The organism is Candidatus Bathyarchaeota archaeon (genome assembly GCA_029882535.1).
Classification (GTDB): Archaea; Thermoproteota; Bathyarchaeia; order Bathyarchaeales; family SOJC01; genus JAOUKM01.
In genome coordinates this window covers 1-57,316 of the sequence record JAOUKM010000004.1, presented here as the reverse complement: position 1 = coordinate 57,316, position 57,316 = coordinate 1, and the positions used below count along the sequence as shown (strand labels likewise).

Genomic DNA, 57,316 nt, shown 5'->3' with positions numbered 1-57,316 from the left:
ACAAAAGTCTTGTTTCAAGGATAGTGCTCAAAAAAGATCTTACCAAAGCTTTAGATAGTATTGAAGAGTTTTCTCACGTTTTCGTTATTTTTTGGTTGCACAATATATTGAATACTGGAAAGACTGTTTTGAAGGTTCATCCTCGAGGTTTAGCAGAGTTGCCGCTTGTAGGAATTTTTGCTACAAGGGCTCCAGTTCATCCGAACCCTATTGGTTTGACTTTGGTGGAGCTTGTAAAACGCGAAGGAAATGTTCTTTGGGTGAAAGGCCTTGACGCTGTTAATGGTACTCCTGTTTTAGACATTAAGCCCTTTAACGGTTGGGATGTTGTCATGAGCACCAGAGTTCCAAAATGGTCAACGAAAATAGACAAATAACATGCTCGCAAGATTTTTTGGCACTGCGACTTTGCTCAACAAGACAAAGACCGTTTTTGTTTAATTTTCTACTTCAACTCGGATTTCTTTCCAATCTTCTTTTATACCTCTTAGCGACATCACTGCACCCACAACTATCCCGCTAAATATCTTCTTTACGAATTCACTAAGTGAAATTTCTTTGTCGTCAACAAACAATCTCACATCCATTTACATAACCCTGATATTTCAATAAGATTCTCTCTTAAAAAATTTAAGAAATAGGCTTTTCACTCTTCACTCTAGTTAGATGATGAAGAAAACAAAAAAGGTAAAAGTTCAAAAAATTGTGCGGATACGAAGACAGCTTAGATTGAGAAAATTGATTTCTTTTTCGCTCGTTCTTTTTGCTCTTTTTTAGGCTGTTCCGGCTTAACTTCTTCTGGAGGCATCACAAACTCTTCTGTCACCGTTTCAGGCTGTTTTTCCGGTTTTTTTTCAGCAGTCTCTAGTGGTTTTAGCTTTTCTGGCTTAGTTCTTCGTCGAATTGATTTCGTTGCCTCACTAAGCCACACTGGTTCAAGGTGCAGGGCTTTTTTGTCATCAAATTCAAAGTACTCCCAAGTGTAGAGGTCCATTTGGATTCCTTGCATCTGACCAACTACATCAACTAACTGCACTGAAAACGAAGGTGCTAGGAAGATAAGCCTCGGTGTTTTGGCATCGTTTATTTTGAAATCTTTGTAGGAAAACTTTATCATTGGTTTCACGTTATTCATGTAAGCTAAGATTTTCAATCCTTCAAAAAACATATTGTCATTTTCTTTTGTACTTAGCTTGAGAATCACCAGCTGTCCGTTTTCGTCGTGGCATAGAACATCAATATTTGTTTTTGAATCTATTGGCATGCTATGGCAAATTGCTGTTAATTCTTTCTCAACAGCACTTACATTACTTACAACTATTTTCCGCAACTCATTCTCGTCTTTAACGCTGATTCGCGCAATGGTCATACTTAATCCCAGCAATAATAAATCTGCATAAATAATAAATAATTTATGAATAATGATTCACAAAATTGAATACAGATTTTGAATATGATTTGATAATATTGAACCCATTGGAAGTGATCCGTTGGCTTACTAGAGTACGCATTGTATCATCTTTTCACAGGTCAGACAAGAGTCTGGAATCGGCGTGTTTTTGGGGCGTTTCTTTAAATATCCGAAGTAATGTGAGCATCCTGTCGGTTCAAGGCTTTTTATGTTTTTCTGGCTTTTTTCAAGGACAGTATTTGAATCTTTTGAAATTAACACTTTTAAGTTATCAAGTTCGTCTAAAACTACATTTTCATCTAATTTAGAGAAACAGAATGGACAAGCTTCATAGATTTGCAGGGGAGTCACTGAAAGATTAGTTAATCGAATAGTATTTTCAAACGCCCTTCCACAAGCTTCACAGAAGCAGCCATTACTTTCTTTTTCAACATTCCCCGAGCATCGTATTGAGATAAGCTCCGACAAAAGAGTCACCCATTAAACGTATAGTAAATTTTAAGATTTAATAAACGTTTCCGTGTTGTTGTTGTACACATATGCAATTGTCCTTGTTTTGTGAATTGCAGGTCTATAGTAATATGTCACAAGGTTTACATATTTTTCTGTTGTTGTTTTTTGTGTGGGTTAGTGGTGTCGGTTAGGGATTATTTGCGTGAGAGAGCTGCAGAGTCTAGGCATGATGAGATGTCGGCTTATCTGATGTTTATTGCTGGGAGTGTTTTGTTTGTGGGTGGGATTTTGGAGACATTATTTGTGGCAGAATTAGTAGAGTGGGCTCTGTTTGTGCCAGTGGGTTTTTCGGAGACACCTGGAGGTACTTTGGGATTGGCGTTAACATTAAGTGGATTGGCGTTGATAGTTTTTGGCTTAGTAGCAGGGGCTTACTTTGCACGTGATAGGGTGTGGTATATGCGGGAGTTGCGTAATGCTAGTTTTGTTGAGGAGAGTATAGTTGCAAAAAAAAGAAGGAGAAAGAAGAACATTAGCAATCGTGCAAAATAGCGTGCACTCACCACTTAGATTAGACTTCTTTTTCTCTATACTAATGTGAACGAAAGATTTTTGAAGAGATTAGTGCATGTGTCTGGCGTGCTGAGCCTATAGATTTTTTCTGGTTCCAAATAGGGGTCTATTGGAGGCTAAATGTGGGTGGCGGATTATTGGGGATTCATAGAGTTTATTAAGACTCGCTACGTTATATAGCGTGGATTCGGATAAAACTTTAGGCTAGCCCTTCAAGCAGATTCCACGCTGAAAAACAAAGGTGAAATAAGATGGAGAAAACAGAACAACAGATAAAAAAGAAAAAGCCTTCGGTGTTCCGAGAGGTCTACTCAATTCAAGAACCTTACGTATATGCCGCCATAGTTAAAGATCCTAAAACCCAAAAAGTTCGTTACAAAGTCATCGAGCCAACACTGCTTGAAGAAGAGGCTGAAATACTTAAAGAAATAAAGAAAACGTTGATGGAAGAAATTGATGTTAACTTGAATGATATCGATACAAGTGAGAAAGCCGCTGAATATTTGAAACAGAAAGTTCGAGAAGTCATCAAAAACTATCGCCTAAAAATTGCCGAAGAAGCAGTAGATAAATTAGTGTACTATATTATACGAGACTTTGTTCATTATGGAAAAATTGATTCCTTGATGAAAGATCGCATGGTTGAAGATATTTCTGCAGATGGTGTCAACATTCCGGTTTATGTTTGGCATCGCGAGTACGAGTCCTTACCCACTAGCATCGTTTTTGAAGACGAAAGCGAGTTAAACTCTTTCATCGTGCGATTAGCGTACCTTTCTGGCAAAAATATTTCCATAGCGTCTCCCATGTTAGACGGATCGCTTCCAGACGGAAGCCGTATTCAACTAACTTACGGAAGTGAAGTCACTAGACGTGGTTCTACATTTACTATACGTCGCTTCCGCGTCGACCCGCTTACAATTTCAGATTTGCTAAACTTCAACACGTTGTCGTCTGAGATGGCGGCGTATTTTTGGTATGCTATAGAGCACAGAGCGTCTGTTCTAGTTGCTGGAGGAGTGGCATCTGGCAAAACGACCCTGCTTAACTGTTTGTCAATGTTTATCAAACCTGAGCTGAAAATTGTAAGCGTAGAAGATACTGCTGAGCTCAACCTACCTCATGAGAACTGGATTCCCTCCGTCATACGAATCGGCTTTGGAAATGAAAAAGGTTCAGGCGCTATAACGTTATTCGACCTTCTGAAAGCAGCAGTGCGTCAGCGTCCTGACTTTATAATTGTAGGTGAAGTGAGAGGTGCAGAAGCCTATACGTTGTTCCAAGCCATGGCAACAGGTCATTTAGGAATGAGCACAATCCATGGTGAGTCAGTAAACTCGGTTATTAATAGATTGGAATCTGAGCCCATGAACATACCAAAACCTCTACTTGCTATGATTGACGCTGTAACAATCCAAGTAAGAACAGAAATTGATGGCAAACCTGCAAGGCGAACAGCAACAATAACCGAAATTACTGCTCTTGACCCTAAAACAAAAGACCTGCATACGAATGATGTGTTCAACTGGAGCCCTAGAAGCGACTCCTTCCAATACACGGGGCAAAGCCACATTTTGGAGAGAAACATGGAAAAGATGGGAGTAAGTGAGGAAGAAGTTCGCGAGGAACTGAAAAAAAGAAAAACTGTACTAGAGTGGATGGTTAGAAAAAACATACGAAAATACTCACAAGTCGCCAACGTCATCCGAGAATACTATACAAACCCTAACCGAATATACAGAAAAGCAAGGATGGGCGGCTAATGAACGTTACTCATCTTAAGAAATCGATAAACCAAATACGTCAACGCGTTGTAAAAGAAGTTCGTCTGAAAGTTTCTGCCTTTCTAAACCATTTCAGCCAATCAGCAAAGAATACCGAGCAAACAAAGTGGAACCCTCAACTTTTTGCCTATCGCCTTTTGGGAGAAAGAGCGAATCGGTTTTTACCTCTCTTCAGAGACATGGATACTGGTTTGCATAAATCTGGCATGAGAATAAGTTTTAAGCCCTATGTCAGCCTCACTCTTCTAACGAGTTTAATTATTACCGTTTCAACAATGGTTCTTGTTCCGCCAATAATGTATTTTATTTTACAAATAGCGCTCTTTCCATCCCTTTTTTTTGGCGTGGGCGGTGGTCTACTGGTTGGCGCCCTAACCGTTGTTTGCTTTTACATTTACCCTATTTACAGAGCAGACAACATAAGACGAAACTTAGACGATAGCATGTCTTTTGCAACTGGTTATTTGGCGATTCTCGCAGGTGCAGGTGTGCCGCCTAATAACATGTTTCGCTCTCTTTCAAAGATTCCTCAAAATTTAGCTGTTATTGACGAGTCAAGAATTATAGTTCGAGATGTGGAGCTCTTTGGTGCAGATGTAATCACCGCCTTGGAAAATGCGTCAAAACGCACGCCCTCTGAGAAATTCAGAGAGTTACTTGAAGGCTTTGTGGCAACCATTCACTCTGGTGGCAATTTAATGTCTTATTTGATGAACAGATCGCGGCAAAACATGAAGTATAAACGTATTGCTTTGCGAAAGTTTTCAGATACTCTTGAAGTGCTCTCAGAATTCTATGTAACACTACTCGTAGCTGGGCCGCTTATTTTCGTTGTGATGCTAGCGGTTATGGCTATGCTTGGAGGCAGCGGGCTTGGAATACTGGATCCCACTCTGCTGTTGATGCTTCTAACATACATTGTTATACCCATCGGCTCAGTCATCTTCATAACAATCTTGGATGCTCTTTCGCCTCGGTGGTAGAAGTGCCGAAAGTTGAAAGATGGGAAAAGAAAATTGCGTGGGCGGTGTCTGTTTGTCTAGGTGTGATCATAATAATTACAGCGACTTTGACGCTGAGAGACAAGCCACTTTTAAACGACTATCTCTTCTTTGCAGCAGTAGTCACCGTGTTTCCTCCGGCAGTTTTAGATTACGTGGAATATCGCTGGAAAAAGTCGATAGATGAACATTTACCCGACTTGTTTAGAAGCGTTGTTCAGGCTCAGCAGACGGGCATGACTTTGCCTCAGGCATTAGAGGAGGCTTCAAAGCGAAATTACGGACCTTTAACTGCAGAGTTGAAGAAAATAGTAAATCAGATGTCTTGGGGTTTGTCTTTTGAAGAAGCGTTTCAAGAGTTTGGAAAACGCGCTGACACCGCTTTAGTGCAGAGAACTGTGCCTTTGATTATTGAGGCTAGCCGTTCTGGAGGGCATGTAGAGGAAGTCTTTGCTCCAATGGGAGACTTTATTCAAACCACTCTTACTATGGAGAAAGAGCGAAAAGCTCAAACAAGACCTTACATCGCAATAATTTACGTTGCATTTTATGTCTTCGTATTTACCATAGTCTTGCTTTTCAAAACATTCTTTGTAGAAATGGGCAGTTCACCAATCATCGGCTTTTCTGCATTAACTTCCGAGGAGGCATGGCGCATCTTCTTCCACATGAGTATTATACAAGCGTTTTTCGGCGGATTAGTTGCAGGGAAAATGGGTGAGGGCACCGTAAGCGCAGGATTGAAACACAGTGTAATTCTCATGGCAAGTGGATATGTCGCTTTGAAATTTGTGGCATGGTGATTGTGTGAGAAAGTTTTTAGGAAATAAACGTGGGATCACGCCTGTTCTAAGCAATGTTCTACTCACTGTTGTGGCAGTAGCAGCCATGTCTTTAGCAGCTTCAGCCACCTACGTAATAACCGACAACATGCATCAAATTATGGGAGAACGCGTTATCGCAGAAGATGTATGGTTTACATCAGACGTAATTTCAATTTACCTCCGCAACACAGGAAAAGTAGCAGTTGAAGTGTCGTCGGTGTATGTGAACTTCACAAGCCAATCCTTTACGCCGCTCACATTGGAAATTGGGGAACATGGATGGCTAAATGTCACTTTTAGCTGGGACGCGGGTGGCTTGTATCACATAAACGTGGTGACTAGTAAAGGAACGAAAATTGTAAACTATTATAAGGCACATTCGTAAGCTTAGACGAAATAGATGTAGCATCAGCAATGTCGTTAACATTAATATTGCATATTCTGCGTGGTTCACTTTTCAAACAGAGTATCAAGTGAATTTAGGTAGTCACGTGAGTGGAACTTACGTAGATACTAAAGTGATTGACGGTAATTGGGAGACTTTCCAAGAAGAAAGTAGTCCTCCAACATATAGGTAGATTTTAATGGCACTTTATCATAGACCTATCGACTTATTCATTATCTTTAATTCATACAATTGAAGTGCAGATGAGGTGTCTGGCTACCAATACTTTTGAAAAAGGGTATTTGAAGGCTTATAACTGGGCATCCAATACATACAGCGATAGTGGCTTTAACAACACCATAGGACATACTCCTTCTGGTAACTGGGATTATTATGCCATAAATTTCACAGATGAATGGCGAAACTATGTACGAGACGACAGTGCGATGATTATAAAGTTGCATGACGAAAAAAATGATACCGTTCGCACAAATATTGAAGTAGATTTCCTTGGTGTTAGAGTTGTAACGAGTGGAGTGGTTTTTACTTTCAAAAATAATGGTCCCTTAACCACTCATGTAGTTTCTTTGTGGATCATAAATTCCATAATTTATGATCATTATGATGTGAATGTGTTTATTAATTCTGGTGAAAACGGAACATGTCTCCTTGGTGATGCTCAACTACCGAGCAAACCATATTTTGTAAAGGCTGTAACTGAACGTGGAAATAATGCTGTTTACTCACCAAACTAAGAACTATTCTTCTTGTTTAATGCAAACGCTTTCCAAAGCTTTTATTGCTTCTTTCGGATTTTTCGCTTCAACTAAAGTAATGTTGTAAAGTTTCGCCATTCTCTTCCCATTCTCAGCAATCTTAGGAATCGCAATCAAGCACGCATTGTCAGGGGTAACATCATAGATTTTGGCAAACATAGCAATAACTGGTTGCTCAGAGATAACATCCTCAGCAGAAGTAGCAAGGTCTATGACTGTCACGTCTTTTACAACGCCCGTTCTAAAAGCCGTAATATCAAACATGTGGCTAGCACCAGATTTTCCCTTCAGAAAACCAGGTGTTTCCACTTCGAATCCGTGACCTTCCAAGAATTCTCTTATTGGAGCAATTAGAATCCACCCAAGCGAAGCCTCTTTTTTTGCTTCGCTGCTCAATTCATATGAGTAGACGTCTTCGTAAACCGCGTCTTCAAAGATGAAGTTTTTCCGGCAGTTTCGGCAGAAATGTGATGGAACAGGGATGTCGAAACTTTTCTTGCAGTCATTACATGTACACCATATTCCCGCTTTTCGGTAATCAACATCTGGTTGGACTAGTTCTTTATCACATCTTGGACAAATGAGCTTATCTCCTTTTTTAAAGTGGTCCTCTGTGTCAATGTATCCGCATTTGAGATGTTCTATCAAGGCACTCTTTCTGACGTTGAACGATTTGCAATGAGGACAGTTGTAGTGTATCGAAATTTTAGGTGAGCCACAACTGTGACAAGATAGGATTTTATCATACAGTTCTTTTTTTAGAATTCCAGCTTTGCTCAATTTAGCCAAAAAATCTTCAACTTTTGCAGGGTTGCCTAGAATTGCTTCAACAAGGGGATACTTATAACCTTGATCTGGATCAAAAGCAGGGTCCAATCTTGGAATTTCTCCACTTAAAAACTTGCTTAGAAACACTTGAACCAGATGATTTTTATAGAGTTCCGTTCTCTCTATTTTAGAAGCTTTAGACATTATCTCCCTACCTCACTTGGTTCTTTTCCGTTACCACACTAATTATTAATTGGTTAGATTTACTCCATTCCACCTTTAAATATTTCCAGCATTCTGTTTCAATTTTTTGGAAAATGGATGTATTAATAAAAAAACTTTTAAAATAGTATATGGCTTTTTCATGTGCGTTTCGTATCGGAGAAAAAGCGATTGTCCAAGAAAAAACAGTTAATTCTTTGTCCAAAATGCGGTTTCACCTTTGACATCAGTTATGGAAGAGCATTCGCATGTTCAGGATGCCCCTCTCTTGTCCAATGTAAAGATGTAAAGTGTCCGAAGTGCAAGCATGAATTTCCAATGCCCAAAGCCGCTTAATCTGAAAACTCAATTTTCCCTCACCGAAATTCTCGTTTCAACTCGGAATTCACAGTACAGAGCCACCGATGGCTAAGCATCTAACTTCAATTTAAGATTTCCGAATTCGGAATAAATTTACTAATCTCCTTCATTTCGCCGTTCTATGTTTGCTATGACGTTTGGATGCTTCGTTCAGATCAAGCAATCAGAAATTTTGACTCTTGAAGTTGGATTTACTATAAAAAATTTTGGAAAATGAGGATTATTCTTTTAAAGAGCTAATTAGCTAATGTATGACTCTTTAAAAGGTGGAGGAACTACCTTGAGAAAAATCTACGGTTTATTAGCAATAATGGTGTTATGCTTTATTCTAGTTCCTATCATCGCCTATTTACTAGGTGGCTGGTATGCGTATTGGGGTCACGGCTTGCTTGCAATAGTTTTTGCCCTCCTAGCAGTTTTCATAAGGACCCGTTACTATTGGGAGGAAGATTAAATGGCTCCCCCAATCCCTGAAGTAGGACCAGAAATGGCGGGCGGCGTCATTGCTGCTATAGCAGCGTTTCTGACAATAAGCATTCTCTTAGGCTTTTTCATGAGAAAAAAAGCTAAGAATTTTGAGGAATGGTTGGTGGGTCGTGGAGACATCGGCCCCCTTGTAACTGGTTTTGCTTTAGTTGCAAGCTATTTGAGCGGTTGGGCAATCTTTGGAAACGCGGGTTTGGGCTACGCTTATGGCTGGTCAGGTAGCTGGCTCATCGGCACAATTTGTGTTATGGGGACAGCAATATGCTTGGTAATTGGTTACAGAATGCGCAGGTACGTAGCGTTTGGAGCTCGAACTGTGCCAGAAATGCTAAGAGTAAGGTTTGAAAGCAGAACGGTACAAGCGTTGGCTGGACTGGCCATGATCATTCTTCTTATAGTTTACTCGGTGGGGCAGTATAAAGCTATGGCAACCGTCTGGACGATAACAACCAACATTCCCTTCTATGGAAGCCTACTAACAACAGCAATCTTAGTGCTAATATACTTGATTGTAGGCGGATACACAGGTACTCAATGGGTCTCCTGTTTCCAAGGCATTCTATTAACAATTATCGGCTGGACATTAGGTATAGCAGTCCTTTTCTGGGCAGGTGGCCCAGCACAAATAGCAGGATCCATTGGGAATCAGACGTTTACTTATCTTGGAGGTAACCAAACAGAAATCCCATTAGGAAACTACACGCTGCCTCTGCCACCGCCTAAAGGCTTAGCTTTTCCAGGTGTAGATTATATTGGCGTTATAGCTGCAATGTTCATGTTTCTCTTTATGGCGACAGGTTTCCCGCATAACATAGCGCGTTTTCTGGGCACTCGAAAAATCACTAAACGCGAGTATTGGATGATGTTGCTGATAATTATCGTAGGCGGCTCGACCCCCCTCTGGATTGGCATTGCAGGGTTTGCAGCCAGATCGGTCTGGGAAGGCGCCCTTATGGCTTCTGAATACTATCCCATGTACGGTGATTCAGCAGCAGTTTACGTAAGCATAAGTGCCGGTGGCATTCCGTTGGCGTCCTTGTTTGCCGCAAGTGTTTTTGCAGCGTCGGTTGCAACTATAGCTGGAATGGTTATGATCATGGCCACTAACATCACGCGAGACCTTATTCATAATGCTTATCCGAAAACTTCTCCAAAGAAACTTTTTTGGCTTACGAAGCTGATGCTCACCCTGTTTATCGCCATACCGTTATGGTGGACTTTTACCTCGCCTCCACCTATTCTTTCAGAGTTCATGGCTGGCTCAGCAGTTGCTCAGGCTGGAATATTCTTTTTCGTTGTCGGAGTTTCTATGTACTGGAAAAGAGCAACGAAGTGGGGCGCCATCGCCACTATAATTTATGGTTTGATACTGACGATTCTTCACCCTAACGCCTATGGAAAAGTTGTTGGTCTACACCACTGGGGTTGCTGGGCGTTGCTGTTGATGTTCGGCGCAGCCCTGATCTACTTCAGCGTGAGCCTAGCCACGAAACCTGTTTCAGAAGAAAAACTCGAAAAACTATTTTCCCAAACACGAAGAAAAATCAAGTGAATAAAGAAAAACGAAATCATTTTTATGTATCAAACTCTTATGCTAATAAACTCGCGGTGATACGGTGAAGAGTCCAGTTGAGAGTTGGATTTACCAGCCTGAATATGAGAAAAAGCCTAGAGAAAAACTCGTGAAACTCCAAGAGGAACGTCTAAGAAAAACTGTGCGGCATTCCTATGAAAGGATTCCGGCCTATAAAAGAAAATTTGAGGATGCTGGGATAACTCCTGACGACGTAAAAACCTTGGATGATCTTGAGAAAATTCCTTTCACCACCAAAGAAGACCTTCGCAAAGCCTATCCATATGAAATGTTAGCCGCGGACATAAGCGAAGTTCTAGAATTACATGCAAGCTCTGGAACGACGGGGCATCCAACCACATGTGCATACACCAAAGGAGATTTGGAAATCTGGTCAAAGGCAATGGCGAGAATATATGCTTCTGCTGGAACAAAGAAAAATGACATAGTGCAAAATGCTTACGGATACGGCTTGTTCACTGGCGGTTTAGGCTTCCATTATGGAGCATTAGAAATAGGTGCAACAATTTTACCCATCGCTTCTGGCAACACCGAACGGCAAATAAGACTTGCAAAGGAATACGGAACAACTATACTTGTGTGTACACCAAGCTATGCAGCCTATTTAGGTGAATATGCAAACGAAAAGTTGGGGATAGACCCCGTAAAAGAACTTAAATGGAAAAGCGGGTTGTTCGGAGCTGAAGCATGGTCTGAAGAGCTTAGACGTAGAATTGAGGAAGTTTTGGGAATCGAGGCTTTTGACATTTATGGCCTTTCAGAAGTAATTGGTCCAGGAGTATCAGTGGAATGCCCAGAGCACAACGGACTACACATTTTTGAAGATTATTTTATACCAGAGATTATTGATCCTGCGACAGGAGAAACAGTTGAGGAGGGAAAAATTGGAGAACTTGTGTTAACAACGTTGACTAGAGAGGCAACGCCCGTGCTTAGATTTAGAACAGGCGACATAACATCCTTTACAACAGAAGAATGTTCTTGTGAGAGAACTATTGGAAGAATGAGTAGAATTTTAGGCAGAGCAGATGACATGTTTAAAGTTAGAGGTGTAAAAATGTGGCCAACCACTGTGGAACACGCATTGCTTCTCGTAGAAGAAGCCTCTCAGAATTATCAGATAGTCCTTGAGCGTCCAGACCGTCTAGACATTATGACAGTGCATATTGAGCCGGAAAAAGAAGCTTTCGAAAGCGTAGACGGAGACCTGTTGAAACTTCAAAGTCTAAGTCTCAAGGTTCTGGAATCAATAAAAACAGTAACTGGAATTAAGGCAAATGTGGTTTTGGTTCCATATAACAGCCTGCCGAGATTCGAAGGAAAAGCAAGAAGAGTGAAAGACCTAAGGAAGGATGCGTCCTTCTAATCTAGCATTACTATATTAAATTCGCACGCAAAATAATGTTAACAGGATAGTAAAGAACGGCTTTTCTTATGACAATGTTCTGCGAAGATGCTGCAACGTGTTCTTCTTCCAAAGGCTAACGTCTTCGTTTCTTAGAATGCAATCGGCGGTGTCTTGGTTGTCTCCTCCAGACGCTTGAACCAAGCCTGTGGCGGTTACTTCGGCTAATGTGGCTAGGTTGGTTTTTATTTTGCTTCCTCTTCGCAAAGAAACCTTTAGCGTTTTCTGAGTTTCAGGGATATCACGGCAATTATCGTGTTTGGGTTGCTGTGTTGTAGTTGCGTGGCTATTTGGCTGGTAACGTTGAATTTTAGTTTTATCGAGTAAAATGCTACTCGGCATCTAGGTGAAACTCGGCTTCAGAGTCAAACTGTTCCAGATATTTTCTTAGCTCTTCGTCAACTTCTTTTCTAAACCTGTGGAGGAGTGTGGCTTTTTCGTTTTGCCTTCTTGTTTTTCGACATAGCTCAGTTTTTTTGGGCTATTACTATGTCTAAGTCATTTGCTGCGAATACGCAGCTGATCAAGGGGATTGTCTTCATATTCACCTTCTCTACAATCTTTGGGACGTATTGGCTGCCAGTATCCTTCATTGCCGGGACTTTTCCACTCTTCCTATCAATGAGTTTGTACGTCGTTAGTGTGGCATTTAGCAGTATACTTCTCTCTAAAAGGGCTTAAAGGAAATATACGAAAAAGCTGCGCGCGCCTTTCCTTTGTTTACAGAGCATGATTTCAAGTTCTATTAAGGATTTAAGAAAGAAGTTTGCGCGTGCGTTCTTGTGTATGCATAAATACTTCGCTCTGAATACCTTCTAATGCACTGAAATGGAGGTGAGTAAGAAGATGCATAGAGAATGTTGTTGCTGCGGTCAAACTCATCATGGGTGGAAGCATGGACATGGACACGGGTATGGTCATCATAGACGATTCTTTACCAAAGCAGAAAAGGTTGAGAAGTTGAAAGGGTACGCAGAAGAGCTAAAGAAGGAACTCATGGCAGTTGAGGAGCACATCAAAAAGTTGCAGAGTTAAGTCGCGCGAATACTGCGCGCGCTTGAGTTTCGGAAAAAAATAGTGGCGTACACAAATCACAACCAATTTCTTTGTGATTTACTCTATCCTTCTTAACCTAAAAAGTGTGTTTTGAGGGAAGCCTATTTCTTCTTTTCTTTGTAGAATTCAAGGTAGCCACATTTCTTGCAGTAGTAGGTTTGGATTTTTTCTCCTTGCAGAGCTTCAAGATTTTCAGGTGCACGTGTACACCCAAAAGTGTTGCCAAAGATTTCAGCCGTACCCTCAACCAATTTCTCATCACATTTAGGACACTTCTTAACTTCTTTTCCGCTCATAGACCATGCATTCCTCGCTACTATGATACATTCCAGAAACTAAGGCTTTTCCTTCCATCCCCTCTTTTTTTTTGCTTTACCACTGGCATCAATTGATGCTAGTGGTTGTTTGAACTAAAGGATAGCGTATGCATAACATAATGACGCTCTTTCAAGTTGAGTTTTTTCTGGTAACTGCTTTTCAAGGTGTTATACTATTTAGTTTATCAATCGTAGAATATCAGTTCTTTTTCTTCAAGCTCTTTATGTAGCTTGCCAACAGCTTCGTACACATCTTGTTCCCGTTTAGCTCCCGTGCAAACAAGTTTTCCGCTTGCAAAAAGCAATATAACAACTTTAGGCTCAGCCATGCGGTAAATCAAACCTGGAAACTGCTCTGGCTCATACATAGTTTTTTCCAAGTCGTAAGTTGCCTTCTCTAAGTCAATCATTCCTCCAAGGCTTGCAGAGGCCACAATGTTTTGAATTTTCAGTTCAGGCTTACTGATGATGATTATACCGCTCTTTTTTAACTCCTTAATCACGCGCATAACAGCTCTCCGTGCCTCCTTCTCTGACTTTGCGCCAGTGCAAACCATTTTTCCAGAGTTAAAGATCAAAGTAGCAGTCTTTGGTCTTTTAAGACGAAAAACCAAGCCTGGAAACTGTTCTGGTCGATACTCTACACCTGGGTATCCTTTCACGACTGCGTTCAAGTCGACACGTTGCTTTAAAGTTGCGGAAGCAACCACGTTTTCAATGCGGATACTGGCATCAACCTTTTGCATTCATAACACCTTTAAGCGTTATACATTTGCATGTGTCTCTATATATATATATAAGGCTTATAAACAAAAACTGAAGGCACTCCCGCACGCATCTTATTATTTCGTTCCAATTGGACTAAGCTGATTTATAAGGAAACTACGAAAATAGTTGTTCACTCAAAAACTGTGAATGTTTGGAAGGAGGAGGACTTTGAGACTTAGTTCTTATCATCAAATCGTTGATGAATTGGGTCATTTAAGAGATCGGGGCGCTGAGTTATTTTCAATTGGCAAATCGGGACTTGGAAGAGAGATTTACTTGTTAACAATAGGAAAGGACGACAAGCGGGTTTTGATAGTATGTAGACAGCACGGTAATGAGCCTACGTCAACAGAAGCGATGATGGAATATGCTGGAGAATTACTTGATGAAGAGGATTTAATGGAGAAGGTTAGAGTTTCAATAATCCCCATGGCGAATCCAGATGGAGCGGAGCTTTATAGGAAAGTATGCGAGGATGGTCGAACTTCGATACTTATTTCATACATCGCCTGCTCAGTCAAACCATATAGAGGAGACATGAACCGAGATTATAAGAAGAAAAAATTTCCAGAAACAAAAATCGTTGCTAAAGCAATCAAAGAAACTAAACCCAACATCATTATAGACCTCCACAATTTCTTTCTGAACTACGAGTATTTAATTCTAAGAAAACCAATCCACGATTTCTGTGCGGCAATCTCAACTCACCCTAAAATAAAACCTAGAATATTTCGAAAGACTCTTAGAATTTGTAAAATAGCTATAAAAGCTGTAAGAAGAGAAGGTGGAAACCCAGCAGATATAAACGGATTATGACCTTCGATTCATGGTCGTCTGCTTATGCCAAATGAAAACGTTCTCGATACGCATTATTCCTTAAACTATGACATTCCCTCAGTAACATTTGAAGCTGCTGGAGGATTCAACTTGTGTTCGAGCGCCTTGGAAAGAGGTAAAAGACTACACAAGGCTTCAGTTTCTTCAGTTATAGAACAATTATGAGAAGAATCTGACAAGTTTCAGTGAGTTGAAGAATTCTCACACATGCGTTGAGAAAGAAGCCTTATAGAGATCCAATGTTCAAAACGTCAGTTTCTTCTGTGGATTGTTCTGGTTTTTTCTTTTCCTTAGAGGATGGAATTACAAATTCAAGAAGAATTAGAATTACTATTAAAATGACAATGATTGACATTCCTGTCGGTGTACGGACGAGTAAGGGAATTTGACCAAGGTACGGAATGCTCCATACAACTTTGCCGACAAGGTCAGTGTTATCGACTTCCCAAGGGTCGGTGCCCGAAGGGTTGTTGTCTCCTTTGGTCTTTAAAAATGCAATATCACCACTCCCATGTTTTTCTACGGCTCTGTGAACAATAAGCTCGTCTGAATTACGTGGTTTGTGAAAAACTATAACGTCGCCTGTCTCATATTCCGCAACAATATCATCTACATTTAGTCCACCTTGAACAATTATCAAATCACCGACATTCAAAGTGGGAATCATGCTTCCTGAAGCCACTGCAAGCAAAGGATAGTCAGTTCTCAAGTATGTTTTCAAACCAAACCAGAAAGCAACAATGCTGCATAGAATAATCGCTAGAAGAATCAGAGATTTTACGTATTCATTTTTCAGTGCATCTTTAAGTTTTGACATTCTATTGACCTCTTGCTTTAACGATGGTTTTGCTGTGTTTGTTGCTTGTCGCATATTTAAATTTAACATTCGAAGAAAACATAAAAAGGGGAAATTAAAGGAGCTTAGAGTCTAGATCGCGGAGATTTCGGCTTTTGAAGTGATTTTCAGCTTGAATTGCCGGTTTAAATTTTCTTCTTACCTAGAACAACACGAAATGCTTTATCGCATTTTGGACAGTCGTATAAGCCGATTTCAAGTTGCATTCTCTTGCCCTGTTTGTCTGGTCGACCAGCCATTTTCCATTTCTTTCTGAACTTTCCGTCAGCGCCGCAATTTGGACATTTAGACATGACTTTTCCTCCATAACAATGTATTATGGTTTGTTATGATAATACATAAAAGATTTTCCATCAATTCCGAACACAAGACGTAATGTTGCTCGCAGAAAAGGGTTCTTGATGGGAGGATTGTGACAGAAAAATCCTTTAAGGAGAAATCCTGTTAAAGCTACAATCTGTTACAGGCGCGTATAACGATGAGTAAAGCGTGGCATTCTAAGTCAATTGAGATAGTACTTGAGGAGTTGCAAACAGACCCTCTTGGTTTAAAAGAAGAAGAGGTAAAGCAACGTTTAGAGAAGTATGGACTCAACGAACTCAAAGAGACAAAAAGAACCACTGCATTCCAGATCTTTCTAAACCAATTCAAAGACATTTTCGTGATTATGCTGTTAATCGCAACAGCTATCTCCCTTGCTGTTGGAGAGGCCACCGATGCCATAACGATAGCCGCCATAGTAGTTCTCAACGCAGTTGTCGGCTTCGTCCAAGAATACCGCTCTGAAAAAGCAATGGACGCCATGAGAAAACTCACTGCCCCAAAAGCCCGATTAATGAGAAATGGAAAAGAAGTAATGGTTCCCGCAAAAGAAGTTGTGCCTGGGGACATTTTGCTTTTAGAGTCTGGGGACCGCGTTCCCGCAGACAGCAGACTAGTTGAAGTTGTAGAGCTGAGAACCGACGAAGCTGTTTTAACTGGCGAGTCTACACAGGTAGAGAAAAGAATTAGCACCATTGAGGAAAATGCGCCTGTAGCCGATAGAAAAAACATGATATTTACGGCGACTTATGTAACATACGGCCGAGGGAAGGCTGTAGTAACATCTACAGGTATGGAAACTGAGTTTGGAAAAATTGCTGAAATGGTGCAATCTGTTGAAGCAGAGGAAACGCCTTTAAAGCTCAAATTGGAAAACTTCGCAAAGAAGTTAGGAATAATCATTGTATTTGCATGTGTCGCAATTTTCGTTCTAGAAATGTTAGACCCCGCGAGACCTGGAACACTAGTAGAGAACTTCATAACAGCAATTGCGTTGGCAGTGTCAGCCGTTCCAGAAGGACTCCCCGCAGTAGTAACAATTTCACTAGCCTTAGGAGCCCGCGAACTAGCAAAACGCAACGCAATAATTAGACGACTTGCATCTGCAGAAACTTTAGGCGCCACCACAGTCATTTGCTCCGACAAAACTGGAACACTAACCAGAGGTGAAATGACCGTCCGTAAAATTTTCACCAACGACAAAATCATTGAAGTTACCGGCGTTGGCTACGAGGCAAAGGGACAATTTATGCTGAAAAACAAACCTATGGATGCAAAGGAAAACGCAAACCTGAATTTGTTATTGGGCGCCAGTGCAGTCTGCACCAAAGCTGCGGAGGACGGAGAAAAAATACTTGGTGACACAACGGAAGGGGCGTTAATCGTCGCAGCGACAAAAGCGGGAATGACAAAAGACAAGCTAGAGAAAAAATATCCGCGTGTGCATGAAATTCCCTTTACTTCAGAAAGGAAACGGATGACAACCGTTCACAAAATGTCTGAAGAGAAATTGTTGGCTTTCATGAAAGGCGCCCCTGAAGTTATTCTAGACCACTGCACAAAAATCTTCAAAAACGGAGAACCAAAAAAACTAACCAAAAGAGAAAAACAGAAGATTTTAAAAACAAACGAGCAAATGGCGGGCGATGCGCTCCGTGTGCTTGGAGTGGCTTTTAAAGAATTAACTGACGTCGAGCTTGAAGACTTTCGCGAACTTAGTAAAGCGGAAGAGACCAATAAGCGTATAGAAAGCGACCTAGTTTTTGTCGGCTTGGTGGGAATGATTGACCCCCCGAGGGAAGAAGCTAAAGAAGCTAACAAATTGTGTCAACAAGCAGGCATAAGGACCGTTATGATAACTGGTGACCACAAGCTCACCGCTGTGGCAGTGGCCAAAGAAATAGGCATAACCAAGGGCAACCCTCATGATATGGTTTTAACAGGCACTAAGCTAGATGCTATGAGTGATGAAGACTTTGAAAAGGTTGTTAAAGACGTAAGAGTCTACGCAAGAGTTGCTCCTGAACATAAGCTTCGAATAGTAAAAGCCTTGAAGAAGAAAGGGGAAATCGTCGCCATGACTGGAGACGGTGTCAACGATGCCCCAGCGCTAAAACAGGCAGACATCGGCGTTGCTATGGGCATAACAGGCACAGATGTAACCAAAGAAGCGGCAGACATGGTGCTTGCAGATGATAACTTCGCCACAATTGTTAGCGCTGTAGAAGGAGGGCGTGCAATTTATGATAACATAAGAAAATTCTCCTTTTTCTTACTAAGATGCAACTTCGACGAACTGGCGCTTATTGGAACCTTTGCATTGCTAGGCTTGGAGCTTCCTCTAACTGCAGGTATGATTCTATGGCTAAACCTAGTTACCGATGGAGGGCCAGCCCTTGCACTAACGATGGATCCTCCAGAGAAAGACGTGATGCAAAGACCCCCACGAGATCCAAAACAAGGAGTGTTACATGGAAGACTGGCCTCGATAATTGCCACTTTTACACTGCAATTCCTCTTAACTGGAGGTTTATTCTACTGGCAATACTATATGCTTCCTGGACCTTTGACAGAGCTAAAGTTGGCACAGGCTAGAACTATGGCGTTTACACGGGCGACATTGCAAGAATTATTTGTCGTATGGAATTGTCGATCTGAGAAACACAACGCTTTCAAAGTAGGGTTCCTTTCAAATAAGTTCTTGCTAATTGCCGTCATAGGTTCAGCAGTCTTGACAATTCTTGTGCCATTCATTGGACTATTTGGGACTGTGGTGATGGATGATCCACTTGAATGGGCCCTTGTTGTAGTGACTGCTATGTCAGGCTTCCTAATACTACCCGAGGTTTTCTATAATCGAAAAGTGTTCAAATGGAGATAGACAACTTCAATTATGTACGCCTCCATGAAAAGAATTAACCGTTACTAAAACTACATGACTTTCCTTTGTCTCCAACAAACCACACAAAAGATTCTTGATACTAGAAAGACTTTTAGAGAAGCGTTCTCCCTATTTTTCTGCGTTTGGAGTCCCAGAGCATTCTTGAAAGACGAATCCGAAAACGTTTTCACCCAGTTTGTAAAGCCCATTCGAAGGCTTGTTGAGCAGAGAGGATTCCAAACCCCAACAGAACCTCAAGAAAAGACTATACCTAAGATTCTTGAAGGCAAGAACGTTCTACTCATCTCCCCTACAGCAACGGGTAAGACAGAGTCAGCAATCTTTCCCATCTTAAACATGCTCATTCAAATGCCCGACCGTCGACTTGGAATTAAGGTTTTGTATGTTACACCTTTGCGTGCTTTGAACCGTGACTTGTTAGGGCGTTTACAGTGGTGGTGTAACAATTTAGACATCAAACTGGCGGTGCGGCATGGAGATACTGACACCAAAGAGAGAACCAGACAGTCGCGGAGCCCTCCTGACGTTTTAATAACGACACCTGAAACGCTGCAAGCCATATTAACCGGGTGGGTGCTGCGTCAACATTTACGACACGTAAGATGGGTGGTCGTCGACGAAGTTCATGAAATGGCGGACAGCAAACGTGGCAGCCAACTCTCACTCGCCTTGGAAAGGCTGCGAACCATTGCTAACAACGAGTTTCAGATGATAGGTCTCTCCGCCACGATAGGTAGTCCAGAAAAAGTAGCCCAGTTTTTGGTAGGCAACGGAAGGCCAGTAGTGATAGTGAAGGTGCCTGTTGCACGAGAAATGCAGTTAAAAATAGTTTTTCCAAAGCCAACTCCTCAAGACTATAAGCTTGCTTCATCCCTCTACACTCATCCAGAGGTTGCAGTTAGGCTTCGAATCATACGTGACTACATTGAGAAGCACAGATCAGTGTTGCTTTTCACAAACACTCGTACAATCTCTGAGGTGCTAGCTAGCCGCTTCAAAATATGGGACATAGACTTCCCAGTTTCAATTCACCACGGCTCGCTAGCTAAACCTTCAAGAATAGCCGCGGAAAGGGGATTGAAGAACGGCGAGTTAAAAGGGCTTGTCTGCACAAGCTCGCTGGAACTAGGCATTGACATAGGTAGAATAGACCTCGTCGTCCAATACATGAGTCCTAGACAAGTTACGCGGCTGATTCAACGCGTAGGCAGAAGCGGCCACAGAGTGGGACGCATAGCTAAGGGAGTAATAATCACTATGGATTCTGACGACACTTTGGAGGCTATGGCTATCGGTCGTATGGCTTATCGTAAGGAGCTTGAACCCGTGGTTATTCCACAGAAGCCTTATGATGCTCTTGCCCACCAAATCGCTGGATTGTTAATGAAAAGAAGACGCCTTTTTTTCGGTGACATTGTGGGACTCTTCAAGAAAGCCTACCCTTACGCTGACCTTACGATGGAAGACGTGCAGAAGATTCTAACATACATGCATACACGTTTTCCACGAATCGCTTGGGTCTCCTTCGAAGACCTTACCGCCCTCAAACCCCGTAGAAGCAAGGCGTTATACGAATACTACTTTGACAACCTGTCCATGATACCTGCAGAGAAACATTACCTAGTCATCGACGAAGCATCAAACACCGCGATAGGAGTCTTAGACGAAGCCTTCACAGCCGAATACGGAAAACTAGGCGTCAAATTCATCATCCGAGGAAGCCCATGGAAGATTCTTCACATCTACGGTGATAAAATATACGTAAAATCCGTTGACGACCCCACAGGAGCTATCCCAAGTTGGATAGGAGAACAAATTCCAGTGCCTTTTGAAGTATCTCAGGAAGTAGGACAGATTAGAGGATTTGTCGAACAGCAAATGAAGAAAGGGAAAACAATTGACCAAATTGTCACAAAACTAGCTAAGAGATATCCTGCAGACGAAGACACAGTGTCACGAGCGTTGCAGGGAACGTTTGAACAGGTGAAAAAGGATTATCCTGTCCCTACAGGTAAGCGTATGACTGTTGAGGACTGGCAAGACTTGGTAATCATTCATGCAAACTTCGGCTCTTTGACTAACCGTGCATTAGCTCAGCTGCTGGGTCACTATTTGTCAGAGCGAACTGGCTACACAGTTGTCGTTCAACACGACCCCTACCGCATTTTCGTTCGAACAATGGGAACAACAAATGCAAGCAGCATAATAGCCTTGTTCAACGAACTCAAGCAGACATCAGACACGGTGATACGTGACGCCTTAACAAGAGCTACAGTGAAAACAGGAATTTTCAAGCGTCGAATGATTCATGTGGCAAGAAGATTCGGGGCTTTGAAGAAGTGGGCAGACTTTAGCAGTATTAGTCTCAAGCGCCTGTTGAAAAGTTTCGAAGGCACTGCAATCTACGATGAAGCACTTAAGGAAACATTTACTAAAGATTTAGACTTGGAAAGGCTTCTTCGAGTGATAGACGAACTTCGAAAGAACGAAGTGACAATTGTTAAAGTTGAGACTCAGGGAGCGGCGACTCCAATTGCAAGAGTCGGCATAGAACGTGTCAGCATGAAAACAGACCTAATTCCGCCAGAAAGAATGCGGCTCATTCTTGTCGAATCGGCAAAAGCGAGACTGCTAAACGAAGTTCGAAGTTTTGTCTGCACAAACTGCTGGGACTATCTTGAAATGATACGCATCAAAGACCTGCCCGACAACCCAGCTTGTCCACAGTGTGGCTCTAATGCCTTAGGGCTGCTCAGAAGAGAGGAAAACTATGTGATGTCTCTAGTGGAAAAGAAAGGAGAACGATTGACTAAAGCTGAACGAAAAATGCATCAGCAAGCAGTTAAAAACGCGCAGCTGATTTCGAGCTATGGAAAAACCGCGGCAATAGCTCTTTCTGCTCGAAGAGTGAAAACAGATGACATTCAGAGCGTCCTCAAAAAAGAAAAAACGCCTACCGATCATTTCTTTGAATTGGTGATTGAAGCTGAGCGTAAAGCGTTAAAAAGAAGGTTCTGGGCAGACTAGCTGAGAGAACTACAAGCCTTACTGTCCAAGTTTATAAGTGACTGTAAACACTTTGTCCACCTACTAGAAGATAGATTAGCTATAGCTATTGAATCTTCTAAAACTATAAATTACGCCATTTCAGAGTTAAGACACATCTCTGCGGAGTAGAGACGTTTGGAATTAAGTAGACAAAAACTAAGAGAAAAAACCTTAAAAAGATTCAAATACGTTCGAACTTGCGTCTTAGCAAGAGAACTTTGCTTACTTGTACGGACAAATCGTGTTGCTCTTAGTCCAGAAGATGTGGAGCAATGTTGCAGTTTCGTCTCAAAATTATGCAAAGAATCAGGATGCATTGAACAAAGTGAGCTTTGCCGTCAAGCGGCTGAAGTCGTAAAAGAGGACGAGGAGAAATATCTTGAGCTTTGTCAGCAAAGCTGTATGAAGTGCGGTGAGGCAAGACGGCCTAGACTGAAGAAGAAAACCTCGTATGTAGCGTAGTAAGCTTCAATAAACCTTAAAAAAGACAAGTGGATAACAAAGAGCGTAAACGGGGGATTCATAAAGTGTTCATCGCTCCCTTCGTTGCGTCACCTCTTCCAGTTGTCAGACACATGTTAAAACTTGTAACCTTGAGGCCTGGCGAAACTTTCTACGATTTAGGCTCTGGGGATGGTCGAACAGTAATCATGGCGGCACAAGAATTTGGAGCTAGAGCGGTTGGCGTTGAACTGCGAGAAGATCTGGCTAAAAAAGCCTTAGCAACCATTCATGAATTCGGCATCCAAGACCGAGTAACCATTGTTCAAAGCGACATGTTTAAAATTAACCTTTCTCCGGCAAACGTTGTGTTTCTGTATCTCACAACTAGCGCTAACGATAAAGTTAAGCCGAAACTGGAGAAAGAGTTGAAGCCAGGTACACGGATCGTTTCTCACGACTATGAGGTTTTAGGGTGGAGACCCATTAAAACAGAAAACTTCTGTGAAAATCCAAAGCTTGGCTACCCATCACACACCATTTACGTATACAAAAAATGAAAAGCCGTCAACTTTTCTTGTTTTTATCTTGTAATTTGCAAACCTCGTAAACTATACTAAGCGGTTGTCTTTATCCCACTCTATCTATTCACTCTAAATTGAAGTAGAAAATGGCTTCTGAAAAGTTAAAAGAATTGCTGAATCGAGCTGTAGCTAGAGAAATCCAAGTTTTTATCCAATACATGTAGCAACATGTGCTGGCAGTGAGTATTAAACGCGCTGCTGTCGAAGCCATCTTTAAAAACATAGTTATTACCGAAGTGAAGCATGCAGAAGCAATCGCACTCTAAACAAACCATAAAAGTCGCAGAATAGGAGAACGATACAACAACACGAAGACTATTCTAAGGGATCTTAGAGGACGAAGAAGAACACCACGACACCTTCACCAAACTTCTGGAAAAGTAGGATAAGAAGTTTGTTTTGGTGCTCTTCACTTTTTTGCCTACGTAGTTCTTGCAGTAATACTTAATTAGCAAACAGTAAACTTCTTTAAAACCACAAATCGCTCAGGAAGGAAATATAAGAAATGAACCTCATAATTCTCGGACCACCCGGCTCAGGAAAAGGAACATATGCCTCACGGTTGCAGTCGAAACTCGGCATACCCGCCATAGCAACAGGTGACATTTTCCGAAGCATAGTGAAAGAAGAAACAACGTTGAGTAGAAAGGTTAAAGAGTACATGAGCAAAGGGGAACTTGTCCCCGACAAAATCGTGATTGAAGTTTTAACCGAAAGACTTGCCAAGGACGACTGCAAAAATGGCTTCATATTAGATGGCTATCCCCGAACAATTGAACAAGCAAAGGCTCTAAGCGATTTTACGAAGATTGACGCGATCGTCCGCCTAGTTGTGCCCGAGTGGATTATAATTGAACGGCTTTCAAGTCGAAGAATTTGCAAAAACTGTGGGGAAGTGTATAATATTCGGTTTCTGAAGCCGAAGAAAGAAGGAATCTGTGATAAATGTCGTGGACAGCTTTATCAGCGGATTGATGATACGCCGAAGGTTATCATGGAAAGGCTGAAGGTTTATGAAAGACAAACTCAGCCACTTCTAGAGTATTACAAAGGCAAAATTCCCTTTGTAGAGTTTAAATGTGAAAGTATCGACGTGCCACCTGAAGTTGCAGTTGCGGAGATTCTTAAGGGATTGAAAAAGCTTAATCTTTCGTAGAAAAGGTGCAACACGACCTGTTTTAGCCTGAAAGCCTTGATCTAGCCTTCGTTTTTCATAGTAATTCTACAATTTAGCTTTAAGCCATATTGAATGCTTGCCAGGAATTTTTAAAGGCTTCGTTAAAGTGAAAACATTTTACGTGAAAAACCTGACATCTAAATTGTGCTTTGCTAGAATTATGAGAAGCGTAGACTTATTTTTGGTTAGCTACGCTCAGGGAGATTCTTTATTCTCAGATGATGATAGAGCAGGATTAGAACAGCACAACTGTGATGATGAAAAGTGGTTACTGGCGAAATCGGAATTCTCTCTTTTTATAAATTCTGAGAGTTTTGCATGTATAGAAACTATGAAAACTGCAAAGCGGCTCGGCAAAAATGTTGATAAGGGAGAGTTACACTAGGAATTTTCCATCTTTGTAGAATAGTTTGCCATCTGCGTAGATTTCTCCACGCTTCTTCATGTCTTTCAAGATGTCCCAGTGGATTGCCGACTTGTTTAAGCCTCCTGACTCTGGATAGGAGTTGCCAAGGGCTATATGTATTGTTCCTCCCATTTTTTCGTCGAAAAGCATGTTTTTTGTGAATTTTGTTATGCCGTAATTTGTTCCGATAGCGGTTTCTCCAATGCGGTCTGCTCCGTCAATTTTCAAAATTTGCTGCAACAGATCATCCCCTTTGGCGGCTGAAGCTTTCACAACATTTCCGTCTTTAAATGTAAGTGTTATGTCTTCAACTTCTCTGCTAGAAAAAATTCCTGGATAGGTGAATCTAATTGTACCGTTGGCTGAGTTCTCAATAGGAGCAGTGAACACTTCACCACTTGGCATGTTTCTTTTTCCGTCAGAATTTATCCATTTTCTACCCTCTAAGTTGAAGGTTAAGTCTGTATCTTCGCCTACTATTCGGATTCTGCTCACTTGGTTCAAGAAATCGCAGATTTTTTCCTGCTTTTCATGTATTTTTGTCCATTCCGCAATTGGGTCTTCCTTGTCAACTAGACAGCTGCCGTAAACGAAGTCTTCGTATTCCGCAAGCGACATAGCAGCTTCTTGTGCTTGAGCGTTTATGGGATAAGGCAAAAGAGTCCATTTGAGTTTCCCCTCGGCAGCGCGTTTACTGAAGATTTCCGAAAGTTCTCTTCTAGAGGCTCTGTAAATCTTTATTTTTGAAGGGTCTATGTTTGTTAATCCTTTAGGGTTTGGTTGGCACCATACGGTTATTTGAACATCCATGTTTTTTACTCTGAATTTTTCGAGGGGTGAAACAAATTTTAGCTGGTGTTCTTTTGCATATCTGTAAAAAGTGTACGCGACATCAAGGTTTGGAATGATTAGTGGATATGCATCGTTTAACAAACATTCTCTGTATATCTTGCTAATCAGAGGGAATGCTAATGCGCTACCTCTTATAAGCACCTTCTCCTCGGGTTTCACTTCAACACTATAATGAACGCAAAGTTCTGCAAGTTTTTCAATTCTCTGGTTAACCATTTAATCCACCACTTAAAAGAACATCAAAAAAGGAGAATACGCATTAAAAGTTTGTGGTTGAACAGTGTTCTCTGTAGGAGAAGATACACAGTATTCCTATAACCTCCGAGATTTTTTACAATTTTGGGATTCAATGGTTCCTTTGATGCTACATAGCTTTTCCAAGTTTCTAATAATAGGAAATTAAAATCAAATCTACCTCTGAAAACACACGTGATTTACTATTTGGATAAAACTAGTGACTTCTGGAGATTCAAACGTTCTATTTTCTGTTTTTCCCTGATTGAGCATGATGGTATGATTTAAATAGACGGTATCTAGACAGGCGTGGCCAACCTGTCTTGGCGTATCTTAGTTTGTCTGGGTTTTTCTTCAGCCAGTTCATCATGTGAAAGAAGCTCTTCGCCCTCTTCTCGTCTCTCTCCTTCAGCGGCTCGTAGCCCAAGTTTCTTATTTCGTCAAGGTATGCCATTTCTGTGAGGCGTTGTGGTTTCCCCGTTATTTTGACTCTGCGAATTCGGTCGTCGCCAAACCTTCTTCTTAAGTCCTTGACAGCCTCGTCGAAGATGTAGCCCTTGCAAATGTGGATTGGTTCCTCTGCCTTGAGTTTGAGTTTGCCCAATAGTTGGAACACAACTTTTGAGGCTTGCTTCAGATACTCTTTTCGGCAGAATCGTTGAGTTCTGAAATACTTGACATCCAAGATTTCGTATCTAAACTCTTGGGTCTCATCGCGGTAGGCTCCTATGACCACTCCGAAAAGGAGGTCTCCAATGCCTGCATCGTCTATGGTTATTGTCATCTAATACTGCTTCCTTCTGCAGGAGGATGTGTAAGCCTATATAAAAATGGTTTAAGTTTGTACGTAATTTTATAGAAAAAGTGGGGTGTTGCTGTGTTATGTGATGGTGGTGCAGTGATCATCCGCGCTTGAAACCTCAGTTGTAGTTGATATGTTAAAAGGAGAATCGTAGTAATTTATATGATTGAGCCAATTCACCGACCAACTGTTTCTATCCGCTTTCACAGGGTCGATCAGACGAAATAGTAATGGCAGAAACAGAAGAACAACGTAGATCCATGTAAACTTATGCTTCGCCAATCGTGTTCTCCTTTCTGTTATTTTTTCGTTTTGCAGCTACAATAGCCACGATAATGAAACCCACTGGAATGGCTGCTAGCAGCCATAGCAGTTGCTGTGGCTTTTGCATCTCCCACATGTTTGTATCTGCGATTTCCAGTTTAAACGTCGATGGATGATTCTCATAGCCGATGACATATGATTGTCTAGTTTCCTCTAGCAAGAAACCTGTTTCCTTATCCCAGCATTTTTCCAAGGTATCATTTCTGACAAAGGGGTATTCATATGCAAGCCACGTGAACTCAAGCCGGTTTACCTCTCTTTCTACTTCACCGTAGCTTCTCAAATCCGTATCATTCAGTGTAAGGTCAACGTAAACAAATTCTCTTATGTCTTCATACCACACTGAATATTCTCCTATTTTGTCTCCAGGCTCAAAGTTTGCAGCGATGATGTAGCGTCGATATGCACAGAGATGACCATACAGGATGTCATTCTGTAAGTCCCACGAAGAACCACTATAATAACAACCGACAAATTCGCTTCCATCGGCATCATGTATAGTCTGTTGAATTGTTACCCTTGTGCCAGAAACGTTCAACACTTCAACCTTAACCAACACAGCATCTTCCATGCCAGGATACCAAATCGTCGGCGCTCCAAGTTGGGTGACTTTGTATTTCACCCAGTCTCCAGGTTTAACTCCCACCACGCCAAATTCATCCACAGTTTGTCCAAATGCCTTAGGAAAAACCATAAACAAACTCAAAAGCAAAGCAACAGAGAGCAACAGCAAAACTCCATGCTTGAAATTAGACATTTCCATTTCAATTTTCCAGCATCTAGGGGTCAGGCAGCAACATATCTTCAACGCCGCTTCAGCTAACCCAACAAATAGTGGGTTTTTCTTCTCTTTTAAATTTTTCCACGAATTTCATCTATTTTTAAACAATTCACCATTAACAACTGAGTAAATTTCTAATATTGCGGACAAAGAAAATAATGACAGAAAACAAAATCAGACTCTGATTAGGTTCGGCGAAGAGTACCCATACGTAATGCCAGAGTCTTTTAGTGTCTCCTCTTCATCTTCTCTATCTTATTGTTAAGGTTGTGATTCTATATCCTCTACAAGTCTTACTAGACCTTCCTTTGTGATTTCGATGCGGATTCTGTCGCGTTTAAAATTGCACATTCGACAGTCCAAGACTCGCGCTATTCTGACAAATTCGCCTCTCTTCACTTCCAACTCTGTTTGCTGATCCTGCCAGTAGACACGTCCATAGTCTACTATTATGGTGCCGTCAAGGTTGTGAGCAAGCCCAATACCGCCCGCCATCTCATAAGAATCCCAAGAGTCTTTGCCGCGCTGATTTACGTAAATACATGTAACTCCTTTCTTCTGGTTATGTCTAGCCAACTCCATGACTCGATATTTCAACGCACCCCTATAAGATTCGAGAACGGTCACGGAATCGATTATGGCTAAGTCAATGTTTTCCTTTTCTACAACGTAGCGGTAGGTCTCTGCAAACGTGTCCCAGTCAAGTAACTCTGGAAACATAACAGTATCTAGCACAAACAGGTTCTCCTGAATTTTATTCCAGTTTTTTCCCAAAAAATCAGCTTTCTCTTTAATGCGAGACTGCAGGTCAAAACGGGGCGTAGGACTCTGCCAAGTGTCTTCAGCAGTCGCGTAGAGAACCTTCTTTCCTACAGAAGAAACATTTACAGCGATTTCCTCCACAAGAATAGATTTGCCCGCGCCTGGCAACCCGGTAAGCGCGAACTGACCTACAATAGGTAGACCATTCAAAGTTTTTCCTTCGGGAGTGAAAAACAAGTAATCAATGAAAGTTCCTGTGGGAAGGGCTACTAGGGTTTTTTTGGCCTCTTCGGCGGCGCTCGGTCGCAAAACTAGAGAGCTAAGCTTTTTTTCTTTGCGTTCAATTTCGGTTGTCATGGGCTTTGTAGCAAGCTTCCACTCGTCAGCTGGCTCTCTCGCCTCTTTCATGGCGTTAGCCAATGTCTTAGCCATCGCTTTAACGATTTTATCTACATCTTGTGGCTTCCGTTCTTCCACAGTGGCCGCCACAGCCTCTTCCCGCTTTGCCTCAGACACTGCTGGCTCAGCAACGGCTGTTAGAGTCCACATCTCCCCTTTTCTTTCAACCATTCCCTCAGCTTTCAAAGACTGGAGTATAGCATAGGCGGAATCTGGCCCATACTTCGATATGTGAAGTTCTTTGGAAACTTCGTCAAGAGAAGCTTGATTGTCATGGTCTTTGAGAAAATCTAAAACGTCCTTTTCCTCAACCATTCTTCTATTACCCCAAAAGTCTAATGTGGTTTTCTGACTAAAAGCTTCTTGCTTAACAGTGAAATAGGCAAAAGATAATAAGTCCTTAGAAAAGTATGAACTCTTAGAGAGAGGGAAAAACTTTGGACGTTTTTGAAGCTATAAAAACTCGGAGAAGCATCAGAAAATATAAATCCGATTCTATTCCCGATGAAAAACTAAAGATGATTTTGGAAGCTGCTCGTTTGGCACCTTCTGCTGCTAACCGTCAGCCGTGGCGTTTCGTGGTGGTGTGTGATGCGGAAAGAAAGAAGGCTCTGGCAAAGGCATCGAACAATCAAACATTCCTTGCAGATGCTGCCGCTATTGTAACCGCTATAAGCGATCCTGACATATCGAAAAGATGGTACGCGAAGGATCCTATGATTGCCGTGGAACACATGGCTCTGACAGCTACATCTCTAGGCTATGGCACATGCTGGATAGGCGCCTTTAACGAAGAGGAAGTGAAGCATCTGCTCAACATTCCTAAAGGAATGCGTGTAATTGCACTGTTACCTATTGGCATACCAGACGAGACACCCCAACCTAGGCCGAGAAGAGAAATTTCAGAAATTTTCTTTGAAGAAGAGTACGGTAAACCTTTAGATTCGCGGTGATTTTTTGTGAATATTAAAAGGGTTTATGACTACATCGACAAGCACTCGCAAAACTTCATTCAAGAATTGGCAAGGCTAGTGAAACAGCCCAGCATCTCTGCAAAAGGCGAAGGAATGCAGAAATGCGCAGAAATAGTTGAGAAGATGCTGCGTGAAGTTGGGTTTTCTACTCAAGTAATTCCTGAAAAGAATGGAAACCCCGTTGTTTACGGAGAGCTAAAGTCGCAAAACTCAAAGAAAACCTTGCTGTTCTATGACCATTATGACGTTCAACCGCCTGAACCCTTGGAAGAATGGAAGTTCGATGCTTTCAGCGGCAAGGTTTACGAGGGAAGAATTTATGGTCGAGGCGTCTCGGATAATAAGGGAAACATTGTTTCGAGAATAAAGGTGGTTGAGGCTTTTCTTAAGGCTGTTGGCGACGTTCCTGTGAATGTGAAGTTTGTTGTGGAAGGTGAAGAGGAAATTGGCAGTCCACATTTTGCTCCTGTTGTTAAGCAGCATAAAGACTTGTTTTCTAATGATGCTACGATTTGGGAGTTTGGCGGAACAAACTATGAGGGGCGCCCTGAGATCTATCTGGGTCTAAAAGGCGTCTTGTCGGTGGAGCTGAGGACCAAGGGCGCATCAAGGGATGTTCACTCTGCAAACGCTCCACTAGTTCAAAATCCTGCGTGGCGCCTCGTTTGGGCTTTAAACACGTTGAAGAATGAAGAAGACGAGATATTAATCGAAGGCTTTTACGACAATGTTGAACCACCCTCCAAAGAAGAGCTTCAACTGTTGGACGACATCCCCCTCGAAGAAGAAAAACTGAAAAGAACTTTGGGCTTGAAAGAGTTTCTGCACAAGAAAACTGGTAGAGAAGCCAAGAAAACGCTGCTTTACAGCCCCACATGTACAATTAACGGTTTTCTCGCAGGGTATACTGGACCAGGTTCCAAAACGGTTTTGCCAAAGGAAGCTATGGTGAAGCTTGACTTTAGACTTGTGCCGAACCAGATGCCTGACAAAATTTTAGAAAAACTTAGGGAGCACTTGAAGAAAGGAGGCTTCAAAGACATAGAAGCCATACGCTACGGTTCGACTGAACCGACAAAAACTCCAGTGACAGACAAGTTTGTGAATGTTGTCGTTAAGGCGGCGGAGAAGATTTATGGAAAAAGGGCTGTTGTGTATCCTACCAGTGCGGCTTCAGGACCTATGCATTTGTTTCGAAACTGGCTAGGTTGTCCTGTTGTTTCTGCGGGCTGCAGTCACGCGGATGCGAAAGGTCATGCTCCGAACGAAAACTTGACCATAGAAGGTTTCATAAAGGGAAGTAAATTCATGGCAACCGTCTTAAACGATTTCAGCCAATCCTGATTACTATTAGGTCTTCAAATATGTGCATCCATTGAACTAAATATTTTCTAAATGTGAGAAATGCGGAAAAGCTACGATAGAGCCAAAAGAATAAAGAGCACAAAATCCTGAAGTTGCAAAATATCTTAAGGACTAGGGATCATTTGGAATTTAATCGAATGATTTTTAGTAAAAAGACAGGTACTGAGGCAAAAGACAATTAGATGTCAAATGACAGAAGAGTACTATTGATGAATATGGGGCAAAATTTCCATCGGATGACAGACAAGGCACCCAAGCCTACCGAACAGGAAATGGTAAAGTTCATAGGAGAACAGGCAAAAGAAGCTTGGCTAGAGGTAAGACGGTTCATTGAAGACAATTATGGTCTTATACCTGAAACAATATTTTATGGAACAAAATACGGATGGACAATCCGTTACCGCAAAAGCAGAAAGACTCTATGCTCGCTTTTCCCAGAGAAAGGCGGATTTACAGTTTTAATAGTTCTTGGCAAGAAAGAATCCGAAAAAGCTCTTTTAATACGAGATGAATTAAGTTCCAAAATCCGTAAACTTCTAGGGGACACGGAACAATTGCATGATGGACGCTGGCTATGGATTAGACTATTAACAACAAGCGATACCAATGACATAAAGAAACTTTTACAAATAAAAAGAAAACCAAAGAAGATTTGAATCATAAAGCTTTGGCAAACATCAAACGACTAATTACTCCCGAGAATTCTAAATTCAATTATCCTTCTTTCCAAAACACAAGATTGACTTGGCTTATTTGCCAATCATCAACTTCTTACATAACTTTACATAGCCAAAAGAAAACTTCCCTAATACTCAGAAATATATGCGAAAAAAGACCCATATTCCAAAGGCATACAAGCAGAGGTTTTTCACAGAAAAAACAAACTCCTCGCCACAATTAGGATCTACTAGCCGCCAATTTGGAGTATACAGTATAGAGCCTAATCTAAGCGCCACACACACAAACACTATAAACAACCACAACAAACACCAAAAGAAACAGGGAAACCCCTTTGACAAAACTCTTCGGAACAAGCGGCATAAGAGGCAAAGCCAACAAAACCATAACACCACAACTCGCCCTCCAAATCGGCCAAGCCCTAGCCACCCACACAAAAGCAAAAACAATACTCACAGCCCAAGATACACGCACAACCTCCCCCATGCTACAACACGCATTAACAGCCGGCATAACCGCCTGCGCCGCCACCGCTTTACAACAAGGCACGATTCCAACACCTGTTCTAGCATACTTAACAAAACAAACAAAAGCCGACGCAGGAGTGATGGTAACCGCCAGCCACAACCCTCCAGAATACAACGGCATAAAACTCTACAACCCCGACACAACAGCCTACAACCAAAAACAACAAAACCAAATAGAAAAAACAATAACCAAAAAACAATTCAAACTCGCAACATGGCAAAACATAGGCAAAACCATCACAATAAACGAAACCCAACAATACATCGAAATGATAACAAAAAACGTCAAACTCAAAAAACCTTGGAAAATAATCATAGACTCCGGAAACGGAGCCACCAGCCAACTTGTACCTCAAATATTTCGCGAGCTAAATTGTAACCTAATAGCCGTTAATTCACAGCCAAACGGACACTTTCCAGGAAGAAACTCCGAACCCAACGAAGAATCGCTCAAGCCACTATGCAACATGGTAAGAAGACTAGAGGCTGCCTTGGGAATAGCATATGACGGAGACGGAGACAGAATGATAACAACAGACGAAAAAGGACGCATAACACCATTAGACCAAACTTTCGCCGCCTACGCTGCTCATGTGATAAAACAGCGGAAAAACAAGACAATAGTTACACAAGTAGAAGCTTCAATGTGCATCGAAAAAATGATTGAGGCTGAGGGTGGGAAAATTGTTAGAACAAAAGTGGGCGACGTAAACATCACAGAAGCCATAAAAAAACACAGCGCAACCTTCGGAGGCGAACCCTGTGGTGCATGGATACACCCAAACTACCATTACTGCCCAGATGGCATCCTCTCATCAATCCTACTCCTCAAAGCCCTAGAAGAAACAAACCAAAACTTGTCCTCTTTTGTTTCCAAAGTACCTCAATATCCACTGTTGAGGCAGAATGTTGCATGCTCAAATTCTGTCAAACCCATTGTATTGGAAAAGGTGTATGAAGCCTTACCTGCAATCTTTTCCGATGTTAAAGAACAATCGAAAATAGACGGATTTCGTTTAGCCTTGAAACAAGGTTGGCTTCTAGTAAGACCTTCTGGAACAGAACCTTTAATGCGAATAACAGTAGAAGCAGAAACCAGAAAAACTTCAGAAATAATTATGAAAAAAACTGCAAAACTAATTGACAAACTAGTCAAGGAGACAGGTTAAATGAAAGCAGTAATTTTAGTCGCTGGGAAAGGAACCCGTCTTCACCCACTTACACTTACACGTCCTAAACACCTTGTCCCAGTTGGTGGAAAACCAATAATAGACCACATACTAACTGCTCTCAAAAATGCAGGAATAAACGAGGTAGTTTTCATCGTTAATTACATGGCGGAACGCCTTCAACATCATTTGGGAGACGGAACAAAATACGGGATGAAGTTCGAATATGCGGTTCAGAAACAGCTCAATGGCACCGCTGATGCCACAAGTTTTGCAGAACCCTTCATGAAAAAAGACTTTCTCTTAACCTACGGCGACTGGCTAACAACTTCAGACGCAATAAACGCAGTTCTCAAAATACATAGAAAAGAAAAACCTGCGGCTACAATGGCGGTTGTTTCTGTTGAAAATCCTGAACACTATGGCATAGTTGAACTTGAGAATTCTTTTGTCAAAGCTATTGTAGAAAAACCTCACCGAGATGAAGCTCCAACCAACTTGGCGAACGCAGGCATCTATGTCCTTTCAACAGAAATTTTCGAAGCAATCAAACACACAGAACAATCTCCAAGAGGAGAATTAGAAATAACCGATTCGCTCTCATTACTTTTAGAAGAAGGACACAAAATTGCTGCTGCTAAGCTTTCAAGCAGCGAAATGTTTGATGTGGGACTGCTGTGGGATTTGTTTGAAGCTAACCGATGGGTTCTCGAAAAGACAAAACCAAAAAAGGAGGGGCAAATTGAGGATGCATCTCACTTAATAAGTCCCATAACCATTGAGGAAGGCGCAAGAATCCGTTCTGGGACATACATCGAAGGCCCTGTCTTCATCGGCAAAGACAGCGACATAGGACCCAACTGCTTTATCCGTCCTTACACTAGCATTGGCCAAAAAGTAAGAATCGGAAACGCATGTGAAATAAAAAACAGCATTATAATGGATAAAACACACATCGGCCATCTATCCTATATAGGCGACAGCATAATAGGCGAAAACTGCAACTTCGGCGCAGGAACCACGATTGCCAATTATCGCTTAGATGGCAGATCAGTCAAAATGAAGGTCAAAGACAAAGTTTTAGACACTGGAAGAAGAAAACTCGGCGTTGTGCTTGGTGACGACGTCAAAACTGGGATAAACGCTTTGTTTATGCCTGGAGTGAAAGTGGGTAACAACTGTTGGATAGGCCCTAATGTCGTCGTATATCGAGACGTGCCTCCAAACACTATAATCATGTTTAAACAGGAACAGGGACAACGCAAAAAACTGTAAAAGAGTTCTGAAATATCAAAATCCTAAAAAGGTGTACTGTTATAATATCACGACAGAATTAAGAAGGTAGAATAAGTTGTCAGCAGCACAGAGAAGGTTTTTCAGTGAAATAGCGACTTTGGTTGACAAAAGAGTTACAGTAGCAACCCTCAACGGAAAATCCTATAGTGGCACACTTGTCGGAATAAATCCAGACAACATGAGCCTCTGCTTATCAGATGCAAAAGACGAAAAGGGTCAAACATTGCACAGAGTTGTGTTAAACGGTAACGTCGTAGCTAAGATATTTGCAGTTGAAAAGCCCTTTGATTTGAAGGCTCTGGCGGAACGTTTAGAGAAAGTGTTTCCGACTATGGTTAGGCTTTACGAGGATAAGGGTTTCATCTGGGTAATGGAGAAAATCAAAGTCACAGAGAAAGGTGTTGTAGAGGGAACTGGGCCTGCAGCTGAGCGTGTGCAGAAGGTGTATGGGCTGTTTTTAAGCGAGATGAAGACTTAGATAAACCAGCGGAATTGCGATTCCTCTTTTCTTCTTTCTTTTATTGATCGTTCGAGCAAACCAAAGTTTTCCAAAGTGCTTCGCATAATTTCCACAGTATCATTTAAAGTGTCAAAACTAACCTCTAAATTCAGCATTTTACAAACTACATTTAAAACCTCACGAGTAGCTATACTGTCGGGATAAAGCCCCAAAGTTTCAGCCAACAAACAAAAGCCACGGAAACCCCTTAGTTTCCCAATTCCTACCAGAAGACCTGCAACTCCGAAAATCTGGCCTCTAATAATTTCAGCGCCTACCTCCAACAATTCGCTCACCGTTTCCTTGTCTGTAGCAGCAAAGTAAAGCTTCGGCTTATCAACCTCTTGCACTATTTTCAAACCACCCATAGTTATCACGAAGCGACAGCCAAATTTTTTGGATACGTCAAGGATGTGCCCACAAAGCTCATATTGCCCTGTTGTAGTCAATGCTTGAGTGTTTCCGTAAAGAATGATAAGATCCCGTTCCCCTTCTTTCCCCTTATAATAATAGAGCTCGTTAATGGGATAGTGCATTTGTCCTTTTTCAGCAGTTACGGCGAAGTCTTGGAAGGAAGAGCAGCGAATCTCAGCAAAAAGATTCGCCTTCAATTCCCGAATAAGATGTAACGCTGCTATGTTGGCAACGAATCCGATACCAGGTAAGCCTTCTATCAAGACAGGATCTCTTAACTTTGGTTTTTCCCGTAGAGAAACGACGCAGACCATACTTCTTGCTTCTCCTAAACGAGTACAAAGAAATAATAGTGGAGATATTAAAGCATGTTTCGGCAGATGAAACAAAATGAGCTTTGAAATACGTGACAGAGACATGCTTGCAAGGCTAGGGAAAATAAAAACTAAAAGCGGAACGATAGAAACACCCATTTTGCTTCCTGTAATAAACCCAGCTATTCAACCAATCTCGCCAAAGACTATGAATGAAGAATTTAACTGCGAGGCGTTGATAACGAACGCGTATATTTTAAAGAAACAAAGCGGTGAAGAGGCCGTAGAGAAGGAAGTACATAAGCTCCTTGATTTTGACGGCGTGGTCATGACTGACTCTGGAGCCTATCAAATTCTCGTCTACGGAAAAGTAGATGTTACTCCTGCAGAAATTGTGCAATATCAAGAACAAATTTCCACAGACATCGCTACTATATTGGACGTACCAACAAGCTGGCACACAACGAAAGCCTATGCAAAACACACCGTTGACGAGACAATAAACCGCACCAAGCAATTGGCAAAAATTAAAACTCGAAGTGATGTTCTATGGGTTGCTCCAATACAAGGCGGACAGTATTTGAACCTCGTCGCGTATTCAGCTAAACAGGTAGGAAAGTTGCCCTTTCAAATTCATGCTTTGGGAAGCCCTACCACAATTATGGAGCAGTATCTTTTTGACACGTTAGTTGACATGATTATGACAGCAAAGATGAACATGCCTTCGCAAAGACCTTTGCATCTTTTCGGTGCAGGCCACCCCTTCATGTTTGCCTTGGCCGTAGCTTTAGGATGTGACATGTTCGATTCAGCTGCCTACGCAATCTATGCAAGGCAAAACCGCTACATGACAGAATACGGCACGAGCAGACTCGACGAGCTTCAATATTTCCCATGCTCCTGTCCAATCTGTACAAAGAACAATCCGAAAGACGTTATGCACATGCCACAGAAAGAGAGGCAAGAAGCTTTAGCAAAACACAACCTCTACTCAAGTTTCGCAGAGCTAAAACGTATAAAACAAGCCATTATCGAAGGCAGACTCTGGGAATACCTAAAGGTAAGAGCCCATGCGCATCCTGCTTTGCTTCAAGCTGTAAAACGGCTTAAGAAATATGAGAATTACATAGAGCGCCACAGTCCAACAACCAAGAGGCATGGTCTCTTCTTTTTCAGCAATTTGGGACTCATGCGACCAGAAGTTGTACGCTATAGGAAGTTATTTGCAGAGAGATATTCGCCACCAAAAGAGGTTAAGATTCTTCTATTGCTGCCTAAACTCTCGAAAAGGCCTTTTCACAAGGCTAAAGAAGTAAAATTTTTGTTCAAAAATATTCAGCAGAGACTACTTGGAAAACGTGCTTTGTTTCACGTTTGTGTTTATGCAGCACCTTTTGGCGTGATTCCTTTAGAGCTTGATGAAGTTTATCCTTTATCTCAGCACGAAATTGCAACACCGTTGGACCTTGAGACCATAGATTACGTGGCTGGGCAGGTTAAAAACTATGTTGCTGCATCTTCTTACAAGAAGGTAGTCTTGGTTGAAGACTTGGTTTGGAAAGGCAAAGTTTCAGCGGCTTACAAGCACATCAAGAGAAAAGATTTATCAATAACAGTCTTAGGTGTAAAAGAGACATTGAACGAAGACGTTCTAAACGATATTGTTGAAACCCTTAGAAAATTGGTTGTTTGAGAGAAAAAGTAACATGCTTCGAGTGGACTTGCATTTACACACGGTTTTTTCAGGTGACTCTACAATTAGCCCTAAACTCATCGTAGACCAATTGCATTCACACCCTTTGATTAAAGGTGTAGCAATCGCAGACCATAACACTCTAGAAGGCTATTTCCAAGTCCATAGACTTGCCAGTGTTTATGAAGATTTAGTGATTTTACCCGGGATCGAAATAAGCACCGAGAAGGGAGACATAATTATTTTGGGAGTTGAAGAAAAGCCAGAATACCCAGTGACGTTAAACTCTGCTATTGAATTTGCAAAGACAAAAAACGGAGTAATTGTGATACCCCATCCGTACCGTTCCAGGGGCATCGGCGACTTAGCCATGGATATCGACGCCCATGCTATTGAAGTCTTAAATCCTACCGCTACACCTAAAGAAAATATGCTGGCTCAAAAATTGGCGAAAACAAAAGGCGTGTCCAGCGTTGCTGGAACAGATGCTCACAATGTAAGAGAATTGTGGACAGTATCCACAGAGGTCGATGCGCAGCTGACTGTTGAAAGCGTTCTAGACGCTATTCAAAAGGGTTTCGTTAAGGCTGTCGATTCTCGTGCAGCAAACTTGGTAAATAGAGATTGAAGGTGAGGAAGTTTACTTTAGAAATTAGGTTTCTTGGCGGTACCCTTGAAGTTGGAAGAGTCGCAATAGCGGTAAAAGCCAACAAAACGCAAGTTTTGCTAGACTACGGAATCATGATGGGTCACGAACCGGGTTTTCCCATGCATATTGCTCCTAAGGACATTGATGCGCTTATATTAAGCCACTGTCATCTTGATCACTCTGGAGCGCTACCAATTTTTTACATACAAGATAAGAAGCCTCTCTATGCTACTCGATTGACTTTGGAGTTGGCGCAACTGCTGATTAAGGATTTTATTCATCTTTCGGGCTATTATCTTCCTTTTGAGTATCTTGAATTAAAGTATATGATGCATAACTCTGTCTATGCAGATTATGGAGAGAAGAAAACTGTGGGCGACATAAGTTTTCAGCTTCTCGACGCTGGACATATTCCTGGAAGCGCTCAAGTTCTTATAGAAGCAGAAGGCAAGCGTATTCTTTTCACAGGTGACTTTAACACTTCTAAAACTCGTCTTTTATCATCGGCAGATAATAACTACGGAGAACTTGACGTTATAATAATTGAAACCACCTATGCAAACAACGATCATACTGAACGGCTAGAATTGGAGAAGAATTTTGTTGCTCACGTTACTGATGTTGTGGAAAAGGGCGGTACAGTATTAGTTCCTGCTTTCGGCGTCGGGCGCTCACAAGAAATAGCTTGCATTCTCGCAGCGCATCATTTTGAATATCAAATAACTATAGACGGTATGGCTCGCGCAGTTAATCGCATAATGATGGACAATACAGAATTTCTGCGTGATCCACGTCTCTTTATGGACGCTGTTCACGGAGCTATGTGGGTAGATGGATGGCGAGACCGCAGAACTGCAGCCAAGAAGCCAAGCGTAATTATTTCTCCAGCAGGCATGTTAAAAGGTGGGCCAGCCGCTTTTTATATTTCAAAGTTAGGCAAGAAATCCAGCAACGCCGTTTTCCTTGTAAGCTATCAAATACCAGGTACACCTGGTCGTGAACTGTTGGAAAAAGGAATGTGTGTAATTGATGGCAAAGTACGTAAAGTTAAGGCTCAGGTAGAACATTTCGATTTCTCTTCACATTGCGGTGCCAGTCAACTTCGAGAGGTTGTGAAGAATTTAGAAGGTAACCCTAAGGTATTTGCAGTTCATGGTGCTGAAGGAAACTGTGAACGATTTGCTAAACGGGTGAAAAAAGAAGCAGGTTTTAAGGCTAGAGCGCCAAAAGCAGGCGACAGGTTTACTGTTTGAAGGCAACAAATGACTAAGGTAGGCTTGCCGCTAATCTGCATACTTGTAGTAAAGCTTATATCTGCCGTTTCGCATTAGATATTTTCAGAATTAAAATAGATGAATATCGAATAGATTATGGTGAAAATCGAATGTCTGAAGACCTAAAAGAAGAAATGAAAGAACTCAAAGAAGAAATTGCAAATCTAAAAGAAGAACTCAGAGATATTGTGGAAAGGAAACAAAAAAGAAGCCGCGGCATATACATAGATGTAGGCAACCGTGTACACGACTACGTCGAAGATGTCATGGAAGGCGTCGCTGAAGGTATACACGGCGAGCTTGAAAAATCCATATTCATCGGTCCACAAGGCGTCCGAATCTTCAGAAACAGAAAACTGTATAGAAAAGAGGACGAAATTGAAGTTAGTTTTCACAAAGTGGCTAAAGTCATGAGTTCACTGGGTCACGAACACAGACTAGGAATATTAAATGAACTTATGAGCGGCGGAAAATACATTAACGAGCTGCAAGAGCAGCTTTCAGAGATTACCACAAGTACACTTTCAAGCCACCTTAACGTGCTTGAAGAAGCAGGGCTGGTGGTTCAAGAAAAAGTCAGGGGGCGCTACCTCATCACTATGCCAGGTAGAACTGCATACAAAATGGCACGACGTGTCACCAGATTTCTTGAAAGAAGGAACCACAAATGATATGGAAAAACTATCAACTAGACAGCACAGTTTCAAAAGCAACTGAAGACATAACATTGTGGCGAACAGGAAAAGGCATTTTAGAAATTAGCAAAGACACATTGGTCCTTCCGATAAAGCTAAACGAACAACGAAAAGGCTACGTATTCCACGGACATGGTAAACTACTTCTTGACACGGTGGTCGAAACTGAAGAAGGTGCAATCGGCAGACCCGTCGAGAAAGAAATCATCGAACCTTTTCTAATGTTGGGAGATATAGAAGAAATACAGCAACACCTCAGTACAGCAGACAAAGAAGACTTGACAGAAACCGGATATGAAAGTGAACAAAAATTTGTAACCAAAGCAGAAGAGCTGTGTGATCAGTTTTTAGGAAGGGGAAGGGTTCATAACCATAGGTGTTTCGGCGAAGACCATGGCTTTGTCTTTGCATTTTTAAATGAAGCAGACAAGTTAGACATTCTTGTGGCTAAAGATTCTAAGCTGGTATATAAGGCAATGGACATAGTTTTTGTGTCAAATAAAAACAAGGTAGTTCTGAAAAGTCCTAGTGAAGTGGTTTGCACGGACAATGGAAAATCGGTCATTATCAAGAGAGGGAAATCGTTAATTATCAGAAAATAGTGCTTTTTCCAGCGCTACTACGGAATTCTCTTTTCTTTCCTTTTTTTGTAGGGAAAGTGTTATTCGCTAGTTTTAGAATGTGTGAATAAGTAGGCTAGACGCCATGGCTGAAGAAAAGTTTAGAGCGACTCCCATCTATATCGTTCCCATACTTTCAAGCCTGCTTGTTAGCATTTTGTGTGCGTTTCTAATCTTAGAATCTAAAGTAGAATTGACCTCTGTAACAATGCTCCCCGAGACAGGGTATGGTCCATTATTCAACGCAACAATTTTTGTTCTTGCGGCAGGATTTGGTGCCACTATAATATATTTTCTTTTAAAGTTTGGTGTGCATCGTTTTATCCATTTTTTAATGGGCGTTACGTTTTCTGTTCTCACATTTCTTCTCGTAATACTTTATTCTGAACTTGTTTTCGTGATTATGAACATAGACGTTCCTTCAGCGATGATTTTGTTTTTAGCCTTTTTTGCAACATCATTTGTTGTTCTGGAGGTTTTTCTGGGAAAAGGCAGGTTTTATGAGATTATCGTTCTTGTAATTGGAGGGTCTACTGGAACATTGTTGGGAGCCTCGATCCCCACGTTTAGTGCGGTTTTGATCTTGTTGTTATTAGCTGTTTATGATGTGATTGCTGTGTTCCACGGTCCCGTTGGAAAGATTGCGGAAATAGGCTTAGAGCATTTACCAGGCGCCAGTTTTTCCTTTAAGAAAATTTATGTGGGGCTTGGCGATTTAACATTTTATTCAATGCTAGTGAGTCATGTGTTTTTGAGTTTTGGCTGGAAAGCTTGTGCTGCAGCAACATGTGGAGTGTTATTTGGTTCGTTTCTATCCTTTAAAATGGTTGAGAAGAAAGGAATGTTTCCGGGTTTGCCTTTCTCTGTATTATTCGGTTTACTTGCTAGCTTTATAGCTTTACTGTGGTTTAATATCTGATATCTTTCGTACCATTACTCGCTTACATTAGCTTGAAACTTGAAGTCTTTATTTTGCCCTTTTGATCTATTTCTACTTCGAAGCTTTCTCTCCATGGATGCCCACACAGGTCTACGGGGCATGTTCCTTTAACTATCCACACCCCGTCTTTCTGTTCCGTTATGATCACAGTGACATCCTTTACGTTTTTCTTCTCTTTTACAAAATCAACTGCAATGCTTTGCGCATTTTCAAGTTCCACCATGCGATTCACCTAAACTATTGCATCTTCACACTCTGAATCTGATAAGAGTTATGAACGGATAATCAGTAACTTACTTCTTATTTCGCAGAATTAGATTTCTCGGATTTCGCAGCGTAATTTTTTAATAATTTCTTCCGCCTTTGTGGGGTCGGTCTTTAATGTGTAGAGTAGTTTTGGGGTGCGAAGTTTTAGCTTTACGGTTTTGGGAAGGCTTTTTACGGCGCAGTAAGTTGCATGTTCGCTTAGTTGGATAAACTTTTCTGTGTTCGCGATTTCTGTAGGCATAGTTTTCAGCTCTTTCATTGTGAAATGCGAAGTCTAGTATTTGTGTTTTTTGTGTAGCTTTGGGTGAAATACATCTTGGTGCACAAGTGATAATTATTTAATTTTCATTATCAACAAAAAACTTAAGCTTGATCAATGCAATACTAGTTTTTCCGTAGATAAGGGATTTGGCGCTTTTTCATTTTAGCTAACGATGGTTTTTCCGCATATATCAAAGCGTCAATCTTCTGTAAGTATTTTTCTTGCTCATACAGCCACGATTCATTTTTGAAAGATTTGTAAGGTATCGTATAACGTTGGGTGATTTCCATGTCCTGAATTACATACTCATATCCTTGCAAGAAACTTCTCCTAATTAATTCACCTAAGCTGTCTACAAAGTTTCTAAATTCCGCTAAGGGCAGATAAATGTGGGCAAAAAGCGATGGCTCTCCGAAGATTTTACCCAAAGAACGAGCAAACGGCTTGTCTAGCAGCGAACGCGCGAATTTTGACATATTTTCTAAGTTGTCAAACATGAACATGAAAAAGAACCCATTAGACCTTGATTTGTCGAAAGGATAATAAATGATTTGAAAACCTTCAAGCAAACGTCGATTGATAATATGTTTGTCGTAGTGATATTTGATCAGAGGCACACTAGTCTTCAACTTCGTGGCTATCGCTTTTAGACTTATTGTAGCGTCCAACTCGAGTTCTTTCAAAATGAAGATGTCCAATTTATCTCCCTTCAATGGGTACTCCGGCGGGTCTTTCAGAGTAAATGGTAATTCTGTTCCTTCAATAAGGGCTTCTTGAATCCATTCTTTCCAGAAGAAATCCCAACTTTCTGAATCCTCATCATACCAATCACATTTTAGGTTCACAGTTTGAAAGCAAGTTGACCAATGATGCCGAATACGTTCCGCAACTCCTTCGTTTTCCAAGTACTCCAGAAACCGTTCAAAATCAGGGCAGCGCTCTACCGGAACGGCAAAAATTGCAAAACACCCTTCAAATGAACCGTAGCTTCGAGAGATGTAGATTACATAATCATGGGCATCCAAGCACTTGTAGAGCAGATTTTCATAACCTTGAATGGCTTTTGCGAAGACAATTACTTTTTTAAGACCTATATTAGTGTGATAGACATTGGATTGTAAAAAAACTTGGGAAAGCATCTGTTTTAGCCTTCTGCGCAAAGTTGCCTCAGGCAAGCCAAGTTTTCTTGCAACTGACAGTATATTTCGCGGTCCATAAGTTCCTAATCCTTCAAGTATCCTCAAATCAAAGAAATCCAGCCTTCTTCGCATTTCTAACGCACCAGTCTATATTACCACTCAACAGATGCTTTTTAAGGTTACTTTGGAATTCCACCGCCAGGAACTGGGTCTCCTCCACCTGTTGGAGTAAAACCGCCGTCTAGCAATAGACTGTCAAAATCAAATATATTTGCAGTGTCTAAGTTTGAACAGACTGTTAAGATGGGTGATGCGGCTGCTGTTATGACGGCTGCGGTTGCAATGAGGAGGAAGGCGCAAAACAGAATCTTCCATTTCAAGAATGCTCACCTCCTTTCTTCATCTTTCGTTTAGAACTATAGATAATGATGACGAAAAGTTAAATATTACTTCCAATGCTAACTTAGAATTTCACGCATGCAGTTTTCCTTGGTTGGTGAAGGTTTGGGAATCAAAAAAGACAAGTTTCACAAAACGTTGCTATTCGCCTTGGATGAAAGCATAAAAAATATTTTTGGAAAAAATACAGCACAGGCAGTTTACTATCATCTGGAGAAAAGGCATCTGCTGAAACTTGAAGACATCCTTGAAAAACCCCAAACTTTCTCCGAGGCTATTAAAGAAATGTTCGGGGAAACAGGCGCTGAGGTGATTGAGACTCTACTTGTGAAAGATTTGCGTACAAAATTTAGAGTCAAAGGTCAAAGGAAAGAAACAGGCAAATTAGTCGATTGCTTAGACGGATTGAAAATCACATGCATCGAGAAATGATTGAGAGAACCTAATTCCAAAACACGTTTAATATAACTTAAGCAGCAGCCAAAAACAGAACAGTGGTGGGCCGAGCCGGACTTGAACCAGCGACCTTCTGCGTGTCAGGCAGATGTCCTAACCAAACTAGACGACCGGCCCTTAGGAATATTTTGTAAAAGGTATCTAATAAGAAAGCTTTTTGGTTGTTTGTTTAAGGGAGATACGATATGTGTGCGTGACGCTAGATCCTTCTAGGTTTTATTTGGCTCCCAATAGGCTTCGAATGAGAACAGTTACGTTTCTGCCCTTTCTCGGCTTGTTTATATTCTAGGTTCCATAAATTTCTGCAAAGGTGAAGAACGTGATTGTTGGACTGGACCATATTGGGATAGCCGTAAACAAAATAAACGATGTTCTACCCATCTACGAGCAGCTCTTAGGATTGAAACTGGAGAAACTGAAAGAGGCTAAGCAGCACAAGATTAAGGCGGCTTTTTTGGCTGTTGGAGAAACAAGCATTGAGTTGATAGAACCCTTGAACAAAGAAAGCCCAGTGTCAAAATTCTTGGAAAAGCGAGGTCAAGGAATACACCATGTAGCGTTTAAAGTTGACAACATAGAAAAAATGCTTGAACAACTAAGAGACAAAGGAGTAGTGTTAATTGACGAGAAGCCTAGAACGGGCATTGAAGGCGGAAAGATAGCGTTTTTGCATCCGAAAAACACTGGAAACATCTTAATAGAGCTGTGTGAACACTAGCTTCAAAAATGTCTAAACAAAACTCCGAAAAGCCATACAAAATTCAAACCACAGCCTTAGGTTACAAAATATACCACTACAACAATGTATATTCCACAAACGACACAGCTAAAGAAATCGCAAAAAAAACTAGTGAAGAAAGAATAGTTGTTCTCGCCGAAGCACAAACACGTGGAAAAGGCAGACTGGGAAGACGGTGGATTTCGCCAAAAGGAGGAGTTTGGCTTTCAATAATATTGCGACCACGAATAACTCCTATAGAAGCTTTGAAGCTAACTTTCATAACGTCATCAGCTGTCGCAAAAACAATCAAGACAATGTTTGGTTTAATGACAGAAGTCAAATGGCCAAACGACGTTCTTGTTAACGGCAGAAAAATCTGTGGAATTTTAACCGAGACAAGTAGCAAACGAAAGAGTGTTGAATCTATGGTTGTGGGAGTTGGAATAAATGCTAACATAGACTTGGAATGTTTTTCCCCTAGTCTCCGAGACGCTGTAACATCTTTGCAGTACGAATTAGGCCACAAGATAAAGCGAAAGGCATTGACTAGAAACCTTTTACGAAACTTTGAACATCGCTACAAATGTTTACAACGGGGATTGTGGAATGCTCTGTTACAAGAATGGAAAAGCATGGCAACATTTCTTGGCGAACAAGTGCAAATTACCAGTTTTGATGATGTTCTTGCGGGAGAAGCATGGGACATCGACGAAGACGGTGCCCTTGTTATTAGGCTTGAGAATGGCACACTAGAAAAGGTAGTGGTAGGCGATTTAACGTTAAGAAAACAGCCTTAGTCATTGCTACGTTCTTTTTTCCATTTTACTCCTTCAGGTGTATCCACTAGAATTATACCCATCATTCGTAGCTTATCCCGGATAGTGTCGGCGGTTTTCCAGTCCTTAGCTTTCCTCGCTTCCTCTCTCTTCCTAATTAACTCTTCAACTTCCTTGGGCAATTTTTCTTCTTTTCGTTTCCAAAAATCACCGAAAATACCTAAGACTTTATCAAAGTCAATCATCAAATTTCTTGCTTGCTCTGCTCCCGCTCGATCTATTCTCCCTTGATCGATTAGTATGTTTACTTCTTTTACGAGATTAAATACAGTTGCAAGAGCTTTGCTTATGTCCAAGTCGTAGTCCATCACGTTTTCAAAATCTTTTCTTGCTTTTTCGGTTAGTTCTTTGATTTCTTTGCCGCCTTCTCTGCGTTCGACTTCCTCGAGTCTTTCCATGAAGTCGTAGAGTCGCTGCAAGGTATTTTTAGCTGCTTCCAAGCTTTCCAAAGTGAAGCTGAATTGTTTCCTGTAATGTGTTGATAGTAAAAAGTATCTTACAGCAAAGGGATTGTGCCCCATGCGGAGTAAATCTCGCAATGTATAGAAGTTTCTAAGTGATTTGCCCATTCTTTCGCCTTTAATAAGCAGGTGTTCATTATGCAGCCAATAATTAACAAATTTTTTACCAGTCGCAGCCTCGCTTTGAGCGATTTCATTTTCGTGGTGTGGAAAGATATTGTCAACTCCGCCTGTGTGAATATCCAAAGTTTCACCCAAATATTTCATCGACATGGCAGAGCATTCAATATGCCATCCTGGTCTGCCTTTGCCCAGTTTTGTTTCCCAGAATACATTGTCATCGTCTGGGTCCCATGCTTTCCAAAGAGTGAAATCACTTGCTTGCTCTTTTCCATACTCGTCAACTTTGACTCTTGCTCCAGCTTTGAGTTTTTTTAGTTTCATTTTAGATAATTTGCCGTAATTCTTGAATCTCGAGATAGCATAGTAAATTGATCCGTCTTCGCCTCTATAACCGTAACCTTTCTCCATCAAAGTTTCAACTAGTCTAACCATTTCGTCTATGTGCTCTGTGGCTTTTGGAACAATTTTAGCTTTCTTAATGTTCAGCACCTGCAAGTCTTCAAAGAACGCGTCGATATATCGTTGAGTATATTGCTTAAGAGATATGCTTTCTTTCTGCATACCTCGAATAGTTTTGTCATCCACGTCTGTGATGTTCATCACATGCTTTACGTTGAAGCCTTGATATTCCAGCCAACGCCTCAGGAGATCAACAAACACATATGCCCTAAGATTGCCTATGTGTGCATAATCATATACGGTCAGTCCACACGAATATAGGCGAACTTTGCCTTCTTCAATAGGCTCGAAAACCTCCTTCTTCCGGGTCATTGTATTGTAGAATCGCAGCATCAGTATCACCATATTTTCAACGATATTCTGAAAGTTATGTTTTTCTATGTTTGACTAGTGAAGTAAATATATATCTGAAAAGAACAGTGTAGCAATTCGCGGGTGAGCTAATTTGGCGATACGAGAACCAACAGTGAAAGAAAAGATTCAGCGAATGCGTAAGCTGCGAGAAAGAGCGAAGCTTGGAGGCGGAAAAGAACGGATAGAAAAACAACACAAACAAGGAAAGCTGACTGCAAGAGAAAGAATAGACCTGCTTCTGGACGCTAACAGCTTCGTAGAACTTGACCCCTTCACAGTTCATCGATGCACAGATTTTGGAATGGCTAAAAGAAAAATTCCGGGAGACGGCGTGATAACGGGATACGGGACAATCAACGGGCGCCTAGTCTACGTTTTCTCCCAAGACTTCACAGTGGTCGGCGGCTCTCTTGGAGAAATGTTTGCCGAAAAAGTTTGTAAGTTAATGGATTTAGCCATGAAAACAGGTGCGCCGGTGATAGGCTTGAATGACAGCGGCGGCGCAAGAATCCAAGAGGGAGTTGCAAGCCTCGCTGGTTACGGTGACATCTTCTTTAAAAATGTAATAGCCTCGGGTGTTATTCCCCAGATTTCTGCTGTTATGGGGCCTTGTGCAGGTGGAGCAGTTTACTCGCCAGCCATGACCGATTTCATCATCATGGTTAAGGATACGAGTCACATGTTTATCACTGGACCTGAAGTTATCAAAACCGTCTTGGGACAAGAAGTTGATTTTGAAGAGTTGGGTGGCGCTCTAGTCCACATGCAGACTAGCGGCGTTTGTCATTTTATGGCTGACAACGAGCAAGAATGCATTGAACTCATTAAAAAGCTTCTCAGCTACCTGCCCTCTAACAACATGGAGGACCCGCCTACTGAAGAAACTGGCGATGACCCAAACCGCACCGACGATCATCTAGAGGAAATTGTGCCAGACGACCCAGACAAGCCATACGACACGAAGAACATAATCACTACAGTGGTGGACAACGGGGAATTCTTAGAAGTCCATCCCCTCTGGGCACCAAACATAGTAGTAGGATTCGCAAGATTAAACGGGCGTTCAATAGGAATCGTGGCAAACCAGCCAAAATATTACGCAGGCACCCTAGACGTAAACTCTTCAACAAAAGCAGCACGTTTCATAAGGTTCTGCGACGCCTTCAACATCCCCATAATCACCTTTGAAGATGTCCCAGGCTTTCTACCAGGCATAGACCAAGAACACGGCGGAATAATACGCCACGGCTCGAAACTTCTCTTTGCTTATTGCGAAGCCACTGTACCAAAAATCACTGTCATAATCCGCAAAGCTTACGGGGGAGCATACGACGTCATGGGAAGTAAGCACTCTGGCGCAGACATAAACTATGCTTGGCCATCCGCAGAAATCGCCGTCATGGGTCCAGCCGGAGCAATCAACATCATTTTCCGAAAGGACATTGCAAAAGCAAAAGACCCGCAAAAGAGGAAAAAAGAGTTGACGACTGAGTACCGTGAAAAATTTGCAAACCCTTACATTGCTGCGGAGAAAGGCTACATTGACGACGTCATTGAACCATCACAAACGAGGCCTAAGCTTATCAGTGCCCTAGAAATGTTGGTCACTAAGCGTGAATCGCGACCGCCTAAGAAACATCCTAACATTCCACTTTAAACGCTTCGAAAGGTTTGCTTGAAAAAAGCATTTCTTTGCGGTAATTGGTTAGAAAGGTAGGTTAAAATAGGAGCTTAGGGTTGTCTATTAATCCTCAACACCATCAAAACGTGGTTTCTCTTGGCTAAAACTGTCAAAATAACCGACACCACCTTCAGAGACGCCCATCAATCTTTGATGGCGACTTGCATGAGAACCGAATCCATGGTTCCCATAGCCGAAAAAATAGACCAAGTCGGGTTTTTTTCTCTTGAAGTTTGGGGCGGGGCCACCTTCGACGTCAGCATACGCTACTTAAACGAAGACCCGTGGGAACGCCTCCGTACATTAAAGAAACACGTTCGAAAAACGCCTTTACAGATGCTTCTACGAGGACAAAACTTGGTGGGCTATCGAAACTATCCAGACGACATTCTAGTCAAGTTTGTTAAAAAAGCTGCAAAAAATGGCATAGACATATTCCGCATTTTCGACGCCTTAAACGACACCCGCAATCTGGAAACCGCCATAAAAACCGTGAAGAAAGTCGACGCCCACGCCCAAGGCTCACTATGCTACACCATAAGCCCCGTCCACACAACAGACTACTATCTAAAAGTAGTCAGACGCCTAGCCGAGCTCGACTGCGACTCAATATGCATCAAAGACATGGCTGGCATGCTCATGCCCCGCGAAGCCTACAAACTTGTTTCAGCTTTGAAGAAAGAAGTCGGCTTGCCCATTCACATGCACTGTCACAGCACAAGCGGCACAGTTATGATGACTTACTTACGCGCCTGCCAAGCTGGAGCAGACATTCTAGATACTGCTTTCTCTCCATTCGCTTTGGGCACCTCTCAACCGCCAGTTGAAAGCGTAGTAGCTGGGTTAAAGGGCACCGAGTACGACACGGGACTCGACATGGAATTATTAGTTGAGATAGCTAAGTATTTTCGTGGTCTGCGAGAAAAATACTACGACCCCCTCCACTTGATTAGTCCCTTGGCTGAGAGAGTAGACACGTCTATCTTGATGCACCAGATTCCGGGAGGAATGTTTTCTAACCTAATTTCGCAGCTGAAGGAGCAAAACGCTCTAGACAAGCTTGACGTGGTCTTGAAGGAGGTTCCACATGTTCGAAAAGAATTGGGGTATCCACCTCTCGTCACCCCTACTAGTCAGTTGGTTGGAACACAAGCTGTTTTTAACGTTTTGTCGGGTGAACGCTACAAAATCGTGCCAAAAGAAGTGAGAGACTACATAAAAGGATTCTACGGCAGACCCCCAGCATCGATAAACGAAAAGATAAAGAAAAAAATAATCGGCGACGAAGAACCCATCGAATGTCGTCCAGCAGACATGCTTGAACCTGAACTCGGCAAAATACCCGAAGCTATTAAACCCTACATAGAGAACGAGGAAGACGAGCTAACCTACGCTTTGTTTCCTAAAGTTGCTGTGGAGTTTTTCAAGAAAAGAGAAGCAAAAAGAAAGGAAAAAGCCACGGCTTTAACTCCAGAAAAGCAGGAACTGGAAGAAGTTGCAGCGCTGTCAGTGGCAGTTGCAGCGTTTCTCAAAAGCACTCATGAAGTCAAAGCAGTTATCCCCGTCAGAAAACCTGGGACAGGGAGAATTTCGCCATGGGTTTTGGCAGCCAGACAAGAAATGGTCAAACAAGGTGGCTAAGAGCGTGCCTGAATATAACATAGTAATCGAAAACAGAACATACAGAGTAGAGCTTGTCAAAAAAGAAAGTAAACAGCTATTCGATGCAAAAGTAAATGACAAGCCAGTCGAGTTAGAAGTAGAAAAAAACGAATTGAATGCTATCTCGCCTTTAACAATTAAGATTGCAGGGAAAATGTATCAAGTTGAACTGGAGAAAATCGACAGACATGCGCCTTTCACTTTAAAAGTTAACGACATGCTTTTCAAGGCACAACTAAGAGACCCAGTTAAGAGAATAGCTACTCAAACACCTGCTGTACAATTTGTAGCTAGAACTGAAAGACGTCGAGGAGAAGTTGTTAAAGAAGGCGCTGTAGTGGCGCCCATGGCTGGAAAAATCGTTTCAGTCAAAGTAAAGAAAGGCGACGTTGTAAAGGCTGATGACGTGGTTTGCATTCTTGAGGCAATGAAGATGGAAAATGAAATCACAGCGATAAAGTCTGGGAAGGTTCAAGAAGTTAACATTGCAGAAGGCACACCAGTAAACGACGGAGATGTCCTAATCGTAATAAAATAGTTAATAGTGGAAAAGTTCTCTTGTCCCTTCTTCAATGTTAGATGAGTTCTGGAGCAGTCATTTCTAAGATTTTATTTTGGAAATCCGCATGCTTTCTAAACTCGCCTTCCATTTTGGATGATATCTCAGAAGTTGCAAACTCTTTACGCAGTATAAGCCTCCTTATCTTGAAGAGACTAGATTTTGCGTACATATCTACTATGGCTTCACCAGCCAACTGTCTTCCATAGATTATTGCAGCTCGCCATGTGATTCCTTCACTAAGTTGTGGGTATTTCCAATGGTAACCAAAATAGTCTTTTAGTTTTCTATAGTATCCCAGCAACAGAGCATCATCGTTGAATAAGATTCGAATAAAGGAATGTTCAGGGAGGTTGTCTCTAAGGTAATTTAGTAAGTCCAAGTCTTCTACGCGTACAAAATGACTATATTGGTCGTCTTCAAGTTTCACGTTTATAACCTTCTTCTCATTTAACAGAGCCTTTAGAATTTCTTTAGCTTCAGTTATGTTCCATCCCACCCAGTGAGCAACATCTTCTACAGCAAACGGTCCGTATATGCTGAGACATTTTAAGTATAGCCATTTCTTAGCTTCTTCTTCGCTTATCTGCGACATGTCCAACTTGTAGGGCAACTTTCTTATTGTATAGTAAAGCGGTTTTTGATTTTTTCTTCCCATCCGAGCGACTTTTCCATAGTTGCACAATTCGTAGAGAAGTCTCCTTGCTATATCTTTAAGCTGTGGATGCATGGTGCCAAAGAGTGTCTTAAATTTTGAAGGCGTAAACGGTCCATGTTCCTCCATAAAGCTAAACGCAATAAGGTGATTGTCAGTCAAGGAAAGCGGGCATTTTTGGTAAGAGGCTCTTCTGCGAGCCACGCTTCTTGTTGCCCTAAAATAATAGGGGTATTCATCAGTATTTACGATTCTCAAGGCTCCTCGCAACACATGCCCCTCAATTAAAGTGTAATTTTCATACCAGTAGTCAAACCATTTCGGCTTGAAATTTTCAAAACGATTAAAAAGCTCAATTAAATGACCACCATATTGGAGACCCCCAATAGCACGGACCACTGATAGCACATCATTCTTGCTTTTTCCCAGAGTACTAGGCGTTAATCGTAGTCTGCGAAGAGCAAACCCCCTGATAACTTCTTTAGAATAGGTTTCAACCAAATTAGGTCACAACAATTTTGGTTAGAGATATTCATTTTAGTGCTATAATTATTGAAACATCATTAACGTTAGTTCCTGTAAGACCTGTGAAAATAAGGTCATCCAACTTTGAAAAGAAACTGTAAGAGTCATTGTTGGCAAGAAAGCTTTTTGCATTCAGCTTCTGTTCCAGAGAACGGGTGATTGTTTTTCCATCCGCCAAAGCACCTGCTGCTTCAGTTGGTCCTTCTATACCGTCGGTGCTGAGTGAAGCAATTACCACACCGTTCACACCAGAAATCTTTAAAGCCGCACTTAATGCAATTTCTTGGTTTCTCCCGCCTTTTCCTTCTCCAATTACAGTAACTGTGGTTTCCCCGCCAGCAACGATTCCACAAGGCTTAGGCAACGGATTTCCAGAAGCCTCAACCTCTTCTGCTATGGAGGCTAACACTGTTCCCACATGTCTCGCTTCACCTTCAAGAAAAGACGTGAGGAAAAGCGAACGCAGACCAGCCTTTTGGAGCCTGTTGCAAGCAGCCACTGTTGCCGATCGATTGTTTCCAACAACAATGTTATAGACTTTTTTAAACGTTTTATCTCCTTTTTTCGGCGTTTCCGCAATTAATCTCTCCTGTCCCTCAACAAGCATAGTTTTGACAGATTGTGGCGTGTCTTCCCACAGATGGTAGCTTCTTAAAATTTCCACAGCGTCGCTAAAAGTGGTCGAATCGGGAACAGTAGGGCCTGAGGCGATGAAATCTAAAGGGTCGCCTATCACGTCGGATAATATTAGGTTAACAATTGTGGCTGGATAGGCTTTTTTCGCCAGCCATCCTCCCTTTAGATTTGAAATGTGCTTCCGTACAGTGTTAACCTCGTTTATCGTAGCGCCAGACTTCAACAGTGCATCGGTAACTCGCCGTTTGTCGTTCAGAGTTATTTTGCCACGTGGTAGCGGCATCAAACTCGACCCGCCGCCTGAGATTAAGCAGAGGATTAAATCGTTTTTCTCAGCGTGACCAACCAAATCCAACATTTCCTTTGCTCCTTTCATCCCTGCATCGTCAGGAATTGGGTGGCTAGCCTCTTGAAGCTTGATTTTAGGAGTTTTGCAGGAACGGCTGTTGTAGGGAATGTTAACGATTCCGCTTGATATTCGATTTCCAAAAATTGATTCTAGAGCCTCAGCCATCTTTCCACTTGCTTTTCCCCCGCCAACAACATAAATGCGTCGAAATTTTTTCAGATCAAATTTGTGCTGACCAATTCTTAGTGTGTTGTCCTTCACTGTGACTTTCGATCTGATTATTTCTTTTGGGTCTGCAGCCTCCAATGCCGCTTCTAAGGCGTTTAGTGCCAATTTACGGGCTTTTTTGTCAAGCTTGGATTTCGCGTTTTCTATGAGAGCTTTTTTATTTTTGATTTTTGGCATAGCTTCACCAGCGCTATATGCTTTAGTCAGTAAATTAATAAATTTGATAGTACTATTTGAACGAGAGTTAAGGTGTTTAATGTTGCAGAAACCCAAAGTATATGTAACCCGAGAGTTGCCAGAGAGAGGACTGCGCATAATTAAAGAACGATTTGACACAGAGGTCTGGACTGAATATGCTCCACCACCCAAGAAAGTAATTATTGAAAAAGCAGCTGAGGTCGAAGCCTTAGCCACACTCTTGTCCGACAAGATAGACGCAGAAGTGTTTAACGCAGCACCTAATCTGCAAATCGTCTCTCAACTCGCCGTAGGATTTGACAACATCGAAGTAAAAGAAGCCACAAAACGAGGAGTCTACGTCACCAACACTCCCGGCGTGTTAACCGAAACCACCGCTGATTTCGCTTGGACGCTTCTAATGGCGGCAGCGAGAAGAGTTGTCGAAGCTGACAAGTATATTCGCACTGGAAGATGGAAGGTGGGATGGCATCCCATGATGTTGCAGGGTAGAGATGTCTATGGTGCAACTTTAGGAATTATAGGCTTGGGAAGAATCGGCTCATCTATTGCAAAAAGAGCAGCAGGATTTGACATGAAAGTTATTTATTACGATGTGATTCGCAGGCAAGACTTGGAAAAAGAGCAAGGCATAGAATATGTAGAAATTGACAACCTACTTCAAAAAGCAGACTTCGTCACCGTCAATGTGCCCTTACTTAAAGCCACATACCACTTAATAGACGAGGAAAAGCTTAGATTAATGAAAAAGACAGCCATCCTAGTCAACAATTCAAGGGGGCCAGTCATAGACGAAAAAGCTCTCTACAAGGCTTTGAAGGAAGGCTGGATTGCGAGTGCTGGTTTAGACGTTTTTGAGCAAGAACCTACTTCAACAAGCAATCCGTTGTTAACGCTCGATAACGTAGTCGTTGCACCCCACATATCAAGCGCCAGTTTTGAAACCCGCTCAAAGATGGCGGAGATGGTAGCCGAAAACCTAATCGCCTTTTTCGAAGGCAGAATCCCTCCAAACCTCGTGAACAAAGATGTTGTGAATGTCAAAAAGCCTGGCTTGAAATAAGCCTAACACTTTCTCTTTATCACGTTTTTCGGTGATTGACAGTAAAAAAAGTAGATGATGGTTTACTGGAGTATTTTGTAGACTGTATCGCCTTCTCTTACACGGTCGTCTACTCTTAATCCAATGCTTTGCCCCGCCTCAGCCTTCTCAATGTTTGCGTGTTCTATCTGCATTGAATTAATGGTTTGTTCAACGTTCGTTGTCATGCCCTTTATGAGGATGCGGTCTCCCACAGAAAGTGTATCGCTTAACTCGACAACAGCTACACTTATTTTCACGAAATAATGAGTTACATTGCCAACTTCCTTTAGCTCACGTTCACCCAACTCTTTCCCTCCTCAACAAATCAGACAATAATAACAGAATAACCACAGCTAAATATAACTTATCTAGGATGATTTACAGTTTACGAGTGCATGTGTGTAAAGCTTAAATGGAGGCGTTTTGTTAATAGATTTGTGTTTATATGACTGTGGAAAGAGAATTTGGAGCAGACCCGGATCTGAAGAAGCTTTATCAGGTTTATCTTGCGATTGTGTTTGTATGCGGTTTTCTTTGGTGGATGATTCCAGTTGCCATTGTAATGTTTTTTGTTGAGATGCAGATTGGAGTTGCAGTTGCTTTGTCATTCTTTGTACCGCTTTTTATTGTTGTAGGGTTTGTCTTATACTGGATTCCTGAGTTTCATTCTTCAATAACTTATGCTCTTGAAGATGACAAGATTACAGTTACAAAGGGAGTATGGTGGAAGACAAGGAGTTTCGTGCATTACAACCGCATAACCAACGTTAACATTTACCAAGGTCCAATTTCTAGGCATTTTGGATTTGGCAAGCTCTCAATACAAACAGCAGGTTTCTCTGTTGGTAGCAGTAGTGGAAAGGTTGCAGAGGCAGTGATTTTTGGAATAAAAAACTTTGAAGAAATAAAAGACATAGTTATGAAGTTTGTTGAGGGAATGAAGCCGGAGGCAGTAGAAGCAGAAGCCAAGCCTTCAAAAGATGTGAACCAGCAGATTCTCGCAGAACTGCGCAGATTAAGGAAAGCTGTAGAGAAATAAGTCAACCCTTACATGATGCGCCCGCATATTCTTCTTAAGATAATCCTTGCCAAACACTTAGATCTGGATGATAATGATATTTCGTCCGTAACCTATGATAGAAAAAATCGAGATTCAGGTTTGTTTTGATATCAGGGCTGTTATCAGGGACCTCTTGATGACGAAAAGGGGAAACTGAAGACTAGAATATATTGCGAAGTACATTCGGTGAAATCATGTTTTTAGGGGGTTATGTCCTTCTATGACGAAAATGAAGTTTTGTATCATTTCTGTTGGGTATGGTACTATGAAGGTTAGGTTTATTGTTTCCATAAGGTATGTGCCAGTTCTGTAATCATCGCTGAATAGAAGTTGAACGGGCCTTCGTTGTATTGGTTGACGTTAATGCCCAAGCCAACAGAGACTGCATCTTCCGTATTGTTGTTTTCAACCAGACCGTTTATGATCTGAGTACGATAAGGTCTCTCGATTTGCCACGCATAAGCTAAGGGAAGAGCCAGTGACAACAACATAGCTATTATCATAATGATGGTCAATGTTCTCTTCATAGCTGTTCTTCCTCTATTGAGAGTGTGTATAGCGTCTCCGCGGCCGAGGGATTTAACACTCGAATGTACCAGTTGCCGGATTGGCTAATTGTGTGTGTGATTTGCTCTATGCCGTTAGGCTCTCTGGAAGAGGAGTTTGCAACTAGAGTTCCGTCAGGATTGTACAAGTATAGATCTAAGTAGAGTCCTCTAGGCTCTTGCATAATAAGCATCGCACTAACTGACTGCCCTTCCTCAAACCATATCATATACCAGTCTTCAGGGTCATCGATAAACTCGATGAAGGCCGTGTGGTTCCCAAAACTTATGGTTCTCGCCGTTTCAAAGCAGTCGCCTGCATCAGCAACCACATGCAGCACGATTGGCAACACCACCTTCCTGTAAGCCGTTCCATTATAATACGTGATTTCAGAAGACACAGTTATCTGGTGTGACTCATTATTAGCAGTTTTTAACTTCCAGGTTAAAGAAGCCTTGAAGTAGATACTTCTTGGCTGGTTAACCCCATCCATGTATACAGAAGCTTCCACGCACTCCTCAGAAGCTCTGCAATGACTATAGTCCACAACAGAGAGATTGTCAAACCAACCCCTTTCCTCAAGTTCAAACCAATACACCTTAGACGGCTGTATATCATCATAGAAAGTCACGTTGACATT

64 protein-coding genes, 1 tRNA gene and 1 pseudogene (1 of these 66 cut by a window edge) are annotated in these 57,316 nt (G+C 41.7%); 40 read left to right on the top strand and 26 right to left on the bottom strand.

From position 1 onward, the window contains the following. On the top strand, positions 1-377 hold the 3' portion of the coding sequence (tsaA, locus tag OEX01_02525; GenBank protein ID MDH5447864.1) for a tRNA (N6-threonylcarbamoyladenosine(37)-N6)-methyltransferase TrmO. Its footprint begins 73 nt before the window's first position; 377 of the gene's 450 nt are visible here — the last part of the coding sequence; its start codon lies beyond the left edge, outside the window; the stop codon is at positions 375-377. A gap of 60 nt (positions 378-437) precedes the next feature. Here the strand turns inward: tsaA and OEX01_02520 are convergent, their stop codons facing one another. The 3 genes from OEX01_02520 to OEX01_02510 all read right to left on the bottom strand — a co-directional run bounded on the left by OEX01_02520 (position 438) and on the right by OEX01_02510 (position 1,879). Continuing rightward, positions 438-587: a hypothetical protein gene (locus OEX01_02520; GenBank protein MDH5447863.1), complete on the bottom strand. Its 150-nt coding sequence runs from the start codon at positions 585-587 to the stop codon at positions 438-440. A 137-nt stretch (positions 588-724) separates the two neighbouring features. Continuing rightward, complete coding sequence (locus tag OEX01_02515) at positions 725-1,369, bottom strand: hypothetical protein (protein MDH5447862.1); 645 nt, start codon at positions 1,367-1,369, stop codon at positions 725-727. Between the two features lie 129 nt (positions 1,370-1,498). After that, the gene (locus OEX01_02510; GenBank protein MDH5447861.1) at positions 1,499-1,879 is read right to left on the bottom strand and encodes a hypothetical protein; all 381 of its coding nucleotides are present in this window, start codon (positions 1,877-1,879) and stop codon (positions 1,499-1,501) included. Between the two features lie 165 nt (positions 1,880-2,044). Here OEX01_02510 and OEX01_02505 point away from each other — a divergent pair, with 165 nt between their 5' ends. The 6 genes from OEX01_02505 to OEX01_02480 all read left to right on the top strand — a co-directional run bounded on the left by OEX01_02505 (position 2,045) and on the right by OEX01_02480 (position 7,186). Further along, positions 2,045-2,416 (top strand): hypothetical protein, encoded by a 372-nt coding sequence (locus OEX01_02505; protein ID MDH5447860.1) that lies wholly within the window; start codon positions 2,045-2,047, stop codon positions 2,414-2,416. A 272-nt stretch (positions 2,417-2,688) separates the two neighbouring features. Beyond that, positions 2,689-4,200 (top strand): type II/IV secretion system ATPase subunit, encoded by a 1,512-nt coding sequence (locus OEX01_02500; GenBank protein MDH5447859.1) that lies wholly within the window; start codon positions 2,689-2,691, stop codon positions 4,198-4,200. Continuing rightward, entirely contained in the window at positions 4,200-5,204 is a 1,005-nt protein-coding gene (locus OEX01_02495) for a type II secretion system F family protein (GenBank protein ID MDH5447858.1), read from the top strand. The genes OEX01_02500 and OEX01_02495 overlap by 1 nt, the downstream gene beginning before the upstream one ends. Positions 5,205-5,206: 2 nt before the next feature. Then, a complete protein-coding gene (locus OEX01_02490) occupies positions 5,207-6,025 on the top strand; it encodes a type II secretion system F family protein (protein ID MDH5447857.1) in 819 nt (272 codons plus the stop codon). Between the two features lie 4 nt (positions 6,026-6,029). Then, positions 6,030-6,431: a hypothetical protein gene (locus OEX01_02485; protein MDH5447856.1), complete on the top strand. Its 402-nt coding sequence runs from the start codon at positions 6,030-6,032 to the stop codon at positions 6,429-6,431. Between the two features lie 263 nt (positions 6,432-6,694). Beyond that, the gene (locus OEX01_02480) at positions 6,695-7,186 is read left to right on the top strand and encodes a hypothetical protein (protein MDH5447855.1); all 492 of its coding nucleotides are present in this window, start codon (positions 6,695-6,697) and stop codon (positions 7,184-7,186) included. A 3-nt stretch (positions 7,187-7,189) separates the two neighbouring features. Here OEX01_02480 and OEX01_02475 read toward each other — a convergent pair whose 3' ends face one another. Further along, the gene (locus OEX01_02475; protein ID MDH5447854.1) at positions 7,190-8,179 is read right to left on the bottom strand and encodes a hypothetical protein; all 990 of its coding nucleotides are present in this window, start codon (positions 8,177-8,179) and stop codon (positions 7,190-7,192) included. 625 nt (positions 8,180-8,804) lie between these two features. Here OEX01_02475 and OEX01_02470 point away from each other — a divergent pair. The 3 genes from OEX01_02470 to OEX01_02460 all read left to right on the top strand — a co-directional run bounded on the left by OEX01_02470 (position 8,805) and on the right by OEX01_02460 (position 12,003). Further along, positions 8,805-9,011 (top strand): hypothetical protein, encoded by a 207-nt coding sequence (locus tag OEX01_02470; protein MDH5447853.1) that lies wholly within the window; start codon positions 8,805-8,807, stop codon positions 9,009-9,011. Next, a complete protein-coding gene (locus tag OEX01_02465; protein ID MDH5447852.1) occupies positions 9,012-10,595 on the top strand; it encodes a sodium:solute symporter family protein in 1,584 nt (527 codons plus the stop codon). It abuts the gene before it with no gap. Between the two features lie 64 nt (positions 10,596-10,659). Next, positions 10,660-12,003 carry a phenylacetate--CoA ligase gene (locus OEX01_02460; GenBank protein MDH5447851.1) on the top strand — a complete coding sequence of 448 codons (1,344 nt, stop codon included), beginning with the start codon at positions 10,660-10,662 and terminating at the stop codon, positions 12,001-12,003. Between the two features lie 66 nt (positions 12,004-12,069). On the opposite strand, the gene OEX01_02455 is transcribed toward OEX01_02460, so the two are convergent. Together OEX01_02455 and OEX01_02450 are read right to left on the bottom strand one after the other, a co-directional pair. Further along, positions 12,070-12,384, bottom strand: a complete 315-nt coding sequence (locus OEX01_02455; protein MDH5447850.1) for a hypothetical protein — start codon at positions 12,382-12,384, stop codon at positions 12,070-12,072. Between the two features lie 125 nt (positions 12,385-12,509). After that, positions 12,510-12,635 carry a hypothetical protein gene (locus OEX01_02450; GenBank protein ID MDH5447849.1) on the bottom strand — a complete coding sequence of 42 codons (126 nt, stop codon included), beginning with the start codon at positions 12,633-12,635 and terminating at the stop codon, positions 12,510-12,512. A 253-nt stretch (positions 12,636-12,888) separates the two neighbouring features. Between OEX01_02450 and OEX01_02445 the strand changes: the two genes are divergently transcribed. Next, positions 12,889-13,077 (top strand): hypothetical protein, encoded by a 189-nt coding sequence (locus tag OEX01_02445; protein MDH5447848.1) that lies wholly within the window; start codon positions 12,889-12,891, stop codon positions 13,075-13,077. A gap of 122 nt (positions 13,078-13,199) precedes the next feature. Here OEX01_02445 and OEX01_02440 read toward each other — a convergent pair whose 3' ends face one another. Further along, positions 13,200-13,394, bottom strand: a complete 195-nt coding sequence (locus OEX01_02440) for an acetyltransferase (GenBank protein MDH5447847.1) — start codon at positions 13,392-13,394, stop codon at positions 13,200-13,202. Positions 13,395-13,600: 206 nt separating this feature from the next. Beyond that, on the bottom strand, positions 13,601-14,161 hold the full coding sequence (locus OEX01_02435; protein MDH5447846.1) for a TATA-box-binding protein: 561 nt from the start codon (positions 14,159-14,161) through the stop codon (positions 13,601-13,603). A gap of 190 nt (positions 14,162-14,351) precedes the next feature. On the opposite strand from OEX01_02435, the gene OEX01_02430 reads away from it, so the two are divergent. Together OEX01_02430 and OEX01_02425 are read left to right on the top strand one after the other, a co-directional pair. Beyond that, a complete protein-coding gene (locus OEX01_02430; GenBank protein ID MDH5447845.1) occupies positions 14,352-14,999 on the top strand; it encodes a M14 family zinc carboxypeptidase in 648 nt (215 codons plus the stop codon). 24 nt (positions 15,000-15,023) lie between these two features. Next, positions 15,024-15,185 (top strand): hypothetical protein, encoded by a 162-nt coding sequence (locus OEX01_02425; GenBank protein ID MDH5447844.1) that lies wholly within the window; start codon positions 15,024-15,026, stop codon positions 15,183-15,185. Positions 15,186-15,246: 61 nt separating this feature from the next. Here the strand turns inward: OEX01_02425 and OEX01_02420 are convergent, their stop codons facing one another. Continuing rightward, positions 15,247-15,837, bottom strand: coding sequence for a signal peptidase I (locus OEX01_02420; protein MDH5447843.1), 591 nt, complete (start codon positions 15,835-15,837; stop codon positions 15,247-15,249). Positions 15,838-16,001: 164 nt separating this feature from the next. Then, positions 16,002-16,169: a hypothetical protein gene (locus tag OEX01_02415; protein ID MDH5447842.1), complete on the bottom strand. Its 168-nt coding sequence runs from the start codon at positions 16,167-16,169 to the stop codon at positions 16,002-16,004. A gap of 185 nt (positions 16,170-16,354) precedes the next feature. Here OEX01_02415 and OEX01_02410 point away from each other — a divergent pair, with 185 nt between their 5' ends. The 7 genes and pseudogenes from OEX01_02410 (at position 16,355) to OEX01_02380 (ending at position 24,734) form a co-directional block, all read left to right on the top strand. After that, complete coding sequence (locus OEX01_02410; protein MDH5447841.1) at positions 16,355-19,078, top strand: cation-translocating P-type ATPase; 2,724 nt, start codon at positions 16,355-16,357, stop codon at positions 19,076-19,078. 162 nt (positions 19,079-19,240) lie between these two features. Then, positions 19,241-22,126 carry a DEAD/DEAH box helicase gene (locus tag OEX01_02405; protein MDH5447840.1) on the top strand — a complete coding sequence of 962 codons (2,886 nt, stop codon included), beginning with the start codon at positions 19,241-19,243 and terminating at the stop codon, positions 22,124-22,126. 156 nt (positions 22,127-22,282) lie between these two features. Beyond that, positions 22,283-22,609, top strand: a complete 327-nt coding sequence (locus OEX01_02400) for a hypothetical protein (protein ID MDH5447839.1) — start codon at positions 22,283-22,285, stop codon at positions 22,607-22,609. Between the two features lie 29 nt (positions 22,610-22,638). After that, the gene (locus OEX01_02395; GenBank protein ID MDH5447838.1) at positions 22,639-23,148 is read left to right on the top strand and encodes a class I SAM-dependent methyltransferase; all 510 of its coding nucleotides are present in this window, start codon (positions 22,639-22,641) and stop codon (positions 23,146-23,148) included. Positions 23,149-23,258: 110 nt separating this feature from the next. Then, positions 23,259-23,496 (top strand): annotated as a pseudogene (locus tag OEX01_02390) (ferritin-like domain-containing protein). Positions 23,497-23,677: 181 nt separating this feature from the next. Then, complete coding sequence (locus OEX01_02385) at positions 23,678-24,328, top strand: adenylate kinase (protein ID MDH5447837.1); 651 nt, start codon at positions 23,678-23,680, stop codon at positions 24,326-24,328. A 181-nt stretch (positions 24,329-24,509) separates the two neighbouring features. Next, positions 24,510-24,734, top strand: coding sequence for a hypothetical protein (locus OEX01_02380; GenBank protein ID MDH5447836.1), 225 nt, complete (start codon positions 24,510-24,512; stop codon positions 24,732-24,734). Here OEX01_02380 and OEX01_02375 read toward each other — a convergent pair. From OEX01_02375 to OEX01_02360, 4 genes are all read right to left on the bottom strand, one after another. Then, positions 24,726-25,823, bottom strand: coding sequence for an aminopeptidase (locus OEX01_02375; protein MDH5447835.1), 1,098 nt, complete (start codon positions 25,821-25,823; stop codon positions 24,726-24,728). The genes OEX01_02380 and OEX01_02375 overlap by 9 nt on opposite strands. 262 nt (positions 25,824-26,085) lie before the next feature. Next, positions 26,086-26,625 carry a hypothetical protein gene (locus OEX01_02370; GenBank protein ID MDH5447834.1) on the bottom strand — a complete coding sequence of 180 codons (540 nt, stop codon included), beginning with the start codon at positions 26,623-26,625 and terminating at the stop codon, positions 26,086-26,088. A gap of 286 nt (positions 26,626-26,911) precedes the next feature. Further along, positions 26,912-27,724, bottom strand: coding sequence for a hypothetical protein (locus tag OEX01_02365; GenBank protein ID MDH5447833.1), 813 nt, complete (start codon positions 27,722-27,724; stop codon positions 26,912-26,914). Positions 27,725-28,009: 285 nt separating this feature from the next. Next, complete coding sequence (locus OEX01_02360; GenBank protein MDH5447832.1) at positions 28,010-29,224, bottom strand: hypothetical protein; 1,215 nt, start codon at positions 29,222-29,224, stop codon at positions 28,010-28,012. 122 nt (positions 29,225-29,346) lie between these two features. Here OEX01_02360 and OEX01_02355 point away from each other — a divergent pair, with 122 nt between their 5' ends. The 6 genes from OEX01_02355 to OEX01_02330 all read left to right on the top strand — a co-directional run bounded on the left by OEX01_02355 (position 29,347) and on the right by OEX01_02330 (position 35,396). Beyond that, positions 29,347-29,862: a nitroreductase family protein gene (locus OEX01_02355; GenBank protein ID MDH5447831.1), complete on the top strand. Its 516-nt coding sequence runs from the start codon at positions 29,347-29,349 to the stop codon at positions 29,860-29,862. A gap of 6 nt (positions 29,863-29,868) precedes the next feature. Continuing rightward, positions 29,869-31,227 (top strand): M20/M25/M40 family metallo-hydrolase, encoded by a 1,359-nt coding sequence (locus OEX01_02350; protein MDH5447830.1) that lies wholly within the window; start codon positions 29,869-29,871, stop codon positions 31,225-31,227. A gap of 203 nt (positions 31,228-31,430) precedes the next feature. Beyond that, positions 31,431-31,904, top strand: coding sequence for a DUF3788 domain-containing protein (locus OEX01_02345; protein MDH5447829.1), 474 nt, complete (start codon positions 31,431-31,433; stop codon positions 31,902-31,904). A 356-nt stretch (positions 31,905-32,260) separates the two neighbouring features. Beyond that, positions 32,261-33,622 carry a phosphoglucosamine mutase gene (glmM, locus tag OEX01_02340; GenBank protein MDH5447828.1) on the top strand — a complete coding sequence of 454 codons (1,362 nt, stop codon included), beginning with the start codon at positions 32,261-32,263 and terminating at the stop codon, positions 33,620-33,622. After that, complete coding sequence (locus tag OEX01_02335; GenBank protein MDH5447827.1) at positions 33,623-34,897, top strand: sugar phosphate nucleotidyltransferase; 1,275 nt, start codon at positions 33,623-33,625, stop codon at positions 34,895-34,897. A gap of 76 nt (positions 34,898-34,973) precedes the next feature. Beyond that, on the top strand, positions 34,974-35,396 hold the full coding sequence (locus OEX01_02330; GenBank protein MDH5447826.1) for an Lsm family RNA-binding protein: 423 nt from the start codon (positions 34,974-34,976) through the stop codon (positions 35,394-35,396). On the opposite strand, the gene OEX01_02325 is transcribed toward OEX01_02330, so the two are convergent. Next, the gene (locus tag OEX01_02325; protein ID MDH5447825.1) at positions 35,393-36,145 is read right to left on the bottom strand and encodes a proteasome assembly chaperone family protein; all 753 of its coding nucleotides are present in this window, start codon (positions 36,143-36,145) and stop codon (positions 35,393-35,395) included. The genes OEX01_02330 and OEX01_02325 overlap by 4 nt on opposite strands. A 76-nt stretch (positions 36,146-36,221) precedes the next feature. Here OEX01_02325 and tgtA point away from each other — a divergent pair, with 76 nt between their 5' ends. The 6 genes from tgtA to OEX01_02295 all read left to right on the top strand — a co-directional run bounded on the left by tgtA (position 36,222) and on the right by OEX01_02295 (position 41,995). After that, entirely contained in the window at positions 36,222-37,838 is a 1,617-nt protein-coding gene (gene tgtA / locus OEX01_02320) for a tRNA guanosine(15) transglycosylase TgtA (GenBank protein MDH5447824.1), read from the top strand. After that, complete coding sequence (locus OEX01_02315) at positions 37,831-38,466, top strand: PHP domain-containing protein (GenBank protein MDH5447823.1); 636 nt, start codon at positions 37,831-37,833, stop codon at positions 38,464-38,466. Before tgtA ends, OEX01_02315 begins: the two co-directional genes overlap by 8 nt. 2 nt (positions 38,467-38,468) lie before the next feature. Then, positions 38,469-39,740, top strand: a complete 1,272-nt coding sequence (locus OEX01_02310) for an MBL fold metallo-hydrolase (GenBank protein MDH5447822.1) — start codon at positions 38,469-38,471, stop codon at positions 39,738-39,740. Between the two features lie 131 nt (positions 39,741-39,871). Next, positions 39,872-40,432 (top strand): helix-turn-helix domain-containing protein, encoded by a 561-nt coding sequence (locus tag OEX01_02305; protein MDH5447821.1) that lies wholly within the window; start codon positions 39,872-39,874, stop codon positions 40,430-40,432. Then, positions 40,429-41,058, top strand: coding sequence for a hypothetical protein (locus OEX01_02300; protein ID MDH5447820.1), 630 nt, complete (start codon positions 40,429-40,431; stop codon positions 41,056-41,058). Before OEX01_02305 ends, OEX01_02300 begins: the two co-directional genes overlap by 4 nt. Before the next feature lie 103 nt (positions 41,059-41,161). Then, positions 41,162-41,995: a presenilin gene (locus OEX01_02295; protein MDH5447819.1), complete on the top strand. Its 834-nt coding sequence runs from the start codon at positions 41,162-41,164 to the stop codon at positions 41,993-41,995. A gap of 22 nt (positions 41,996-42,017) precedes the next feature. Here the strand turns inward: OEX01_02295 and OEX01_02290 are convergent, their stop codons facing one another. The 4 genes from OEX01_02290 to OEX01_02275 all read right to left on the bottom strand — a co-directional run bounded on the left by OEX01_02290 (position 42,018) and on the right by OEX01_02275 (position 44,064). Then, entirely contained in the window at positions 42,018-42,239 is a 222-nt protein-coding gene (locus OEX01_02290) for a hypothetical protein (GenBank protein ID MDH5447818.1), read from the bottom strand. 90 nt (positions 42,240-42,329) lie between these two features. Then, positions 42,330-42,542 carry a hypothetical protein gene (locus OEX01_02285; protein ID MDH5447817.1) on the bottom strand — a complete coding sequence of 71 codons (213 nt, stop codon included), beginning with the start codon at positions 42,540-42,542 and terminating at the stop codon, positions 42,330-42,332. 125 nt (positions 42,543-42,667) lie between these two features. Beyond that, positions 42,668-43,816 carry an AsnC family protein gene (locus tag OEX01_02280; GenBank protein MDH5447816.1) on the bottom strand — a complete coding sequence of 383 codons (1,149 nt, stop codon included), beginning with the start codon at positions 43,814-43,816 and terminating at the stop codon, positions 42,668-42,670. A gap of 47 nt (positions 43,817-43,863) precedes the next feature. Further along, positions 43,864-44,064, bottom strand: a complete 201-nt coding sequence (locus tag OEX01_02275) for a hypothetical protein (GenBank protein MDH5447815.1) — start codon at positions 44,062-44,064, stop codon at positions 43,864-43,866. Positions 44,065-44,188: 124 nt separating this feature from the next. On the opposite strand from OEX01_02275, the gene OEX01_02270 reads away from it, so the two are divergent. Then, positions 44,189-44,515, top strand: a complete 327-nt coding sequence (locus OEX01_02270; GenBank protein MDH5447814.1) for a DUF3227 domain-containing protein — start codon at positions 44,189-44,191, stop codon at positions 44,513-44,515. Positions 44,516-44,578: 63 nt separating this feature from the next. Here the strand turns inward: OEX01_02270 and OEX01_02265 are convergent. Continuing rightward, positions 44,579-44,656, bottom strand: a tRNA-Val gene (locus OEX01_02265). 202 nt (positions 44,657-44,858) lie between these two features. Between OEX01_02265 and mce the strand changes: the two genes are divergently transcribed. Both mce and OEX01_02255 read left to right on the top strand, forming a co-directional pair. Next, on the top strand, positions 44,859-45,257 hold the full coding sequence (gene mce, locus OEX01_02260; GenBank protein ID MDH5447813.1) for a methylmalonyl-CoA epimerase: 399 nt from the start codon (positions 44,859-44,861) through the stop codon (positions 45,255-45,257). Between the two features lie 8 nt (positions 45,258-45,265). Further along, complete coding sequence (locus tag OEX01_02255) at positions 45,266-46,057, top strand: biotin--[acetyl-CoA-carboxylase] ligase (GenBank protein MDH5447812.1); 792 nt, start codon at positions 45,266-45,268, stop codon at positions 46,055-46,057. Here OEX01_02255 and cysS read toward each other — a convergent pair. Beyond that, positions 46,054-47,478 (bottom strand): cysteine--tRNA ligase, encoded by a 1,425-nt coding sequence (gene cysS / locus OEX01_02250; GenBank protein MDH5447811.1) that lies wholly within the window; start codon positions 47,476-47,478, stop codon positions 46,054-46,056. The two genes, OEX01_02255 and cysS, sit on opposite strands and share 4 nt — an antisense overlap. Positions 47,479-47,626: 148 nt before the next feature. On the opposite strand from cysS, the gene OEX01_02245 reads away from it, so the two are divergent. The 3 genes from OEX01_02245 (at position 47,627) to OEX01_02235 (ending at position 51,374) form a co-directional block, all read left to right on the top strand. Continuing rightward, on the top strand, positions 47,627-49,150 hold the full coding sequence (locus OEX01_02245) for a methylmalonyl-CoA carboxyltransferase (protein ID MDH5447810.1): 1,524 nt from the start codon (positions 47,627-47,629) through the stop codon (positions 49,148-49,150). A gap of 120 nt (positions 49,151-49,270) precedes the next feature. After that, entirely contained in the window at positions 49,271-50,815 is a 1,545-nt protein-coding gene (locus tag OEX01_02240) for an oxaloacetate decarboxylase subunit alpha (protein MDH5447809.1), read from the top strand. A gap of 4 nt (positions 50,816-50,819) precedes the next feature. Beyond that, on the top strand, positions 50,820-51,374 hold the full coding sequence (locus tag OEX01_02235; GenBank protein MDH5447808.1) for a biotin/lipoyl-binding protein: 555 nt from the start codon (positions 50,820-50,822) through the stop codon (positions 51,372-51,374). 37 nt (positions 51,375-51,411) lie between these two features. On the opposite strand, the gene OEX01_02230 is transcribed toward OEX01_02235, so the two are convergent. Both OEX01_02230 and OEX01_02225 read right to left on the bottom strand, forming a co-directional pair. Next, positions 51,412-52,551, bottom strand: coding sequence for a winged helix DNA-binding domain-containing protein (locus OEX01_02230; GenBank protein MDH5447807.1), 1,140 nt, complete (start codon positions 52,549-52,551; stop codon positions 51,412-51,414). A 31-nt stretch (positions 52,552-52,582) separates the two neighbouring features. Continuing rightward, the gene (locus tag OEX01_02225; protein MDH5447806.1) at positions 52,583-53,965 is read right to left on the bottom strand and encodes a glycerate kinase; all 1,383 of its coding nucleotides are present in this window, start codon (positions 53,963-53,965) and stop codon (positions 52,583-52,585) included. A gap of 82 nt (positions 53,966-54,047) precedes the next feature. Between OEX01_02225 and gyaR the strand changes: the two genes are divergently transcribed. Continuing rightward, entirely contained in the window at positions 54,048-55,049 is a 1,002-nt protein-coding gene (gene gyaR / locus OEX01_02220) for a glyoxylate reductase (protein ID MDH5447805.1), read from the top strand. 62 nt (positions 55,050-55,111) lie between these two features. Here gyaR and OEX01_02215 read toward each other — a convergent pair whose 3' ends face one another. After that, positions 55,112-55,375, bottom strand: coding sequence for a translation elongation factor-like protein (locus OEX01_02215; GenBank protein ID MDH5447804.1), 264 nt, complete (start codon positions 55,373-55,375; stop codon positions 55,112-55,114). A 140-nt stretch (positions 55,376-55,515) separates the two neighbouring features. Here OEX01_02215 and OEX01_02210 point away from each other — a divergent pair, with 140 nt between their 5' ends. After that, positions 55,516-56,109: a PH domain-containing protein gene (locus OEX01_02210; GenBank protein MDH5447803.1), complete on the top strand. Its 594-nt coding sequence runs from the start codon at positions 55,516-55,518 to the stop codon at positions 56,107-56,109. A gap of 299 nt (positions 56,110-56,408) precedes the next feature. On the opposite strand, the gene OEX01_02205 is transcribed toward OEX01_02210, so the two are convergent. Beyond that, on the bottom strand, positions 56,409-56,657 hold the full coding sequence (locus tag OEX01_02205) for a hypothetical protein (GenBank protein MDH5447802.1): 249 nt from the start codon (positions 56,655-56,657) through the stop codon (positions 56,409-56,411). After that, positions 56,654-57,316: PPC domain-containing protein (locus OEX01_02200; GenBank protein MDH5447801.1), on the bottom strand; the 663-nt coding region annotated here is incomplete at its 5' end. The genes OEX01_02200 and OEX01_02205, both read right to left, overlap by 4 nt.

Excerpts from the sequence above, each read along its gene's own strand:
- OEX01_02520 (MDH5447863.1), bottom strand. The coding sequence starts at position 587 with ATGGATGTGAGATTGTTTGTTGACGACAAAGAAATTTCACTTAGTGAA.
- OEX01_02515 (MDH5447862.1), bottom strand. The coding sequence starts at position 1,369 with ATGACCATTGCGCGAATCAGCGTTAAAGACGAGAATGAGTTGCGGAAA.
- OEX01_02500 (MDH5447859.1), top strand. The coding sequence starts at position 2,689 with ATGGAGAAAACAGAACAACAGATAAAAAAGAAAAAGCCTTCGGTGTTC.
- OEX01_02495 (MDH5447858.1), top strand. The coding sequence starts at position 4,200 with ATGAACGTTACTCATCTTAAGAAATCGATAAACCAAATACGTCAACGC.
- OEX01_02480 (MDH5447855.1), top strand. The coding sequence starts at position 6,695 with ATGAGGTGTCTGGCTACCAATACTTTTGAAAAAGGGTATTTGAAGGCT.
- OEX01_02475 (MDH5447854.1), bottom strand. The coding sequence starts at position 8,179 with ATGTCTAAAGCTTCTAAAATAGAGAGAACGGAACTCTATAAAAATCAT.
- OEX01_02470 (MDH5447853.1), top strand. The coding sequence starts at position 8,805 with ATGTATGACTCTTTAAAAGGTGGAGGAACTACCTTGAGAAAAATCTAC.
- OEX01_02465 (MDH5447852.1), top strand. The coding sequence starts at position 9,012 with ATGGCTCCCCCAATCCCTGAAGTAGGACCAGAAATGGCGGGCGGCGTC.
- OEX01_02455 (MDH5447850.1), bottom strand. The coding sequence starts at position 12,384 with ATGCCGAGTAGCATTTTACTCGATAAAACTAAAATTCAACGTTACCAG.
- OEX01_02450 (MDH5447849.1), bottom strand. The coding sequence starts at position 12,635 with ATGAAGGATACTGGCAGCCAATACGTCCCAAAGATTGTAGAGAAGGTG.
- OEX01_02445 (MDH5447848.1), top strand. The coding sequence starts at position 12,889 with ATGCATAGAGAATGTTGTTGCTGCGGTCAAACTCATCATGGGTGGAAG.
- OEX01_02440 (MDH5447847.1), bottom strand. The coding sequence starts at position 13,394 with ATGAGCGGAAAAGAAGTTAAGAAGTGTCCTAAATGTGATGAGAAATTG.
- OEX01_02435 (MDH5447846.1), bottom strand. The coding sequence starts at position 14,161 with ATGCAAAAGGTTGATGCCAGTATCCGCATTGAAAACGTGGTTGCTTCC.
- OEX01_02425 (MDH5447844.1), top strand. The coding sequence starts at position 15,024 with ATGCCAAATGAAAACGTTCTCGATACGCATTATTCCTTAAACTATGAC.
- OEX01_02420 (MDH5447843.1), bottom strand. The coding sequence starts at position 15,837 with ATGTCAAAACTTAAAGATGCACTGAAAAATGAATACGTAAAATCTCTG.
- OEX01_02415 (MDH5447842.1), bottom strand. The coding sequence starts at position 16,169 with ATGTCTAAATGTCCAAATTGCGGCGCTGACGGAAAGTTCAGAAAGAAA.
- OEX01_02410 (MDH5447841.1), top strand. The coding sequence starts at position 16,355 with ATGAGTAAAGCGTGGCATTCTAAGTCAATTGAGATAGTACTTGAGGAG.
- OEX01_02385 (MDH5447837.1), top strand. The coding sequence starts at position 23,678 with ATGAACCTCATAATTCTCGGACCACCCGGCTCAGGAAAAGGAACATAT.
- OEX01_02380 (MDH5447836.1), top strand. The coding sequence starts at position 24,510 with ATGAGAAGCGTAGACTTATTTTTGGTTAGCTACGCTCAGGGAGATTCT.
- OEX01_02375 (MDH5447835.1), bottom strand. The coding sequence starts at position 25,823 with ATGGTTAACCAGAGAATTGAAAAACTTGCAGAACTTTGCGTTCATTAT.
- OEX01_02370 (MDH5447834.1), bottom strand. The coding sequence starts at position 26,625 with ATGACAATAACCATAGACGATGCAGGCATTGGAGACCTCCTTTTCGGA.
- OEX01_02365 (MDH5447833.1), bottom strand. The coding sequence starts at position 27,724 with ATGTCTAATTTCAAGCATGGAGTTTTGCTGTTGCTCTCTGTTGCTTTG.
- OEX01_02360 (MDH5447832.1), bottom strand. The coding sequence starts at position 29,224 with ATGGTTGAGGAAAAGGACGTTTTAGATTTTCTCAAAGACCATGACAAT.
- OEX01_02345 (MDH5447829.1), top strand. The coding sequence starts at position 31,431 with ATGTCAAATGACAGAAGAGTACTATTGATGAATATGGGGCAAAATTTC.
- OEX01_02335 (MDH5447827.1), top strand. The coding sequence starts at position 33,623 with ATGAAAGCAGTAATTTTAGTCGCTGGGAAAGGAACCCGTCTTCACCCA.
- OEX01_02325 (MDH5447825.1), bottom strand. The coding sequence starts at position 36,145 with ATGGTCTGCGTCGTTTCTCTACGGGAAAAACCAAAGTTAAGAGATCCT.
- tgtA (MDH5447824.1), top strand. The coding sequence starts at position 36,222 with ATGAGCTTTGAAATACGTGACAGAGACATGCTTGCAAGGCTAGGGAAA.
- OEX01_02305 (MDH5447821.1), top strand. The coding sequence starts at position 39,872 with ATGTCTGAAGACCTAAAAGAAGAAATGAAAGAACTCAAAGAAGAAATT.
- OEX01_02300 (MDH5447820.1), top strand. The coding sequence starts at position 40,429 with ATGATATGGAAAAACTATCAACTAGACAGCACAGTTTCAAAAGCAACT.
- OEX01_02295 (MDH5447819.1), top strand. The coding sequence starts at position 41,162 with ATGGCTGAAGAAAAGTTTAGAGCGACTCCCATCTATATCGTTCCCATA.
- OEX01_02290 (MDH5447818.1), bottom strand. The coding sequence starts at position 42,239 with ATGGTGGAACTTGAAAATGCGCAAAGCATTGCAGTTGATTTTGTAAAA.
- OEX01_02285 (MDH5447817.1), bottom strand. The coding sequence starts at position 42,542 with ATGAAAGAGCTGAAAACTATGCCTACAGAAATCGCGAACACAGAAAAG.
- OEX01_02280 (MDH5447816.1), bottom strand. The coding sequence starts at position 43,816 with ATGCGAAGAAGGCTGGATTTCTTTGATTTGAGGATACTTGAAGGATTA.
- OEX01_02255 (MDH5447812.1), top strand. The coding sequence starts at position 45,266 with ATGTCTAAACAAAACTCCGAAAAGCCATACAAAATTCAAACCACAGCC.
- OEX01_02245 (MDH5447810.1), top strand. The coding sequence starts at position 47,627 with ATGCGTAAGCTGCGAGAAAGAGCGAAGCTTGGAGGCGGAAAAGAACGG.
- OEX01_02225 (MDH5447806.1), bottom strand. The coding sequence starts at position 53,965 with ATGCCAAAAATCAAAAATAAAAAAGCTCTCATAGAAAACGCGAAATCC.
- OEX01_02210 (MDH5447803.1), top strand. The coding sequence starts at position 55,516 with ATGACTGTGGAAAGAGAATTTGGAGCAGACCCGGATCTGAAGAAGCTT.
- OEX01_02205 (MDH5447802.1), bottom strand. The coding sequence starts at position 56,657 with ATGAAGAGAACATTGACCATCATTATGATAATAGCTATGTTGTTGTCA.